This window comes from Streptomyces sp. NPDC093094 (assembly GCF_044754345.1).
Classification (GTDB): Bacteria; Actinomycetota; Actinomycetes; order Streptomycetales; family Streptomycetaceae; genus Streptomyces.
This window is the reverse complement of record NZ_JBIVOX010000032.1, coordinates 1-57,671: the sequence shown is the minus strand read 5'-3', so window position 1 is coordinate 57,671 and position 57,671 is coordinate 1. Positions and strand designations below refer to the sequence as shown.

Below are 57,671 nucleotides of genomic sequence, written 5' to 3'. Positions count from 1 at the left end.
GGCGGGACCCACGACGGCGGCGGCGCGGAACATCTGCTCCGTCTGCTCCAGGGCCGCCGCGTAGGTCTTGCGGCGGGAGGCCGTTCCGGCAGCCCGGCCCGGTGGCTTCCAGCGGCTGGCCCGCAGCCGCTCCCACGCCTCATCGGCGTTCACATCGATGTACATGACCCGGGACGCTACTCGCTGTCGGGTTGACGCCGCTGGGTGAATTTCTCCTCGCGTACGCGGGCGCGCAACTATCGGCAGCCGGGAAACTCCGAGCGGGTGGCGAGGGGCACTTGGCAGAATTCGGCGTGTGGGAACAGCACAGCAGACATCCCGGCAGCACCTCATATCCCAGGTCCTGCTCAAGGAGTTCACGACGCCCGAGCCAAAGGGCAGCAGCCGACAGCTGCTCCCGTTCGACCTGCGCAACCCCGGACGCGTGCACAAGCGGATGCCCACCAGCCGATGCGGCTGGGTCGAGAACTTCGTCGCCGTCGACTCCCCATCCGTTGAAGCACTGTGGGGCGACGTGGAGAGGCGCGTGCCTGCGGCGTTCGCCGCCGTGCACGCCGGCACTCCGTTCGCCGACCCGCTTCACGTGGACGTGCTGCGCGACCTGGTCGTGCTCCACTACGTCCGGTCGCTCCACTACCGCGATGTGCACACCAACTCGGTCGAGCGGGCCCGCACGCACCTGATCGCCAAGGTAATCACCCAGTATCCGGAGCAGCTCCGCCTCGAGGCCCTGCGCGAGACGGGCCTGTATCTGTCCGGCCCGGCTGCCCTGGGCGCCTTCGCCGAACGCCTCATCGAACGGTCCACGGTCATGCGCGACCGCGAGAGCGGCAAGCTCTTCCGCACCAGCATCGAGGACACCTTCCGCAAGATGCGGGACCTGGCGTCGACGCGGCGGCTGGAGGTGATCACGCCCGAGACGGGCCAGTTCCTGATCGGCGACAACCCGGCCCTGACCCTGTCCGTGGAGGGAAGCCGCACCATCTACGGCATGGCGTTCGGCGACGCCCAGACCCTCGTACTTCCCATCGGCCCACAGCGCATGCTGTCCCTGGGCACCGAGGACGCGATGCTAACCGTCCCCCGGTCCTTCGTCGACCGCCTCAACGCCGTGCAGGTCCACGCCGCCCACCGCTACGTCTACATGCACCCCGAGAGCGGCCTGGAGCCGTTCGTGGAACGCGCCGCACAGCGACGATCAGCCGGTGACCGGACCACCTGACAGGCCATTCTCGGTTCGCCGATGACGACATGATTGTGGCGACGCAGGTCCACCATGTTCAGGAGGCCGTCCAAGTCCAGCGGGATGGCGGAACCGGCGGAGATCTCCCCGAAGTAGGTGCGGGCGAGCTTTGGGCTGATCTGGGCCATGGTCGGATGGTGACAGCAGGGTCTGACACCACCCATCGCGCATCCGCACACGCGAATGGTTCACCGTACGGCCATCCGAAGGCGTGCCCTACTCGCCCAGGTGTCTCGGGCACAGAGGTGGCACGTGCCCCGCTGCCCTCCCGCGTGCACGCGCGCGAGTCCCCCGGCACCACTGCCCGGACCACCGCCACGGGACCGCCCTGGCACCAGCCCACCCGGCAGACGCGAGTGGCGGTCCCAGGACGGCACCCAGGCAGTCGAACCACCCGGCGGAGCACGACCCGGCGGGCGCTCGCCCAGCAGCTCGGCGGACACGGTCAGCGGACGAGGCTGCGCAGCGGGACGACGGTGGCACCGGCGCTGGTGATGCCCGCGGCCACGGCCGCGGGCACCGGGGCGCCGGCGAGGGCGGCCAGGACACCCATGATGACGCCGATCACGAAAGCGATCAGCAGGACAACGGCGGTGTGAAGGGACAGGAACGGCTGCGGGTTCTGAGAGTTCGTCATGCCGTCGAATGTGCAGCGCGCAAGGCCCTGACCTGCACATACCGAACAATCTCGCCGAAGTCCGATCGCTGCGCGCCAAGCAGCGAACAGAGGGTGTGTGTCCGGCGGAACACGACAGCGCGTCCCAGGGTGTTCAGGGACGTTCCGGGAAGTTCAGCGCTGTACGCCCGAACCGGCCTAGCCTGGCCTGCCACCACACACGACGGGGAACCAGGCGTATGGCATTACCGGACACCACCGGCAGCTACGAAGAACTCCTCAACCAGCAGGCCGGACAGTTGGCGGATCTCAGGGTCCGGGCGGGCAACCCGTCCCTGCGCAACATCGAGAAACGCGCGAAGCAACTCTTCGCCGACGAAAGCGTCGCCCTCGCCCCTTCCACACAGAGCGGCCTGTTCAACGGCGGCTACGCCGGCCGGGACAAACTGCTGTGGCTCGTGCGGACCCTCATGTCCTGGGACCGCACCGGCAAGCCCTGCGCCCCGCCGGCCGAGGACGCCCCCGAACTCGACATCTGGCACGACCGCTGGGAAGCCGCCACCAAAGCACGCCCCCCGCGTCAACGCGCAAACAGCACACCACTCCCCGCGCTGCCTGCGGGCCCGGAGGACCACGAACCCCGCGCAGTTCCCCGACAGACCACGGCAGAACACGCCACCGCAGCACCAGCTGAAGCGTCAGGCCAGGACCAGGACTCCAGCCTCTCCCCCAGACCTCCTGCCCGTTCCGCCGGCAACAGCCCAGTACCGCTGCGGGCCCCGGCCACCTTCCACCCCGTCGGCCAGCCCTTGACCGGCCACGCCAGCAGCGTGACGGGGATGGCGTTCTCCCCCGATGGCAGCTTCCTCGCCACCAGCAGCCAAGGGGGCGCGGTCCGGCTGTGGGACCCGGCGACCCAGCGGCCAGTCGGCGATCCCATCACCGGGCACACAAGGACGGTGTGGGCGGTGGCGTTCTCCCCCGACGGCACCCTCCTCGCCACCAGCGGCGACAACGGCCAGATCCGGATGTGGAACCCCGCCACCCGACAGCCCCTTGGTAAACCCCTCACCGGCCACCAGGGCACGGTGTACGGGGTGACGTTCTCTTCCGATGGCACTCTCCTCGCCACCGGCGGCGAGGACGGCACGGTCCGCCTCTGGAACCCCGCCACCCGCCAGCCCGTCGGCGAACCCCTCACCGGCCACACCAGCTGGGTGTCCGGTGTGGCGTTCTCACCCGACGGCACCCTCCTCGCCACCAGCGACAACGACGGCCAGATCCGCCTTTGGATCCTCACCACCCGCCAGCCCATCGGCGACCCCCTCCCCGGCCGCAGGAGCGCGGTGTTCTCGGTGGCGTTCTCACCCGACGGAACCCTCCTCGCCACCAGCGGCGAATTCGCCAGGATCCCGCTGTGGAGCCCCACCACGCGCCAGTTGGTCGGCGAACCCCTCGGCGGCCACACAGGCTGGGTGTTCCGGGTGGCGTTCTCACCCGACGGCACCATTCTCGCCACGAGCGACAACGACGGCCAGGTCCGCCTCTGGGACCTGGCCACCCGCCAGCCCCTCGGCGAACCCCTCACCAACCACCAGGGCTCAGTGTCCGGGGTGGCGTTCTCCCCTGTCGGCTCCCTCCTCGCCACCAGTTACCGCGAGGGCATTGTGCGGCTCTGGAACGCCAACACTCGCCAGCCCGTCGGCGAAATCCTCACCGCCCAAACCGGCGGCGCGTTCGCGGTGGCCTTCTCACCCGACGGCACCCTCCTCTCCACTGGAGACGGCAACGGCCAGGTCCGGCTGTGGGCGAATCCCACAGACGGCCGGCGGCCGGGATGACAGGGGCAACGCATCGGCATCAGAGAATGATCAGCGCAGGCGAACGATGCGACGCAGGTCCTCCGGGCGCATGGCGGGGCCTTGCCGCCCCACTCGCGGCGTTCACGCAAAGCATCGGCGCGCCTGGCCGTGGACGGAACCGGGCGCGCCGATGGTCATGTGCCTGCGCGGGTGGGACGTGTCACCGTCACCGGCGCGGGATCGCAGAGATCAGTGGCGGTCGCCGTGGTGGTGGTTGCCGCCGCCGTGGTGGCCGTGGCGGTCGTTGCCCCAGGACTCGTCGTCGATGAAACGGTCGCGGTCGTTGCGCAGGGTGGCGGTGTCGGAGCGGTTGTCCCACACGTAGTTGCGGCGGTCCTGGTAGAGGTCGGTGCGGGTGTCGCGGCCCACGCCGGTGTGGATGCGGACCGTGGCGCGTCCGGGCAGGCGGTAGCCCTCGAAGGTGTAGGTGTGACCGTCCTCGTCCTCCAGCGTCCAGCCGTCGAGGTCGACGCTGCGGCGGGTGGTGTTGGTCAGCTCCACCCACTCCCGGTTCAGCGACCGGTTCGAACGGTCGTCCCGACCGGGCGAGTCGTACTGCACGGCCGAGATCTCCACCCTCGGAGCACGAGCATTGCGGTCGCCGTCGGCGGCCGACGCCGGCAGCGCCGCCGCCCCGATCACGGCGCCGGCCGCGAGGACAGCGGCCAGCAGACGGCGGGAGGTGCGGGAAGAGGTAGCGGACATGTGTCCCCCAGCAGGTGCGGGCACCTTCCCGCCGGTGACAGCCCCTTGCGGGGCCACCGGTGGGGTGGGTGCGGTGTGCGGGCGGCGACCGGCCGGCCGCGCACCCACACTTTGTCCACCATGTGCGGGAGTTGAGGACGGAACACGGAGTGTGTTACCTGTTGCCCATATTTCCGTGACTGTCGACTGCAACAGTCACATATGCCGCTTACTGGCACGGTTGACGCTGCCAAGGGCAGACCGCCCTTGCAGGGACAGGGCCACGCACTGAAACCACCACGGCACGCCACCCCACCACCGCCGGGCCCTTCACCCGGAAGTGCGTAACAGCCGGACCCTCCCATGACACGCGGCTATGGCGAACCGCCCGGCCTGCGGTGCGAAACCTCGGTCCGGGAGCGCCGGTCACAGGACGTAGGGCCGCAGCGGGTCGTTGGAGCTGCACTCCAGTCACTCAGCACGTCCTGGTCCGCTTCCAGCGTCACGGCTCCGGGCACGCGGCCCGGCCCATCGCTGACGTGTGCCGGGTGCCGGGGCCGGTGCACACCACGGGTGGGGAACCGTCGCCCATGTCCCACGCCGTGCGCGTAACCTCGGCGGTGACGGACACCGTCACGGCGCCCGCGGTCGCCGTAGCCGTGATCGGCCCGTGCGTCGCCAGTGTGGGCTCCAACCTCATCCACATCGGCATCCCCACCACGTACCGCCCCGCCGCGCGTGTTGCGGAACGGACCAGTCGGGTCCGTGCCTATAAGCGGCGTCTTGGCTTGGTGCCCTTCTCCCTTCAGAAGCCGATGCGCGCCCAGCGAGTAGCGCCCTCGTGGTGGGTAAACGTGCCGTGGCTGGCACAGAGGGCGGAGACGATGCTCAGGCCGCGTCCGTGTTCCTCCTCCGACTCCGGTGCTTGAGGCGTGTGCTTGGGCCCTCCATCGGAGACTTCGATGTGGACAGCGACTTGATTGTCGCAGCGTATGTGCAGCGCTGCCGGAGGGAGTGCGTGGAGGACTGCGTTGGTGAGCAGTTCGGAGGTGACAAGCAGTACGTCGTCGAGGACGTTGTCAGGCACGCGTCGGTCGCCTAGAAAGGCGCGCACTCGGCGTCGGATGTGAGGCATGTCAGTCGCCTCGGGTGCCTGGAGCGTGACAGCAAATGACGAAGCTTCGCGGTTTGCGCGGGAGCGAACGCAGAGCGGGGGGCGGGGCGCTGTCGTGGCCCCTGATCCGGTCTGCGGGGGAGCTTGAGGTGCCATGACGTGCCTCGGCTTCGGTTTCGGCATATCCAGAACTGGTAATAACCAGATATGACCAGTGTGGATATGCCGGGCCCGTCTGTCAACGGATCGAGACGCCCAGATTGCCCTTTTTGCTGGAAGGCTTAGGCGGGGCTGTCAGCGGCTTGGAACTGCGGTGTTCGCGGGTGCCTCGCGTCACTGCCGAGCGACACGCTGAGCTCGATGCGACCAGTGACGGAAGGTCTCCACTGGCGGACCGTCCTCTCGCCAGGGCCACGACGTGACCACCGGTCCGATCGCATGGAACACTGTCGCCGCTTCCCGGACGCGACCCGCCTTGACCAGCACGTAGGCAAGAATGTTGAGGTCGGCGAGCGCCGCAGCATGCGTCAGGTAACCCGGTCGCGGCCAGGTGGACAGGGCATCGTCGACGAGAGCGCGTTCCGGGGGCTGACTCCAGTGACGGTGCGCAGTCAGCTCTGTCAGTCCACCGGCTTCCTGCAGGCTGAGGTACTGGGTGAGGCTGGTGACAAGAGCCACCGCCCCCACCGGAGACCGCGGGGGCGCCTGGCTTCTGACCGCGTCGGTGAATTGCAGCATCATCGCGTGAGAACCGCGCTCGCGGGGAGACAGGTAGCGCAGCAGCTGCAGATGCGCTTCACGGTTCCATCGGTCCCTCTGGCTGACGCCCCCCCACACCCAGCGCACATCTGCGGTACTGGCCCGGATCAAGCGGTAGCAGGTGAGCAGGGCGATCCAGGGGGCCGGGTCCGCCGGTAGCAGCTTCGCTGCTTGCCGGCACAGGGTGATCACCGGTCCTATGTCGTGGGCAGCGCCCTCAGAGCTGCGGTGGGCGAGCCCTGCGTAGGCATCGAACAGTACGGCGTCGGGGCACTCTGGGCTCCTGGCACGCCACTGGCGCGCCAGGACGGGCGCTTCCTTGAGGGAAGCGAGAACGAGGAGGCGATGCACGCGCCGGTCCCAGTCTGTTCCGGGGTCCCGCAGTACCTGTTCGACGGGATAGGTCAGGGCGCCGCGGTCGTTGGCTTCGGCGAGGTTGTCGCCCTGTGCGGCGATCTGGGCGTCCAGATGGGACAGGACGCGGCTCAGTTCGCTGTCGTCCAGCTCGGGCACAAGGCGACGTGGCAGGTGACGACTGCGTTTGGTGTACCACATGAGGTGGGTCTTTCCTCTATTGCGGACAGTTGCGGCTGCCGCCACGGGGTCAATCAGCGGAGCGCGGAAAGGACCGAGGCGGGGTCGGTGAGAGCGAAGGCGCCCGTTGTCTCGGCGGCGTGCAGGGCTGCTCCCAGCAGGCCTGCGCCTGCGCCCAGGGGCGAAACCTCAATCGGGGGTGCACTGCGCCAGGCAAGGTTCTCGGCGAGGGCCTTGCGGACAGGCTGGAGAACGAGATGGCCTGCGGCAGCCATGCCCCCTGCCAGGACGATCATCTGCGGATCGAGCAGCACCGTGGTGCCGGCGAGTGCCCGGCCCAAGGCGTCGGTTGCCTCGTCCCATATGCGCGCCGCGGCGTGGTCAGTCTCCAGGCGGGCAGTGACGTCGGCTGCCGTTTGAGCCTGCCGGCCTGTGCGGTTGTAGCGGCGCACGACAGCCCGGGCGCCGGTGTATGCCTCGACGCAGCCGCGTTGTCCGCAATCGCAGAGTTCGCCGCCCTGGCGAACGGTCATGTGGCCGAACTCGCCGGCCATGCTCTGCGCGCCCCGGATGAGCTGGCCGCCGCTGATGATTCCGGCGGCCACTCCGGTTCCGAGGACAACAACGAAGAGATCCCTGAGTTCTTTGCCGCGGCCAAGGCGGTGTTCGGCCAGGGCTGCAGCTCGGACATCGTGTTCAAGAGTGACGGGAAGACCTGTCCGTTCGGTCACGAGGCGCACCAGGGGGGCATCGCGCAGTTGAAGATTGGCTGCGAAGCGGACCGTTCCTGATGCCGAGTCGACGAGTCCGGGAGCGCAGAGGCCGATGGCTGCGGTGTGAGGCCGAACGAGGGCGGCAGCCGTTTCGGCGACCGCGTCGAGGACCACTCCTGGCCCTTCCTTGACGGGGGTGGGAAGGCGCAGTGTCTCCTCTGCAGTGCCCTGGGAGGTCAGCCGTGCCGCTTTGATGGTGGTGCCGCCCACATCGATGGCCACGATGCTGGATGAGTTGCTCATCAGTACCCCTGGCTGGCTGGTTTGTGGCGAGCCACGTGCCGGTAGTAGGGGAGGTCTTGCAGTTTGGCTGCTGCCGATTCGTCCAGCACGACGGTGGCGTGTGGATGCAGTTGCAGGACGGAGGCGGGGCAGCGGGCACTGACCGGTCCCTCCACGGCGGCGGCAACAGCATCGGCTTTGCCGGGGCCGGTAGCGATCAGTACCAGGTGGCTGGCCTCGGAGATCGTGGCCAGCCCTTGTGTGATCACGTGCCGTGGCACGTCCTGCAGGCTTGTGAAGAAGCGTGCGTTGTCGCGACGGGTGGCTTCCGTGAGCGTCTTGGGCCGGGTGCGCGAGGCCAGGGAAGAACCGGGCTCGTTGAAGCCGATGTGCCCGTTCCTGCCGATACCGAGGATCTGCACGCCGATGGGACCGGAGGCAGCCAGTGCCTCCTCGTAACGACGGGCTTCGGCGACCGGGTCGGTTGCCGTGGAGGACGGCGCCCGTACCTTTGAGGGATCGAGGTCGACGTGCTGTGTGAATTCGCGGCGGATGACTTGCGCGTATGCCTGGGGGTGGAAGGCGGGCAGAGCGACGTACTCGTCGAGGAGGAAGACCTCGACACTGGCGAAACTCAGTTCCTCGTCTGTGTGCCGGCGAACCAGCTCGCGGTAGGTGAGGAGCGGTGAGGAGCCGGTGGCCAGACCGAGCGTGCGTACGCCGCGTCTTAGCGCGTGCTGCACGATGTCGGCCGCGGTGCGTCCGGCTTCACCGGCATCGGAGCGGACTACGACCTCCATACCGGTGCTCCCGTCTGGGCGGCACGTGGCTGGCAATCGGGTCGGGAGCAGGGAGGTGACGGGCGGGTCATGGGTGCCGGGTTATCGCTTTCTGTACGGCGGAGCGCGCCTGGTCCGGGCCGGCGGCGCTGATGGCCGCGGACGCCAGGTCCTGGCATTGATGCAGGGTGAGGCGGGCGAGCTGGTCACGGACTGCGGCGACCGCTGGGGCGGCCATGGACAGGCTGGTGATCTTCAGCCCGGCCAGCACCGCTGCCAGGGCCGGGTCGCCCGCTGCTTCCCCGCATACACCCACGGGCTTCCAGTGGTCGGCAGCGGCGCTGCCGACCAGGGCGACCAGGGAGAGCACGGCCGGCTGCCACAGGTCGAGCAGGTCGGCTACGGCGTGATTGGTGCGGTCGGCGGCCATGACGTACTGGGCGAGGTCGTTGGTGCCGATGCTGACGAAGTCGACGCACTTGATGATGTCACTGGCGCGGAGCGCGGCAGCGGGGATTTCGATCATGACGCCGACGGTGTCCAGGCCGTGGCTGCGGGCCAGGTCGGCGAAGTGTGCGGCCTCGCTGGGGGTGGACACCATCGGTGCCATGACTTTGAGCTGGGCGCCGGTGCGGCGCTGGGCTGCGGCGAGTGCGGTGAGCTGGGTGGCGAGCGCATCGGGCTGCAGTCGGGCCGTCCGCAGGCCCCGGATGCCCAGGGCGGGGTTTTCCTCGTCCGGCAGCTTCAGGAAGGGCAGGGGCTTGTCGGATCCGGCGTCGAGGGTGCGTACGGTGATCGGACGCCCGGCGAAGTGCCGGAATGCGGTGGTGTAGACCTCGATCTGCTCCTCCACCGTGGGTGCTGTGCGGCGGTCGAGGAAGAGGAACTCGGTCCGGAACAGCCCGGCTCCTTCGGCGTCGGCGGTTGCCGCTTTGGCGGCGTCGGCCGCGGTGCCGATGTTGGTGAGCAGCGCGACGCTGTGGCCGTCCGCGGTGCGTCCGGGACCACGGGTCTGATAGTGCGCACCGGCCTCGGCCTGGTGGAGGGCCTGGCGCAGGCGCTCGGGCGGAGGGTGCGCTTCCACCGTGCCGGATTGGCCGTCGAGGATGACGGGGGTGCCGTCGGTGAGGGCTGCGGCTTCGCCGCAGCCGACAACTGCGGGCAGTCCCAGGATGCGGGCAAGGATGGCGGTATGGCCGGTGGGACCGCCGGCCTCGGTGAGCAGGGCGACGGCGTCGCTGTCAGCCAGGCCCGCGGTGTCGGCAGGTGACAGGTCGTGGGCGACCAGGACGAAGGGGCGGCCGGGCCGGGGAATGCCGGGCAGGGGCACGCCGAGCAGGAGCGCGACGGTGCGGTTGCGGATGTCCTGCAGGTCGGTGACGCGGTCTGCCATGTACCCGCCCAGCTCCCGCAGTTGGCGGCAGTACGCGTCGACGGCGAGGGTGACGCTGTGCGCGGTGGGTCTGCCCTGGCCGATGTAACCGGCCGCAGCCTGGAGGAGCGCGGGGTCCTGAGCCATTGCAGCCCCGGCCTCCAGGATCACACCGGCGACGCCGCCGGCGGCCGCTGCGGACGTCAGCTGCTGCGCGACCTGGGTCAGGGCGTCTCGCACCCGCTGCACTTCCCGAGCCGGATTGCCGCCGGGGGCTTCGTCGGGGTCAGTGGTCACCGGGAGTGCGAGGCGGGCTACGGGGGCGCAGGCCAGGCCCGGGCTGACCCCGTAGCCGCTCATGGTGTGGGTGGCTGCCGTCGTTGTCACGCGTCGAGCTCCCGTTCCAGCAGCTGGGCGAGTTCGTCCAGGACAGCCTCGGCCTGGTCGCCGTCGGCGGTGAGCGTGACGTGGTCTCCATGCCGGGCGCCGAGCGTCATGATGCCCAGCAGGCTGCCGGCGGCGACGGGTTCCTTGCCCTCGACGGCAAGGGTGACGGGGAGGGGGGCCCGGCTGGCGGCCTGTGCGAACGCGGCGGCGGGGCGGGCATGAAGGCCGCTGTGCGAGCCGATGACGGCGACGCGCTGCGCCATGGAAGGGTCCTTTCGTAGGTGGGAGACGGGTCAGGAGGAGGCGGTTTCGAGCTGGCTCTGCTCGGTGGTGTCCTCTTCCCGGCCGGGGGTGCGCAGGTTCCAGCGCCGGATGACGAAGCGGAACAGCACGTAGTAGAGGACGGCGTAGGCCAGGCCGATGGGCAGGAGCAGCAGGGGGTGTGTGGCCTTGCCCCAGTTGAGGACGTAGTCGATGAGGCCGGCGGAGAAGGTGAATCCGTCGTGGATGCCGAGGCCGTTGACCAGGGCGAGAGAGGTGCCGGTCAGGAAGGCGTGGACGAGGTACAGGGGCCAGGCGACGAAGAGGAAGGAGAACTCGATCGGTTCGGTGATGCCGGTGAGCAGGCTGGTCAGGGCGGCGGAGAACATGATGCCTCCGACGGTCTTGCGCTGCTCGGGCCGTGCCTCGCGCCAGATGGCGAGGGCGGCGGCGGGCAGGGCGAACATCATGATCGGGTAGAAGCCGGTCATGAAGAGGCCGGCATCGGGGTCACCGGCGAAGAAGCGGTTGAGGTCGCCGTGGACGCCGTTGTAGTCGCCCAGTACGAACCAGACCACGGAGTTCAGGATGTGGTGCAGGCCGAGGGGGATCAGCAGCTTGTTGGCCGTTCCGTAGATGCCGCCGCCGATGATGCTGTTCTGGTCGACAGCCTTTCCGATGGCGGTGAGGCCGTCGTTGAACAGCGGGTAGGCCAGGCTCATCAGGACACCGACGACCAGGGCCGTGACGGACATGACGATGGGGACGAGCCTGCGGCCGCTGAAGAATCCCAGATACGGCGGGAGGACGGTGCGGTAGAGACGCTGCCACAGGACGGCGGCGAGCAGGCCGATGACGATGCCTCCGAGTACGCCGAAGTTGATGACCGCCTGGGCGCCTGAGGGATCCTTCTCGCCGTCGAGGACGATGGGGGACATGGCGGTGAAGACGCCGTCCAGGACGAGGTAGCCCACGACCGCTGCCAGAGCTGTGGAGCCGTCTGCCTTCTTCGCGAAGCCGATGGCGATACCGACGGCGAAGATCAGCGGCAGGTGGGTGAAGAGTGCGCCTCCGGCGGCGGAGATCACGGACGCCGCGTCCTTCAGAGGGGCGAAGCGGCCCAGCAGGTCGTCCTGCCCGAGCCGCAGCAGGAGTCCGGCGGCGGGAAGTGTGGCGATCGGCAGCATCAGGCTGCGGCCGAGTTTCTGCAGGCCGCCCAGGCCGGAACGGCGGGACGGGCCAGCGGACGGGGACGTGGTTGCGCTCATGGCTACCTCGGGTGGATGGGTGCTGGAGGAGACGGACCCTGGATGCGCGGGGCGTGCGTGTCCGGCGGCGGGGACGCCGGGCCAAGCACGGACCGTACAGGTCATGTCTGGTAATAACCAGTGTGGCGGTCAGAATGACCCCGCTGCCGCCGCGCTGTCAACGCCCCCGTCGCCGGTACATCTCACGCGGGGCGGACCCGCGCGCACGGATTCCGAGGTGCATACTGGTTATGACCAGTTAAACCGCGCTCCGGCGCCCTCACGCAAGGGGGAATCCCATGGCCAGGCAGCAGATCGACGCGGGCGGCATGGTGCCCAAACACGCCCAGCTGCGCGCGATCCTCGTCGACATGTGCACGAACGAGCTCGCTCCCGGGGATGCCCTGCCCAGCGAGCGGCAGCTGTGCACCGATCACGGCGTCAGCCGTGTGACCGTCCGCGAGGCCATCGGGCAGCTTGTCGCCGAAGGGCTCGCGGTCCGGGTGCACGGCCGCGGCACGTTCGTCGCGGAGCGCGCCTACCGCTCCGAACTGCGCCTCGCCTCCTTCCACGAGGACATGCGCCGCCTGGGACTGGAGCCGGGCACCGTCGTGCTGTCCGTCGGGCGCGACACCCCCGCCGCCGCCACCGCCGCAGCACTGCGGCTGCCCGACGGACGGCAGACCTGGCACGTGCGCCGCCTCCGCCTCGCCGACGGAACGCCGATCGCCGTCGACGACGCCTGGTACGACGCCGAACTGCTTCCCGATCTGGACGAGGTCGACTTCACCGCCTCCGTCTACGAGACACTGGCCACCCGGTACAGCCGCCCGGTCGACCGCGCCGAGCAGACGGTCGGCGCCGGCTCGGCCTCCTCGGAGATCGCCACCGTGCTGGGCATCACCAAGGGCTCACCGGTGATGGCCTTCGACCGCATCGCCTACAGCGGCGACCTCCCGGTCGAGCACGCGTACACCTGGTTCAGGGCAGACCGCTACACAGTGCACATGACCCTCGCCACCTGACACGGGCCGACTCCGCATGCCGCGGAGGACGCTACCGGCTTGTCATGGGCATGATCTACCACTCTTGCGTCCGCCTCACTCCTGGTCTACGGTCTGGTCATTACTGGTTATGACCACTTGGACCGCTCGTGGCGGCCCTGACAGTCCGGTCCCCCGAAGGAGCAGCAGATGGCAGCAAAGGCGCAGAGCATCATCGACGGACTCGGCGGTGCCGGGAACATCACCGAACTGGAAGCCTGTATCACCAGGCTGCGTACCGAGGTCCGCGACCCCGCAGCCGTGAACATCCAGGCCCTGAAGCAGGCCGGTGCGCACGGCGTGCTGGCGTCCGGGACGGTGGTCCAGGTGGTCGTCGGTCCCGAGGCGGAAACGCTGGCCGAGGACATCAAGGACCTGCTGTGAGCCTTGCCGTCTATGCGCCGCTCGCCGGCCGAGTCATGGCCCTGGGCAAGGTGCCCGACCCCGTCTTCGCCGCCCAGCTGGTGGGTTCCGGCCTGGCCATCGATCCCACTCCCGCAACGGCGCGTGCCCAGGCCCTCGCACCCGTCAGCGGGACCGTCGTGAAGCTGCACCCGCACGCCTTCGTCATCAAGGCCCCTTGCGGTACCGGTGTCCTGGTGCATCTGGGCATCGACACCGTCCGGCTGGGCGGCGACGGCTTCACCTCGCATGTCTTTGAGGGTGATCAGGTCCAGGTCGGGCAGAAGGTGATCACTTTCGACCCGTCCGCCGTGCAGGCCCACGGCCTGTCCGCCGTATGCCCCATCGTCGTCCTGGACTCGGCTCCGGGATCAGCACAGGCACCCGCAATCACCGGGGACGTGCCCGCTGGGGCCCTGCTATTCAGCTGGGCCGCCTCATGACCCGCGCTCAGCACAGCAAATGCAGCGCCGGTCTGGCCCTGGACCGGGCCGAGGCCGTGCTGCTGGACATGGACGGAACTCTGGTACTCAGCGAAGACGTCCACCGCAGGAGCTGGCTGGCCCTCTTCGACGCCTGGGGCCTGTCGGTCACCGTGGACGAGTACGAACAGCGCTACATGGGCCGGCGCCCGGCAGACGTGCTGTCGGACCTGTCCGTGGTGTCGAAGGACCACGGCATCGAGCAGGCCGTGGCCACCATGACCGACTTCATCCTCGGCGAAGCCCATACCGTCCCTGCCGTTCCCGGCGCCGCCGACCTCATCAAACGGGTTCACGCCCAAGGCGTGCCGCTGGCGGTGGTCACCAGCGCCGGAGCCGTCTGGGCCGAGCGGATCCTCGACGGTGCGCTGGACGTGCGCCCGCTCATCGACGTCGTCGTGACAGCCGAGCACGTCAGATACGGAAAGCCGTCACCGGAGGGCTACCTCGCAGCATGCCGCGCCCTCGGTGCCGCCCCCGACCGGTGCATGGCCTTCGAGGACTCGCCCTCGGGCGTGCGTGCGCTCGTCACAGCAGGCGTCGCCGACATCGTCGGGGTGACCACCACGACGACCGCTGACGACCTCTTGCGCGCCGGTGCCCGCTGGACGGTGCCCGCCCTCACCTGGGAAACCGTCAGCAAGGCCACCCCAGCGCCAGAGCAGCTCCTCATCCCCCACGGCAGAAACCAAGAGAGCACCCGGCCATGACCACACTCAACGTCGCACTCATCGGTGCCGGCTTCATCGCCCGCACGCATCTTCCCGCCTGGACCGCGCTGGGCGCGCGGGTGCGTATCCACTCCACCGACGGGAAGGCAGCGAGCCTGGCCGCAGAGTTCGGAGCCCTCGTAGCTCCCTCGCTCAGGCAGGCCCTCCAGGGCGCTGACATCGCCGACATCTGCACCCCCACCCCCACGCACCGTCAGCTCGCGCTGGAGGCCTTCCGTGCCGGGGCACACGTCGTGTGCGAGAAGCCGCTCGCCCTGACCGCCGAAGACGCCTGCGCCATAGCCCTCGCGGCCAGGCAGTCCGGCCGGCGCCTCCTTCCCGCGCACGTCGTGCGGTACTTTCCCGCCTACGCACGCGCCCGCCAGACAATCCGTGAGGGCAGCCTCGGCCGTATCGCCGTGGCCCGCTTCACCCGCAGCGGCCGGTACCCCACCTGGAGCCCCTGGTTCGCCGATGCCGCCCAGTCAGGCGGCATTCTCACCGACCAGATGCTGCACGACATCGACATCGCCCGCTGGCTCTTCGGTGACGTGGTGCGCATCCATGCCACCCAGGGCGGCCACCACGCAGCCCTGGCACACAGGTCACCCGTGGCAGCCGGCTCCGCCACTCTCACTCACGCCAGCGGAGTCATCAGCCAGGTCCAAGGGCTCTGGGGACCGCCCTCGACGCAGTTCCGCTACACATTCCACATCGCCGGCTCCAACGGCACCCTCACCCACGACTCCCTCGCCCACCCGGCCCTGCGCATCGACACAAGCACCCCGGGCGAAACGGAAGGCGTGCCCACCGGCGACTGGGGAGAAGATCCCTTCCTCGCCCAGCTCAGGGACTTCGCAGCTGCCTGCACCGGCGGACCGGCCCCCCGGGTCAGCACCGAAGACGGAGTGGCCGCCGTGCGCCTGGCCGAGGCAGCCCGCGCATCGGCCGCCACCGGACGGGCCATCGAGCTGGCCATGCCTCCGGCCCCCCTCGCAGAGGAAATCGCCCCATGAAGATCGCCGTACTGTCTTTCGCACACGTCCATGCCGCCACCTACCTGCAGCTGCTGCGCGACCGCTCCGACATCGAACTGATCACCGCAGACCCCGACGGCGCCCCGGACGATCCCTCCCGCGGCAAGAACCTGGCCGACGCCCTCGGCGTGCCCTACGTCGACACCTACGAAGACGCCCTTGCCCGCGCCCCCCAGGCCGTGATCGTCACCAGCGAGAACAGCAGACACCGGACCCTGGTGGAACAAGCGGCCGCAGCCGGCGCCCACATCCTGTGCGAGAAGCCACTCGCCACCACAGCAGCAGACGCACAAGCCATGATCGCAGCCTGCGAAGCCGCAGGCGTGACCCTCATGACCGCCTACCCGGTCCGCTTCCACCCCGCCTTCGCCGCACTGCGGCACGCCGTGGCCAACGGCTCCATCGGCAAACTGCTCAGCGTTCACGGCACCAACAACTCCTCCAACCCCGCCCTCCAGCACCCCTGGTTCGCCGACCCCGCGCTGTCCGGAGGCGGCGCGGTCATGGACCACACCGTGCACATCGCCGACCTGATGGACGTCCTCCTGGGCGGAGAACAACCCACACAGGTCTACGCCCAGGCCAACCGGCTCCTCGCCACCGAAACAGAATCTGCAGACGTCGAAACCAGCGGACTGATCACCCTCACCTACCCCAGCGGTGTGATCACCACCATCGACTGCAGCTGGAGCCATCCCCCCACCCACCCCACCTGGGGCGGCCTCACCATGACCTGCATCGGCCACACAGGCACCGCCCACTTCAACGCCTTCCCGCCCATGCTGCGCGGCTACGAGACCAACAAGGCCAACATCCGCTGGGAGACCGGCACAACCGACCTCGACGCCGCCATGCTCGAAGCATTCCTCACCGCCGCCCGCACAGGCCAGCGCGCCCACCCCGACGGGCCCAGCGGGCTGCGCACACTCAAAATCGTCCTCGCCGCCTACGAATCCCTACGAACCAACCAGCCAGCCGCCCCACAATGACCGAGCCAGCACCCGGCCGCGATGCCGAGGCGCACGGCCCATACACCTCAGCATCGCGATCCAAGACGGTCTCCCGCCCAAAGAGCACGCTGCCCCCATCGTGTTCGACTCCGGCCGTGGCTGACGACTCGAGTCCAGCCGGCCATGTGCAAGCAGTCTGGACACGGCGCGACACAGCAGTGCCCAGACTGCACGACCAGGCCGAGCCGCGCAGCCGAGGCCTGGACCAGGGGACGGAATCAGGCTGAGGGGCCTTGGCCCAAGGCTGGAAAGTGAGCGTTCTCGCAGGGCCTGCAAGCATGTTGAGGGTTCAAGGCGAACGTGCAACGGAGCTCGTCGGTACAGGCAGTCGGCCAGGACAGCTTGTACGTGAGGAGCTCCGTTGCAGGTTCATCCTCCTGCCGTCCGCGGTGACGGCCATCACCCGTACATGACCGTGGCCGCAGGCTGGTTCACGTCGGGCCACCTGGGAGAGCAGACCACCGTGGTGCCGTTCCAGGTGACCTCGGCGCGGGCGGAGACGCGGACGGGTACAGCGGCGGCTGCGTCATCTGCCGTCCCCGGTCAGAATGTGCACTTCCTCCTCACAATGTGCCTGTTCCCCGGGGTCCGCTACCGGCCGGTCCGGGCCGAGTCCACCGGCGGCCCGGGCGGGATGCCGGCGGCCTCACAAGTTCGAAGAACCTGCGGGACCTGCGCCGGAAGCTGGAGCCGCGCCGGTGCGGTCGCTGTTCGAGGTACTTGCCGGGCCGCTGGCCAACCGACCACGCCGAGGGTGCGCTTCGGCGCCTACCTGACCGGTCCTTCGGCAACTACAGCTTGCTACGGGTAGCCCATTCGCACCGCAACCGGGCCAGGCTCGGGCGGACGGCCCACCACGGCTGTCCCACACTGAGCCGATGACGTCGGCAGCGGCACCCCTGCCTTCGCTGGCCGCGGACATGGAAGCCGTGACCGCGTGCAGGAGCAGCTGTCCTGCGGAGTGACGTGGCCGCCCTGACGTGTCCGCAGATCGCAGCCGCTGGCACTCGTAGGCCGTGTGCCGTGATCGAACCCTACGGCAGGTTGAGCCGTTCCAGCCCAGTGCGAACCCTGGTCGATCACCCCCAAGTGACCGTGCCACACGGTCGCACCAAATTGCTGGCCAGCGGCAGGTGCGACCGCATCTGCTCCCCCGCCGGCATCCGACAGGTCACCGCTGTGTCCCTGCCCGTGCCCAGAGACAGTGAGCGGATCAGACAGCGCATCCTGGTCTGGCTCGCAGCTCCTGATGCCTCGAGGGTGTCCTCTGCTGCGTCAGATCGCGGAGGAGGACGCCGCGGTGCGGGGCTGGATCATCAGTCCGGTGCGGGGCTACCCCGCGGACTCGGCGTGAACGATCTTTAGAAAGTTCTCTCCGACCCGGGTGAGGCGCTCTTTGTTCCAGACGACGCCCATCTTCCAGGTTGCGCTCTCGACCTCGATGGGCTGGATTCTGATCAAAGGGGGGGAGATACGCAGTGCGCTGGCGGGGACCAGGGCAACCCCGATCCTTGCCGCTACCAGGGCGAGCACTGTCTGCACATCGTGCGCCTCTTCGATGATGTCCGGCCGGACGTCGAACGCCCCGTAGAACCGCTCGATCTGGCGGACCAGGCCAGGCCCCTTCTCGAAGGCCAGCTGGACAACTGGTCGTCCCGTGAGCCACCCAGCCACCTGCTCGGCGTCGCTGGGCGCTCGTACCTCGTTGGCTACCGCGAGCGCGAGTGTCTCGGTCCGTAACGTCATCTGGCCCAGGTTGGACGGGGCCGGCAGCCGGACGAAGCCGACATCCAGATCACCTGCCGTCACCGATTCGATCTGAATCGAGGACGGCAGATCCTCCAGGGAGACAGTCACGTCAGGATACTGCTGGCGAAAGATCGCGACACTTCGCGGAGCAAGATCGATACTGGACAGCCCGAAGCCGATGGACAGTCGGCCCGACTCGCCCCGCTTCACCCGCCCTGCGTAGTGGGTCAGCGCGTCCATGCGGCGTACCACGTCACGCGCCATGGGCAACAACGCCTCTCCCGGGGGCGTCGCTTCGGCTCCATGGCGTCCACGCCGAAACAAGGGCATGCCCAGCTCGGCCTCCAGCGCCTGGATCTGCTTCGTCAGCGCCGGCTGCGTGATCAGGATGCGCTGCGCGGCGGCTCTGAAACTCCCACAGTCTGCAACCGCGATAAATGCTCTGAGGAGACGGGCGTCCATGTCCTGGTCCTATCGCCTGCTGGTACGGGACGGCGCGCCGCCTGGAGCCCCGCCTCCCCAGGAGGAAAGCACAAGGTGCACAGCCGGCCGCGAAGGGAAGAACTATTCCGATTCGGAATCAACCGAGCCGAAAGATTCATTGGAGGAATCATATTCGCGAGTGCTTTGCTTTCCAAGCTCCGGGCTCGGCAAATGACGGGTCCGTAGGGAACATCGCTCTCACGCCTGGAGACCTCATGACCCCACCCCTCTCGCCCTCCCCCGGCGGACGCCCTGAATCTCTGCGGGTGACCTCGGTCCAGTTCGAGCCGCGTCCCTCCGACACGGTTTACAACCTCGGCCGCGTACGCACCTTCGCCCGCGCTGCGGCCGCGGCAGGAAGCAGCCTGGTCGTCTTTCCTGAAATGTGCCTGCTGGGCTACTGGCATCTCACGAAGCTGCCGACCGCGCGTCTGCACGAACTCGCCCAGACCGCGAGCGGACAGCTGGTTCAAGAGGTCACCATGCTGGCGCAGCAGATCGGAATCGGTGTCGGCGCTGGCTTCCTGGAAACGGACACCGAAGGAGGGCTGTTCAACTCCTACGCCGTCTGCCTGCCGGACGGGACGGTCCACGTGCACCGCAAACTGCACGCTTTCGAGCACGAAGCCATCAGCAGCGGCGACCGATACACGGTATTCGACACGCCTTGGGGCGTACGGATGGCTGTTCTGATCTGCTGGGACAACAACCTCGTGGAGAACGTGCGCGCCACCGCCCTGCTGGGCGCCGACATTCTCATCGCTCCGCACCAGACTGGCGGCACCAACTCCGTCAGTCCCCACGGAATGAAGCCCATTCCCTTGCCGCTGTGGGAAAGCCGCCACAAGAACCGCGAGACCATCGAGGAAGCGTTCAGGGGACGCCACGGCCGGGGCTGGCTCATGCGCTGGCTTCCCGCCCGCGCTCACGACAACGGCCTGTTCTTGATCTTCAGCAACGGCGTCGGCCGAGACGACGATGAAGTGCGCACCGGCAACGCCATGATCATCGATCCCTACGGGCAGATCCTCACCGAGACCTGGGCAGCAGAAGACACAGCCGTCACGGCGGACCTCGACCTGAGCCTACTGACAATGGCAACAGGACGGCGCTGGATCACGGGCCGCCGCCCCGAGCTCTACGGCATCCTCACCCGGCGCTTCGGCGACGAGCGCAACCCTCGAGACGTCCGCTTCTCCACCACCACTCCAACACCGCCCGCCCGCACACCCGACGTCGAAAGCTAGTGTGATGCGCCAGAAATCTCGGGCTTAAGTCTGTAGCCTGTTTTCATGTCTCGGGGTCCTCGTGCCGTCGAAGTGGTGCTGTCCGATGAGGAGCGCGCCGAGTTGTTGCGCTGGGCGGGCGGGGCGGTGGTGTCCCGTCTTGCCGAGCGGGCACGCATCGTCTTGGCGTGCGCGGACGGGAAGCCGACTACGCGGGTGGCGGCGGAGTTCGAGGTGACCGCGGACACGGTGAGGAAGTGGCGCTCCCGGTTTGCTGCCCGGCGGATGGCCGGGCTTGCGGATGAGCCACGGCCGGGCCGGCGCAAGCTGGAGCTGGTGCTCAGCGATGACGAACGGGCTCAGCTGACGCGCCTGGCGAGGCGTGCGAAGACCGCGCAGTTCCTGGCTCTGCGGGCGAGGATCGTGCTGCAGTGCGCGGAGGGCGGGACGAACAAGCAGGTGGCGGCTGAACTCGGGGTGCGCGAGCAGTCGGTGAGCCGCTGGCGGGCCCGGTTCGTCAGGATGCGGCTGGAGGGTCTGGTCGACGAGCCGCGGCCCGGCCGGCCGCCGTCTATCCTGCTCGACCAGGTCGAGGACGTCATCGCCGCGACGCTGGAATCGGCTCCGGGCCAGGACACGCACTGGTCGCGGGCCTCGATGGCCCAGCGCACCGGCCTGTCGAAGTCCACCATCGGCCGGATCTGGAAGCGGTTCGACCTCAAGCCGCACCTGCAGGCCGCCTTCAGGCTCTCCACCGACCCGCAGTTCGTCGCGAAGGTCGTCAACGTCGTCGGCCTGTACCACAACCCGCCCGAGAAGGCAGTGGTGCTCTGCGTGGACGAGAAGTCACAGATCCAGGCCCTGGACCGGTCCCAGCCGGTGCTGCCGATGATGCCCGGCATGCCCGAGCGGCGTACCCATGACTATCTGCGGCACGGCATCACCAGCCTGTTCGCCGCCTTCAACATCGCCGACGGCACTGTCATATCGGCACTGCACCGCCGCCACCGGGCGATCGAGTTCAAGAAGTTCCTGGTCACGATAGACAAGGCGGTCCCGAGCGGGCTCGATGTGCACCTGGTGTGTGACAACTACGCCACCCACAACACCCCCGAGATCAAGACCTGGCTCGGCAAGCATCCCCGCTTCCACGTGCACTTCACTCCGACCGGCTCGTCCTGGATCAACCAGGTCGAGCGGTGGTTCGGCCTGCTGACCGACAAGCTCATCCGCCGCGGCGTCCACACCTCCGTGAAGGCACTGGAGAACGACATCAGTGCCTGGATCAACTCGTGGAACGAGAACCCCAGGCCCTTCACCTGGACCAAGACAGCCGACGAGATCCTCAAATCCCTCGCCGACTACCTCACCAAGGTCACTCCGCCAGCCACCGAGAATCAGCGAGAGACTTAAGCCCGCGATTTCTGGCGCAGCACACTAGCTGTGAGAAGCCACGACTCACCCCGCCGCCTGCTCGGATTCGATAGGTTCACGGCGTGGCGTCCTCCTCGGTGGGCGCCCGTCAGTTGCTATTGGGACTATGAGGATCACCTCTCTCCGCAGGCGGAACCTCCGTCCCGCGCATCGTTATGAGGCACTCCGGCGACGCGCAAGGCGGAGGTCAGGTGGGGCCTGCAGCAGCAATCACGGGCAACGAACTGCCATAATGGTGGCTGCCCTGCCTGGTCTGACAGCCCTCGTAGCCTTGTTGTTCACCTGGATGTCGGTGGGACAAACCAGGACAGAGCTGCGAATCGCCGAGCAAGGCCAAATCACCAACCGCTTCAATACCGCGATCGGCAATATCGGATCAAAGTCCGTGGACACGCGCCTCGGCGGCATCTATGCCCTCCAGCGGATCATGCAGGACTCCGCTCGAGACCAGCCTGCCATCGTTTCGGTGCTGTGCGCGTATCTGCGACAGAACGCACACATTCCGGCAAGTGGTTTCGACAAGCTCAGCCTGGACGACCTCTTTTACAGCCGGAAGGCCCATGCATCCAGCGATGTACAGGCTGCACTGACGGTGCTATCCGAACGGTCACCCCGGCACGACGGCGCCTCTTACCTTGACCTGTCCGGAACCGAACTCCGCCATGCGCAGGTGCCAGAAGCACCCTTTCGGTTTGCGCTCCTGGCTGATGCCGACCTCCGAGGAGCGTTTTTTCACGAGAGCGATCTACGCGACGCCGACTTCAGTAGATCCAACCTGACCATGGCCTGGCTCCCCGGCGCCACATTGACACGAGCACTGTTTCAGGACGCAAACCTAGAGCTAGTCAAGCTTTTCGGGGCGAAGCTGTCGAGCGCAAACTTCTCGAACGCAAATTTACGGCAAGCCGAGCTGGGCTTGCCGGGCGAACCGGCGACCGATCTGACGAAGGCGAGCTTCTTCGGTGCCGATCTGCGAGAGGCATCACTTGAGGGAGCCAAGCTGGTCGACGCCATCCTGGTAGACGCTGACATGAGCGGGGCGGTGCTTATCCAAGCGAACCTACAGGGAGCCCGGCTCAGCGCTGCCGACGAGCGCTTGACGTACGAACTCGGTACCGATGACGTGGGCACGCACGCGTCTCTGAGGAAGGCTGATCTGACCGAAGCCGACCTGAGAGGTGCAGATCTGCGGGGAGTTGATCTCAGCGGAGCTGACCTGACCAGGGCTGACCTCCGAGGAGCAAAACTCAGCGGTGCGAAGTTGACTGGAGCAACACTCACCGACACACGTGGTTGCCGTGATAACTGCGCCTATACGTCTTAGACGTCATCCGCTTTCCGATCGGCGGGTTTGCAGGTCGAACGAGAGTCTTGTTCGGGTGATCGGAGTGCGGTCGGTGCATGAAGGCAGGGCCTCGCGGTAGCTCGGGGTTGTCGAAGCCAACGAGCACCGGGAGGCCCTGTTGCTGCAGTCTGTCGCGCTCACGCCCGCAGAGTCCAACTCGCCGTCTCTGGCGTGTGACTGCCTCGCGCACAGGTTCGGCAACGCGGCGGACGGACCGGATCGTGTGCGGTGTTACGGCTCGGACATGACCGATGCCGAGTGGCAGGCCGTCCGGCCGTTGCTGCCGGTCCCGGCATGGCGGGCCTTGACCCCGGATCTTGGACACCCGAGACACTTGGATCTTGAGTCCAGGAGAACGGATGTCCCGTGGTCATGAAGCACTATCCGCCGGAGTTCAAGGCGGACGCGGTCGCGTTGTACGAGTCGCGGCCGGGAGCGACGATCAGGTCGGTGGCCGCTGATCTGGGGGTCAACCCGGAGACGTTGCGGAACTGGGTCCGGGCGGCTGGCGCGAGCCGGCCCCGCGGACGCCGGGCTGAGGTGGCGAGCGAGCCGCCTACGCCGCCGGAGGTGGAGAACGCTGCTCTGCGCCAGAAGGTCCGCGAACTGGAGGAGGAACGCGAGATCCTGCGGAAGGCGGCGAAGTATTTCGCCGGGGAGACGCGCTGGTGAACCGCTTCCAGTTCGTCGCCGACCACCAGCGCCGCTACGGCGTGAAGCGGCTGTGCACCATCCTTGGCATCGCCCGTTCGAGCTTCTACTACTGGCGCCGGACAGCCGCGGACCGGGCCGCCCGGCAAGCGGCCGACGCCCGGCTCGCCGCCCGGATTCGCGCCGTGCACCTCGAATCGGACGGCACCTACGGCGTCCCCAGGATCACCGCCGAGCTCCGCGATGAGGGTGAGCGCGTCAACCACAAGCGAATCGCGCGTGTCATGCGGAAGATCAATCTGGCGGGGGTGCGGCTGCGTCGCAGGCACCGCACCACGGTCGCGGACCGGGCCGCGGCGAACGCCCCGGACCTGATCGGCCGGGACTTCACCGCGACCGAACCGAACACGAAGTACGTCGGAGATATCACCTACCTGCCGTTGGACGGCGGGAAGTTCCTCTACCTGGCCACCGTGATCGACCTCGCCTCGCGTCGGCTGGCCGGATGGGCGATCGCAGATCACATGCGGACCGAGCTCGTCATCGATGCCCTGGCCGCCGCCGAGCGGACTCGCGGAAGCCTTGACGGAGCGATCATGCACGCTGACCACGGGGCCCAGTACACCAGCCGGGCCTTCGGCGACGCCTGCCGCAGAGCCGGCGTCCGCCGGTCCATGAGCGCGATCGGCTCCAGCGCGGACAACGCGCTCGCCGAGTCCTTCAACGCGACGTTCAAGCGGGAGACGCTCCAGGGCCGACGGAGCTGGTCCACCGAACGCGAGGCCCGCCTCGACGCGTTCCGCTGGCTGCACCGCTACAACAACCCGACGCCGTCACTCCCGGCTCGGGCAGCGCAGCCCGATCGCCTACGAGACGGCCCTCGAAGCAACGTCGACTACCCTGCCATCAGCCGCATAACCCGTGTCCAGGATTCGGGGTCAAGCCCCAAGGCCGGGAAGTTAGCCTTTTTGTGCTGGTGGCAAGGGGGTTGAGGTCCAGGCTGTGGCTGCGTAGAGGCCCGGTCCGAGCTTGTGGATGAGCCCGGTGTTGGCCCATCGGGACAGCTGTCGATACATGGTGTGCAGGGTGATGTCGCCGAAATGGGCGGCGATCTCCGCGGGTCTCCACAGTCGAGTCGGGTCGCCCTGCAGCAGGGCGAGGACGCGATGACGTCGGCGCTGGGCCGGGACGATGTAGCGGTCATCTCGGGAGGCCGTGGGCAAAGACGGCTGTTCGGGGCCGGGTGTGAGGACGGTGACGGCGAGGCCGGTGATGGTGCGGCTGCGATCTGGGCGGCCGTCGTCGCGTCGCTCGCTGTAGCGGGACATCGGCGACTTGACCTTGCGGGTGCTGGTCCGGTGGCGGCGGGGCGCAAGGAGGCGGGCCAGCACCCGGCGGCCGATCAGTCCGAGGCATCCGTGCTCATCGGGAACGATCCCGGCGGCCTGGACGACCTGGTCGCGGGCGGTCTGGAGTGCCACGGTGAAACAGCAGCGATCGGGGTCGGTGCCGGGGACGGACTCGGCGGCCTCGACCATCACGGCCCGTAGGGCCTGGTAGAGCGTGAGCAGGGCCCACATCTCCTGCTCGAGGCCAGCGGGGTCGCCCGAGCGGAGGTTCCGGCCGGCCATGATCGTGTGGCGGAGCGCGTAGTACGCGCTCTCGTGTTCCCAGCGCTCGTGGTAGAGGTTGATCAGCACTGTCGCGGGGTGTCGGCGGGCGTTGGTCAAGGTGGTGACCAGCCGGTAGGAGCCAGCGAAGACGGTGCCGTCAGCGCAGGTCACCGTGACCTCGGCATCAATGACCCGGACGTTGACGGTGCCGATCACCGACAGATAGGAGCCGTCGTCGAGACGGGCCAGGACCGGGGTGCGCCGGTTGCTGCGGAGTCGGCCCAAGACCTTCGCGCCGGTCGCGGTCGCCTGGGCGAGGAAGGCGTTGGCGTCGAAGCCCTTGTCCCACAGCACCAGCATGTCAGGCCGCAGCAGGTGCAGCAGTCTGCAGGCGTAGGCGGTCTCGCCCTCGTCGGTGGGACCGAACACCGCCCCGATCAGGGACCTCGTCCCGGTCTCGACCAGCGTCATCAGCTCCAGCGTGGGATAACCGTGATGGGCCGTCCGCCCCAGCCAGGCCCGATTGCGGGGCGAATCAGGCACCCGCAGCGAGCTGCAGCCGTCGAAGGACACCGTCCGGTAGACGCCGAAACGCACCCCCGGCGTGGTCGGGCGGGCCAGCGGCCCGGCAAGCACCTCGAACAGCGACCGCACCGGCGCGGCCCCCAGCCGCCGGCGAAGGTCCCGCAGGGCCTTCGAACTCGGCGAGGCCACCGGTATCCCGGCCAGGCCGCTGGTGAGCTTGTCCCAGACCAACCGGTAGCCGACCTCGGGGAACAGGCACATTGCAAGCAGGAAGTACATCCCGACCCGGGACGGCAGATCACGCAGGCGCCGCTGCACCGTCCGCGTCTCCGTCAGCACCGAGTCCACGAGCTCGAACGGCACCAAGGCGGTCAGTTCTCCCAAGTGACCCGGGGCGAACCGGCCCGCGGCCACGGTCACCGTACGAGTGATGGCCGTCACCGCGGACGGCAGGGCAGAATGAACCCGCAACGGAGCTCCTCACGTACAAGCTGTCTTGGTCGACTGCCTGTACCAACGAGCTCCGTTGTGCTTTCGCCTCGAACCCTCAACGTGCTTGCAGGACCTGCGGAAACGCTAACTACCCGGCCTTGGGTCAAGCCCCGAACAGGACTCGCCCTCACGGCGAACACCTCGCCGCGCGGCCGACCCAACGAGCTGGCTGATGCGTTCGCGCCGCCTGGTGCGCGACTACGAGACCCTGCCCGCCATGCACGAGGCCATGGTGCTGTGGTCCATGACCATGCTCATGAGCAGCCGCCTGGCCGGGCGCCGCCCTGGCGCCTTCAGCCGGCCGGCGTCCCGAGCGGGGTGAACACGCCTGGCCGCGTCTGGAGTGCCCACCCTCGTTCCACCAGGCGTTTCGCCTTCGACCGCAGCCCTTCGACCTTCGCCGGGACCGTCTGAAGGCCCAGGGCCGCGGCCAGCTGCTGGCACCGCATGCCTTCTGGGCCCGCAGCCGACTCCAGCACGGCCATGATCCGCTGGTAATCCGCAGGCAGGGCCGACGCCGTCATCCCCCCGGCCCGTCGCGGCACCACCGCCCCCGCAACCGCGCTCCCCACCGGCTCCACGACCGCACGCGGAGGCTCGGCCAGCACCTCGGCCACCGCCACACGGGCATCCGCAAGACGCTGAAGAGCCCGTTCCGCCTCGCCGAGGGCGGCCTGCACCCGCAACCGCGTGACCTCTTCCCGGACCTTCTTCTCCCGGGCCTCCAGCAGACCGAGCACCGACGGCACCAGCCACCTCCACAAGCGAGACGAACGGACGAACCACGCCCATCTCTCCCGTCGCCAGCCCGAGTTCATGCCCACCCAGGCTGAACCAAACGATCACGTTCGGAAAGCGGATGGCGTCTACGACTTCACCGGTACTCGTAACAGCCCCGAGCATGCCCGCTGATCACGCTGCCACACCGCGAGACTCCAAGATCACCGACAGAGTCAAGCTGAGGAGAGGAGTTTGCGGGCGGCTTCGTGGCGGGTGTGAACGTCGAGTTTGGCCAGTACCGCGCCTACGTGGTGTCCGGCGGTTTTGGGGGTGATGTACAGCCGGGCGCCGATATCCGCATCCGACAAGCCTTCACTCAGCAGTTTGAGTACCTCCATCTCGCGGTTTGTCAGCCCGTACGGATTGGCGCGGGTTGCCGCCCGGGGGCCGGATCGGACCGGGCGTACACCGCGGGTACGCATCACGGTGCGGGTGCGCGCTGCGGCTGGCCGGGCGCCGAGAGTTTCGAAACCGGTCAGTGCCTGGCGCAGCGCGGATGCGTCCCCGGCCAGGCGGGCCAGGGCGGTGTCGTAGGGGCAGCCGAGCTCCTCCCACCGTGCTGCGGCTCCGGCCCAGTCGCCGGTCAGCTCCCGCGCATACGGTTCGGCGGCCGGCACCTGTGGGGGTGTTCCTCCGGTGCGGCGGATCCAGCAGGCCAGGGCGCCGGACAGCCAGGGATGAGTACGGTCCGCCATGGCGGCCAGACCGTGTTGTGCCTCTGTCTTTGCCCGCTTGTCATCACCGGCCAGCCAGGCTGCCTCAACCCGGGCCTCCCACCCAAGTCCGAGCTCCAGCAGGCTGTTTTCCTCGACGAGGCTGGCCGCCTGCTCCAGCGGCGGCCAGCTCTCGGGATCGCCGCGGCGGGCCCGGACCAGGCCCAGGGCGGTCAAGGCAATGGCCCGGTCCATGGGTGGCGAGAGGGGATGGGACAAGACCTCATGCGTGGCCTCGGTGGCCTGGTCCCACGAGCCCCGGTTCAGCAGCCTCCAGCTGTTCAGGGCCTTTGTGCAGAGCTCATAGGTCAGCAGCTCGTGTTCGAGGCAGTAGGTTTCCGATCGCTGCACGGCTGCAGTTGCCCGGGCGTCGTCACGCTGCAACAGGGTGTACCAGCACATGAGCATCGCCAGGAGGCCGGCATCCAGCTGCAGTTCCTGTGTCATTGCGCTGGACACCGCTTGTTCGCACTCCTCCCAGCCGCTGTCTCCGCAGAGCATCCGTGCCGCTGCGGGGTGGAAGTGTGCCTGCAGGACGAGCCCCGCGTCGCCGGGACGTCCGCTCATGGCCATCGCCTTCTGGCCGTGGGCTGCGGCCACCGCCGCGCCCTCGTGGCGGTAGACGGCCAGCATGGACAGGTTCAGGTATGCCTCGGCCAACTCCGGACCTGGTCCCAGCTCTTCGAGTACGCGTACAGCTTCCAGGCCCGTCTGCTTGGCCTCGGTGCTGTGTCCGGCCGGCCACAGCATGTAGGACAGCCAGCGCAGGTCTTCCCCTTCGTGCTGCCGGTCGCCCAGCGCATGACGTATCTTGACCGCCCTCTGGCGAGAGGCGATTGCCTCCTCCAACTGGCGGGCCAGGAAACAGCCCAGCGCGTGGCCCTCCCACAAGGCGGCCTGCTGGTCGGGGGGCAGGCCGTCGGCGTATCGCAGGGCCCGGGCGTACTGGGCGGCTGCCTCCCTGTACGCACCCAGTGCGGCAGCGTGGGCGGCCGCTTTCGGTGCGTATTCCAGTACGGCGGTCGGGTCGTCGGCGGCCTCGGCATGATCGGCCAGTAGTGGCAGATCGTCCGCGGCGATGGGGCCGGAGCGCATGGCCGCCAGTACCTGCCGGTGTACTTGCAGGCGCTTAGGGGCTGAGACGGCTTCCAGTACCGCGAGCCGGGCCAGTTCGTGGCGGAATTCGATCGTCTGCCCGTTGGTGTGCAGGATTCCACGGGCCACGGCTTCCTCAAGGGCGCCATCCGCGTCCGGCAGGATGCTGGCCACAAGCGGCAGTGAGGCCCGGTGTCCCAGAACGGCTAGTACGTCGGTGACGCCGCGCGCCGGGTTTGAGAGGCCGACTAGACGGCCCACGACGGCCTCGCGGACCGTGGCCGGGATGGTCTCAGCGGGGGTAGCGAGGATTTCGGTGACGAGGAACGGGTTGCCGGCGGAAACACGGTAGAGCTCCCGGGCATCCATGACGTGTCCGGTGGCCAGGCAGGACACGGCCCGACGGCTCAGGGGGGCCAGGGTGTGGCGGGATATCCACCGGTAGCTGGCCAGGGTGCCCAGCAGGGCGGTCAGGGGGTGGGCCCGGCCGATTTCGTCGTCGCGGTAGGTAGCCACCACCAGCACGGGAACAGTGGGCAGGCGCCGGGCCAGGTAGCGCAGCAGATCCATAGTGGCCTCGTCCGCCCAGTGGGCGTCCTCGATGACCAGCATGCTGGGGTGCTCGTCCAAGTCGGCCAGCAGGCACTCGGAGACCTCACCGGGACGGCCTGTGCCGGCCAGCGCCTCCTTCAGTGCGGTGCGCACGGCTTGGCCGAGGCCGGGGGCCAGGTCCATCAGCGGGCCCAGAGGGCGCGGGGTGGCCAGCGGGTCACAGGCGCCGACCAGTGCCCGGATGTGAGGACCGGCCGACTGGACCAGATGCTCGACGACAGCGGTCTTGCCGATGCCGGACTCGCCGCGCACCAGGGCCATCCGTCCAGGACCGCTGGTGGCTGCCTGTAGGTGACCAGCGAGGTCCTGGAGCACATTTTCTCGCTCCAGCAGATCCATCACCATCCACCTTCCCTCCCGTGCCGGAACGGCGCAAAAGATCCAGGACGGTCAGGACAGGCCCTGCGGTCGTAGGGGACCGGCATGCGTGGGGTGTGCCCCGGGTGGGGTGTGGCGGGGTGGAACTTGGGGTGCGCACCCGATGTGCAACAGGTCGCCACTGGCGCACGCTGAACGGGTCGAAGAGTTCCAGATGCGGAGCCGCAGAGTCCCTCACGAGGCTCACCGCACCAGGGGGCCGATCATGAAGCGCAACGTTTATCGCATTCCCATGTCTCTTGTATCGGGTGCAAGTCCGTTCTCTCGTCATGCATTTTGCCGCTTTGTCGGCACCTGCAACTGGAGCGGGAAAATAAGAGCCCTGGGTCCATTCAAATCCTATTTGAAAGACGACAGCCTCGAGCGATGGATCTGCAAATCTTCGGTCCGACCCCGGTCCCTCACAGCAGTAAGAGGTTCTTCCAAGTGGAGGGGGCCCACGGAACATGTCCGACTCTCTCATTTCTTGCATTTAGCAACCATCGGCCAGGTTCGGCTCATTTCCCATCCCTGCCTGGCCTCACGCGACCTATAAGTCGACGACACCATTATCCGGTCATTCTGAGTTACAGCGAGGCGGATCATGAACATCACCATCGATGACTTCCTTCAAGGGCTCGCTGACGACGGCTACCCCTTCACCAAGGAAGCGCGCGATCCCGAGTTTTGCATTCAGCACGGCTGGCACGTCAAAGAGAATCGCTGCCCCGCCTGCCACCGGCACCTTCTCACTCAGCTTCGTAACACGAACAATTCCTTCGATCGGCGGTGATCGACCCATGAGCGTCATTCCACACGACACCCGCTCCGGCGCAGCGCCGCCAGGCCCGGCAGTCTGGCACAACGACGATCACTCAGCGATTCCCTATTCGGCTCGACAGCGAGGACCGCCGAAAGGTCCGCCACACGGAAATCTCCGTGGAAGCTATGCGACGCGTTCCCATTCGCCGAAAGATCCACGAATCTCAGGCCCTCACGACAACCGCTAACCACCCATCACTGAAGGAAATTCCCATGAACTGATCCCTTGAATAATCAAATACCCACGAATGAAAGGATGACCGCCATGTCTGAATTCAACGTAGGTGGAACGTGGACTCTCCACCAGGGCACCGGACACCAGGTGACCTTCGAAATCCAGCAGAACGGCACTTCCCTCGACGGCGAGGCCAGCACGCCCGGCATGAGGGGAAAGGGCAAGGGTAGCGTTGCGGGCGACCGGTTCGTTTACACGGTCGACTGGGACCCGACCGGAAAGGGAAATGGACCTCTCGGCGAGTATTCAGGGCTCTTCAACATTGAGGGGCGAATCACAGGTCTCACCGTTGACCTCAACCAGCCGGGCTCGCAGGCGTTCTGGGCCAGCGATCGAACGTTTGCAAGGGCCTAGCCAGCCAGCAAACATGGAAGCAGCCGACAGGCAGGGCACGTGCGTTCTCACACGGCGAGATGAGTAACTCGTGCGTGGACGTGCTCTGATGATCTGAGGGGCCAGCACACTGTGCTGGCCCCTCAGCCAGGGCTTCGGCGTAGTCGCGTGACGTCCGGTTCATGGTCATCCGAGGCCGAGGAGTGCGAGGGGTCGGTGAGAGTTGCGGGCGTTGCGGCGGAGGCCGGCCGCGATGTTCTTCACTCCGGCCGTGCGGAGGGCTCCGCTGGCGAGGTTGCGCCAGGTGGCCATCGCGCGGGGTGCGTTGCCGGTCCGCAGTTGGGAGGCGTCCTCGGCGAAGGTGGTGTCGCGGACGTGGTGCAGGGCCTCGATCTTCCAGTGGTCACGGACGAGTCGGGCGAGCTGGGCTGCGGTGGCCTGCTCGGCGGTGAGGCTGGTGACGGCGTAGACGGTCTTCACGGTGGTCCTGCCGGTCTTGCGGTCGGTGCGACGGGGGCGCTGAGCAATTGTCAATTCCTGTGGATCACCGTGGGGAGCCTCAAGTGGCCCGCAGCCATTGATCGAGGACTGCGAAGTCTTCGTTGGTGAGGCCGCGGGACGACGCGATGCGGTGGAGGAGAGCCGGAGCGGGGTGGTTGGTGGACGCCCAGTCCCGATCGGCGTCGGTGATCTCGTCATCGACCCAGACGAACGGGCGTCCGCCCGCCCATGCCGCCAGGGTTCGGGTCTTCCAGTGGAGCCCGAACCACTGGTCCTCGCGTTCATGCGCGTCGGAGGGTTCCGGCCAGTGCACGACCGGCAGGGGCGGCAGGCCGAGCCGCGGTGCCATGTCGGTGTTCGCCGTCTCCTCCCAGGTAGTGGCCCAGACCAGCTCGCACGGCAGTGCCGCGAGGCGAGGCCCGACGCGCGGGTCGAGCCGCGTCAGGTGCGAATCTGTCGCGGTGTCTGACGGCTCGCGCTGCGGGCCGTCGCCGAACGGCAGGAGAGGTCCGTCGACGTCCAGGAACAGCAGCGGGCGTTCCGTGCGCTCACTCATGCCGCAGCCTTCTGCTCACGCTCGACCAGGACGCCGCGTTCGAAGCGGGCGCCGTTGCGGACGAGGGCGACGAGGTGGGGTGCGGTGATCGCGCGCCAGCGGGCCTGGGCGGACTCGGCGAGCTTGAACACCATTGCCAGGGCCGCGGCCGGGCTGCCGGCGCCGCGGGTGACCCTGGTCCGCAGCTTCACCGTGCTGAAGGTCGACTCGATCGGATTTGTCGTGCGCAGGTGGACCCAGTGCTCGGCCGGGAAGTCGTAGAACGCCAGGAGTTCGTCGACATCGTCGGTGATCTTCTTGACGGCCTTGGGCCACTTGGCGCCGTAGGCGCGTTCGAAGTCCTTCACCGCCTTCTCGGCGTGATCGCGGTCCTCGGCGTTGTAGATCTCCTGCAGCGCCTTCTTCGCGCCGGGCTGGGCCGATCTCGGCAGGGCGTTGACCACGTTCCGGGTTTTGTGAACCCAGCACCTTTGATGTCTGGCCTGCGGAAACACCTCGGCCAGGGCCCGCCACAGACCCATGGCTCCGTCGCCGACGACGAGCTCGGGATCGCGCATGCCGCGCCGGCGGCAGTCCCGCAGGAGGTCGGCCCAGGAGTCGGTCGACTCGCGCAGGCCCTCGGCGAGCGCAATCAGCTCCTTACTGCCGTCGGTGCGCACGCCCATGAGGACCAGGACGCAGGAGCGGGCCTGGCCGAGGCGGACCTTGGGGTGGACGCCGTCGGCCCACACGTACACGTAGTCGGAACCGGACAGGTCCCGGTCCTGGAAGGCGGCGTGGTCGTCGCTCCACTGCTTGGTCAGCCGGGTCACCGTGGCCGGCGAGAGCCCAGCGGCCGAGCCGAGGAACTGCTCCATCGCGGGCACGAAGTCGCCGGAGGACAGACCGTGCAGGTAGAGCAGGGGCAGGACCTCGCTGATCTTCGGGGACTTCCGGCACCAGGGGGCGAGGATCTTCGACGAGAACCGCTTGCGCTCACCCGTCTCGCCATCGACCCGCTTGTCGTTCACCCGCGGCGCCTTCACCGCAATCGGCCCGGCGGCGGTGGTCACCGTCCGCTCGCTGTGGTGGCCGTTACGCACCACCAGACGGCGACCGGCCTCGTCCCGCTCGCCCGCCAACTCGGCTATGTACTGGTTTACTTCGGCTTCCAGGGCCGCGGCGAGCATCCGACGGGCGCCCTCACGGACGATGTCGTCCATCAGGGAGCCGCTCTGGGTAGTGCCGTCCTCGTTGACTACGCTCAGCACGGGCGTGCCTTCCCGACCCGCGCTGCAACGCGGGCCTACTCGATGACCAGAAGTCGATCACTCGGGAAGGTACGCCCTCCGCGTTCCGCGAGGCACCCCTCCCGAATCCGATCCACAGGTCTTGAGCATTGCTCCACCCAGCGCGACCACGCCGACTACCTGCTCGGCCGCGACGCCCACTACATCGTGATCGTCAAGGGCAACCAGAAGAAGCTCCGCAAGCAGATGAAGTCCCTTCCCTGGAAACGCATCCCGCTCCAGGGGCGCACTCGCAACGTCGGTCACGGCCGCTGCGAGATCCGTCGGATCAAGGTGGCCACCGTGAACAACCTGCTCTTTCCCGGCGCCCGTCAGGCCATCCAGATCAAGCGCCGTCGCACCGACCGCAAGGCCGGCAAGACCACCGTGAAGACCATCTACGCCGTCACCAGCCTCACCGCCGAGCAGGCCACCGCAGCCCAGCTCGCCCGACTCGTCCGCAACCACTGGAAGATCGAGGCCCTGCACCACGTCCGCGACACCACCTTCGCCGAGGACGCCTCCCAACTGCGGACCGGCAACGCACCCCGCGCGATGGCCACCTGGCGCAACCTCGCCATCGGAGCCCTCCGGATGGCCGGAGTGAAGAACATCGCGGCCGGCCTCCGACGCAATGCCCGCGACCCTCGCCGCCCCCTCGCACTACTCGGCCTCGAATGATCACGAACCGGACGTCATGCGACTACGCCGAAGCCCTGGTCTCCGAGGGCGTCAACCGCGTCCGCGAGACCGGCGAGGTCGGCACCCTGCTGATCACGCACTACACGCGCATCCTGCGCTACATCAAGCCCGACCACGTCCACGTGTTCGCCGGCGGCATCTACGCCTCCCAGGCCACCCCGGACATGCAGGTGTTCGCGCTCCACGATATCTGCTCGCACGCGAACGTCTCGCTGTCCGAGGGCGAGGTGGAGGACTGCCAGATCGAGTGCTGGCTGCACGGCTCCAGCTTCGACCTCCGCACCGGCAAGCCGTCCGGCCTTCCCGCGACGCGACGCGGAAAAGACGAGGAGGCCACCACCGAACAGAGCCTCGCCAGACCACAAGAGCCATCCACACCGCGCGCCCGAAACCCCCAGGGAGAGACCATGTCCGTCCTCGCCGTACTCGTCCTGCTCGTCGCGCTGCTCCTGGCCCTCGCCGGCCTCGCCCTCGCCACAGGCCTCGGCTACCTCGCCCACCGCCGCCCCACCCTCGCCCAACCCATCGGCATCACCCTCACCGCACTCGGCGTCTTCACCGCCATCGTCATCGGCATCCTCCAGGCCCTGACCCCATGACCCCATGCCCCCCGGACAGCCCACAGAGCGACCAGCACCGGCGCCAGCGCACACCTCACACTTCACACCTCACACCAGCAGACCGCACTTACGGGCACCCGCGCCACGCACGGCACACAGCGGAACCGCCCACGGAAACTCCCTCGCGGTCAGCCGCACCACCGCCACGAAGGCCCTCACCTACGACGAGCAGGACATCGAGGTGATCGCCTGCACCGTCTTCCCCATCATGGTGATCACCAGCAACAGCGAGCGCGACTTCCCTTCCGCCTTCCACCAGCAATGCCTCGCTGCATCTGCACCGCCCGCTGCCCGTCACCAGCAACACCGGCACCGACAAGTCCGCCCTCGCCTGCGCCGTCACGCACGAACTCGGCCGCGTGCTGGGCTGGCCCATCGTCGGCCGTACCACCCTCCAGGACTACCTCTACCGCTACGACACCATCGGCCGCCTCCAGGACGGTGCACGACAGCATGTGGCAATCGACCCGATATAGGCGGGTGGGCATACAGAAACGGGCGGCCCAAATTCAATGCCCGGCAGCCAGCGTTTCCGCAGCTCAGAACTATTGAATGCGGGCTCCGGACTGAGGAGTGTCGAGGATGCCTCAACGCCGCGCCGCTCCGTACCGCCTGACCGAGCACACATCCGAGGCAAATGAGCTAGTTGAAGACGAGTTGACGGGCTAACAGCCGCCTCCCTCACTCTTCCCGCTCCTCCATCGTCCTGTGGGGCCCCTGCCCGGGCCTGAAGGCAAGGGGCGCCTGTTCTGCCACCGACCACGCGGCTCCGCTGCCGCATGCCAACTCCCAAAAGGGCTGACCGTGTCCGCCATCGCTGTACTCGCGCTGACCGTCGCGCTGCTCCTGGCCGTCGTCGGCATCCTTCTGGCTGTCGGCCTCGGCTACATCGCCCACCGGCACCCCGCGCTGCGTGGGCCGCTCGGCCTCGCCGTGGCCGCTCTCGGCGTCTTCGCCACGATCGCCGGGGTCGCCGTCGTCCAGGTCGTCACATCGTGACCCGGCCGGCTTGCCCGTCAGCTTGCCTCCAGCCCCGACTTACACGATCTTTCAGACACGCTCTTTCCCCACCGCTGGCTCGCCCCAAGATAACTCTCGGCGGGCCAGGACCAGGGGTCAGTGGGGTCAGCGCTCGTTTTCCAAAGCAGCAGTCAATCCGTAGGCACCTGCTTGCGAGAGCCTGTCGATGACGTTCAGGCAACGGATCCGTTCCGCCTGCCGGCTTTGCCGATAGAGGCGGAGAATTGCCGAGACCAGGTGGTGGCCGTCCGCCGCTCGATGGGTTCTGAGGTCGCCGAGCTCCCTGCCCGCGTGCTGAACGATGCGTTCACAGGCATCAATAGCGACAGTGGGAAGGGGGCCAGCGTGGTCGTAGAGAGCGTAGGCGAGATGTTCGAGGTGGTCGGGGAAGGCCTTGCCGTCGAGGAACGCTCTGACGAGTTCGTCGGCTTGTGCAGGAAACAGGTCGAACACCTGCCGCATGCCCTGAGAGGCGTTCTTTCGCACGTCGGCGTCATCGTCGTTGAACAGCGGGAGAAGGTGCGGGTAGTGGTCGATGTTGTCGGCGAAGACCGATGCAGCCCCACGGCGGGCGAGGGCGTTGAGTTCATCCGTGCTGTTCGGAAGGTCAGGGGTGAGACATCCCTGGATGGTGGCAACAGCCCAGGACTGGCCGGCGAGTTCGGCCGTATCGCCCGGCCCTTGGAGGGCTCGAGCGAGGTGGGCAGCAAAACGTGACGGTTCACGGACCAGGGTGTTGATGAGCAGCCGTTGAGTGGTGGGGGCGTTGTAGACGTTGGTGTCCTGGTGGTTCAGGAGTTGTTCAGCGGTGTCTAGCGCAATCTGAGGGTCATGCTTCATCAAGGCCAACACGGCCTGGGCTGCGCAGACTCGGACAGCGAGCACTGGGTCGTTGGCAAGGCGGGTGACCAGGGGCGTCAAGGCGTGCAGGTGCTCACTGCCGTGGAAGATCAGGGCGGCAACGGTGAACGCTGCCTGGCCGCGGGTGGCATTCATGCCAGCGGTCAGCAGATCCGTTCGAGTTCCGTGGGTGTCGGCGTCGCGGACGTCCCCCTCGGGGTGGGGGTCTGTGGTGTAGCTGTCGAGGGCCGGGAGCAGAGCAGGAGTGAAGTTCTGCGGGGCCGACTGCAGGGCGCGGCAGATCGTGGGCGCTGCCTCGGAGCCGAGCGTCTGGTTGGTGTGGAGGGCCAATCGTTCCCAGCGGTCGGCATCCAGATGGGGCGTGACCGCCTCCACGATCGTGCAGAGGTAGGCAGCTGGTGAGCCCGGGCCGAGAGTGAAGGCGAAGTCGGTGAAGCGGTCGGGTTGCTGTTGCGCGCGGCTGCCCAGTGTCCGGGCGAGCTCGTGGACACCTCCTCGGCGATGCCAGAACCGTTCGGGTTGGGGCTGGGCGTACTTGTCCAGGGCACGGTGCCACTGGTCGTCGGTCATGTGCCGGGCCGCATGGTCACTGATCGGCGAGCCGACGACTCCAGTTTGAATTGGTGTCGGTGGCGACGGGACGTGGCCGGGGAACTTGCGGTCCCATTCGGCGAGCCGACGGCGTACCGCTTCACTACGGCGCGAGGGGCAGATCGCCGACAGCAGCTCGTACTGGCTCCGGCCCCAGGCGCTGCGCTGCCCCTTCTGCCGTCGGCGCTCCCACGCCGGGTAGTAGCCAAGCAGCACCGCGGTCAAGCAATCCAGCATCTCGTCCATGCAGTGGGGGGTCGTGGTCTCGATGAGTTCGCGCGAGGCCCAGCGTGCGCTGTCCACCCATCCCAGGCGCAGGTGGCGCTCATCGGTCAGGAGCCATGCGATCGCCTCATCGGGCCGTGCCAGGGCAGTGTGCAGGCGGCAGGCGAGGAAGCGTAGTTCCTGAACTGGTGAGGTGGTCAGTTGCCGCAGGGCATCGGCAGCGGCAGCCGGGGCTTGGCTGGCCAGGGAGCGCAGTGCCGTGTCGAGAGCGGCCAGCAAGGCGGTGTCGACACTGCGGCCGCCCATGAGGCGGTAGGCCCAGCGGCCACCGAGGTCGTGGGAGCCGGTGCGGCCCGCGCTGCTAGCGGTGGCCACGTCGATGACGAAGGGCAGAACCTGGGCGACGTAGGTTTCCGGCTCGGCATGCGCGATGCGGGAGAGGACCGTGTCGGCCACCTGTGAGTTCGTGGACAAGTACTCGGACGCGAAGGGGTCGCCGGATCCCTCGGCGCGCGCACGGGTGAGGTGACGGCGCAGATAGGCGCCGACAAGGCGGGCAGCAGGATCGGGGTGAGTTTCGGACAGGCCGTAGAGGAGTGACCAGAAGTCGCTGTTGACCGCGATCGGCCCCCTGGCCTCATCCGCATACCCTCGGTCGATCAGATCGACGGCAAGGTCCACGAGGTCAGGTGTGAGCGCCCACTCGATCAGCCCCACCAGTCGGCGCCGCCACTGCGGCGTGGTGCCCACGTACGGCCGCACCAGCTCTGTCACACGTTCGGGCCGGTGCCGCGCGACGGCCAGCAGTTCAGGGAACGCCGCATCGGCGGTCTGCGGCGTGCTCAGCCAGCGTTCCCACCTCTGATCGTGGTCGGCGGCATCGAACCACCGCGGCAGGGCGAGCAGACCGCGTACTTTGCCCGCCACAGGAACCTGACCCCAGGCGAGCGGTTCGATGGCCTTCCAGTCAGGCAGAGCGGCGTCGAGCTGTCCGAGGACAGCGATGATCACATCATGCAGGTGCGGGCGGATCCGGTCGGAGCCCAGGAGCCTGGCCACAGCGGAGCGGAAACGCCCGGGGTCCGTGCCGACGAGGTGCTCGAGGATCTGCCGGGTCTGGGCGCGACGGAACAAGTACTGACCTGAGTTGGCCAGGAAATCGTGGATGTCCTCTCCAGTGGAGATGAAAGACCGGGCGAAGAGGAAATCGAAGTAAGTCTCGTGGAAGAACCCGATCTGTTCCCCGTCGCGCACCAGCACACCGTGCGATTCGAGCACCTTGATGTGCTGGCGGGCGAAACCATCGAGGAGAGCCATAGGCGCCTGGAGGGTTTCGCGTTCACTCATGGAGGCGCACAGCGTGCCCGTGATGCCCCGCCAGTCCAGCGCGGCAACCTGTCGCTCGATCTCCTCGCGCCGTTCATCGGTGTAACGCGCGTACAGTTCCTGCAAGGTCCGGTAGGAAGCGGCCCGTGCGGAGGACGACAGACGGCTGAAGACCGACAGGTGCAACGGAGTCCGCAACAGCTCCAGCGTCACCGACCCCAAGCCGTCGGGATCCGTCCCGCTGGCGGACAGCACAGCCCGCACCTGTTCCACATCCAGGACGCTGAGGGGGAACCGGACTGTCCGGGCGCGGTCGGCGACCAGGTCGGACAGCCTCCGGTCATTGTCGATGTCGATGGTGCGGGCCACCAGGAGCACCTTGACGTTCGGGGCGACGACCAGCTGTGCGAGTACGTCTTCCACGGCCTCATAGGCATCCGACATCCTGCCGTTGTAGGTGCTGACCGCATCCAGCTGGTCAATCACCAACAGCGCCGGCGCTTCGTCCGCGACCCCAGCCAACAGCACCGCCGGCGAGTCCGGCAGGGTCATCTTGGTACCAAGGTCCTTGGCCGTCTGCACACTCGCGTCGGCGCCGTCCATCCGGACCGCGGCCGCCAGCCATCCCTGCTCGGTCAGCCGGACCAGGACGTCGGTGACGACCGCTGACTTGCCCAAGCCAGCGCTGCCCTCGCAGACCACCACCTGCTGGCCGTCCTCAGCCACCAGGCGCTCGTAGAGCTGCTCCGCATGCGGACGAGCGGCCATCCCGAACTCGGGCTTGTCCCGTCGCACGCGCCGCACAAAGCGATCGACCGTCCCGGCCAGGGCCGTGAGTGTCCCGGTGTCACCCGCCAGCAGACGTGGGCGCACCCCCGGCACGGTTAGAAGATGGCTGCGGATCTGGGAGCCGGTGAGGCGCTGGTGCAGGTGCTCGTCGAGATAGCCACTCAGCTGCCTGACGATCACTTCCGGGTCCCCGACGAACAGCAGCTCATACTCGGAGACCACCAGGCGGCGCAGTGCCTCTGGTGGGATGTGCTCCACGTGCACGGCCTGCAGATACCGCCAGCCGACCTCCCGGTCGACCGGCATCCCGTTGTCGGACCAGTTCTCGAGTACCTGTACGAACTGGGGAATCTGGGCCTTGGTGATCATGCCGTCGAACTCGGCGAGTGTATCGGCGCCCCGGGCCCGCTTAGAAAGATCATGCAGTTCAGGGGCCCCCATGGACAGCACAAGGCGCACCTTCTTGCCCCCCGCAAGATGCCCCGTGACCGCCTCGAGGATCTTGCCCGCAGCGTTCAGAGTCCACGGCCCCTTCGAGGGGACGTCCTTCACCTGCTCGCACCAGGTGCCGTCGTCCGCCTCGAGCTCGAACTCGATCCCGGCGCCGGCTGGCCCCGGGGGTTCCAGACGAATCCGCGTCGCCCGCCCCCGCAGCAACTCCGCCACCCTCAGCGCGGTCCACCAGTCCTCGTACCGGTTACCCGCCTTGTCCGCAGCCCCACCCGCCAGCCCCACCCAGCCTCACTCCCCCCAGGACATCCCATCGGTTCTCACCCTTTCGGGAACCACGCCACGCGACCCTACTCCCACCAACCGATAACCACGCAGACCGTCACAAAATGACCAAACCATAATCGTCTACGACCGCAGGCTCCACCACACCAAACGTGCCTACTGGACAGCCCTCCCTGAGATAAAGGGCCTGCGCAGTCCTGATGAACGACTCGTCGAGCAACTCGCCTCCCGCGCCCTCACCAGCGGCAAGCGCAAGGTCCACCTCCAGCGCGATGAGGACGGGCGAATCGTCGGGGCTGGCGGCGAGGGCGACGGCGAGGACCAGGAGCAGGACGACACCGACGCCGCTGCCGAGTCCGCCCTGCTCCACTTCTCCTCTCCCCGCGATGCGGGGACGATCGCCGCGTTCCTGCGCACCCGGGTCTACCGGCCGGAGTCGCTGGTGTGGCTGGATAGCTACCAGGCCCTGATCCGCTGGCGCGCGGAGAACGAGATCACCGGCGTCTCCGCCGTGCCCTATGACGTTGAGGTCGAGGTCGGCGTCACCAAGGGCTTCCCCCTCGGGCGGTGGGTGCACCAGCAGCGCAAGGCCCTGCGGGCGGGTGAGCTGGAGGAGCGGCGCAAGACGCTCCTGGACGCGCCGGAGGCCGGGATGGTCTGGGAGCCGGGTGAGGAGGCGTGGGAGGCCAAGCTGGCCGCGCTCCGGTCCTACCGGCGGACCACGGGGCACCTCGCGCCGCGTCAGGACGCGGTGTGGGGCGAGGGCGAGGCGATGGTGCCCGTCGGGCAGCACATGGCCAATCTCCGGCGGAAGGGAGCGAAGAACGACCTGGGCAAGGACCCGGAGCGGGCCGCCGTGCGCGCGGCGCAGCTGACGGAGATCGACCCGGCCTGGGACTGCCCGTGGCCGCTGGACTGGCAGCGCCACTACCGCGTCCTGGCGGACCTGGTCGACGCCGACGGCCAGCTGCCCGACATCGCACCCGGCGTGTTGATGGACGGCGACGACATCGGCAAGTGGCTCCAGCAGCAGAAGCAGCCGGCCATCTGGGCGCGGCTCCTGCCCAAGCAGCAGGAGCGGCTGTCCCAGCTGGGCGTCACGCCCGTGGAGGCGCCGTCTCCCGCCCCGGCCGCCAAGGGTGCGACGAAGGGGCAGGGCAAGGCGCAGCAGGCGTTCCAGCGGGGCCTGGCGGCCCTCGCGCAGTGGGTAGAGCGGGAAGGCGGCCGCCCTGTGCCCCGGAAGGCGGTGGAGACCTTGCCCGACGGGACCGAAACCAAGCTCGGCATCTGGTACAGCAACACCAAGGCCAGGCGGGACAAGCTCACCGAAGAACAGCTGGTCGCGCTCCGAAAGTTGGGTGTCGAATGGGCGTAAGACAGGACAGGAGGAAGCCGGTCGTGAAGCGCCAGGCGGCCTGCCCCTCCTTGTCCAGATGTGGCCGTCAGCCCTCGGGTTCGCCGATGTAGGTGTTCGGCATAATGATCTGTTCGATGCCAGGGGAGAGACGTGGTACTGGTACGGCCTGCGTGGAAATCACCTGTGCGCCGGTGGCTTGGGCGGCATCGGCAATGTCACGGAGAACTTCGTGAACGACGTCGCTTGCGATTCCCTGCTGGAAGGGGTTGTCGAGCATGAGGAATCCCGGGTAAGGGCAGTCGTCCCCCAGGTCCCTGGCCAGGAACAGTAGGGCCCTGCTGTAGGCGAGGAAGAACAGCACTCGCGCTTCGGCTCCGAGAACTTGGCTCCAGGGGCGGGTCCCGACGTAGAAGGTCAGGTCGTCCGCGCTGATCGCCACATTCCCTGCCACCCAGACATCGTCACGGTGGCGGTTGAGGAATTCGTTCATCCGATCAGCGAACAGGGCGCAGCGGTCGATGGGCGTTCTCCCTGTGGTGGGGGTTTCATCGAGTTGCTGCTTCAGTCGGTTCAGTCTGTCTTCGGCCGCCTGGCTCGTCTGCGTGGCGGCAGTCTTGCGGGTGAGCATCTGCTCGATGGCGGGCAGCGCCATGAGTTTTTGTTCCAGGGCGGCGGCCTGGGCGGCCATCTCTTCGAGTCTGGCCATGAACGGTGCGAGGCGGGCGGCCCGGTCGACGTTCAGCTGCCTGGCGATGTCTTGATGGGTGCTCTGGGCGTGCCGGTGGTCGGTTTTTGCTTGGTCGAGGTCGTGGCTGGTTCGGGCGATGACTTCCTGGAGGTCGTCGGCCTCTGCGGCCAGGGACCGCTTCTCTAGTTCTCCGCGTCGTCTGCGCTGGTCCTCGGTCACTGGCTGGGTGCAGACGTAGCAAGTGCCCTCTGGGTGATCGCGATGGATGTCGATCTTCTGCTCGCAGGCAGGACACAGGCGCACCGGCAGGCTGTCGAAGATGTCGACGGAGGCGAGAAGGCGTTCCATGCGGGCGATCTCTGCCCGGACCGTGTTGTGAGACTGCATGTGGGCAGCCAGGACCTGCTCGAGGCCGGCGACGGTCTCGGCGGTGCTCGTGAGGTTCTGGGTCGCCTGCTCGTACTGCTGCGACAAGGTGGCGTCGTAGCCATGGCTCACTGCCCCGGCGTCGCCTTCTTGGCGTCGTCCGGCAACAAGCTGCTCCACTTCGCTGGTCAGCTGGGAACGTTGCCTGACAACCGCGTCGAGCTCGGCCCGCAAGTCGGTTCTGATGGAGTTGACCTGCTGCTCGCTCCTGGGGGTCGGCAGATGCAGGTTCTCGCAGACGGCTGCGACGGCTCGGTCTGTGCTGTCATGCACCTCTCGTTCGGCCGCCTGCGCCTGTGCGAGTCGGCGTTGTGCTGCCGCAAGCTCGAAGTCGTGGTTGCTGTACCTGGTGGGGGCGAAACCCAAGAGGTAGCTGATGACGGCTCGCCTCAGAAACTCTTGTTCCTTGTCAGCGAACTGAGTCCACGAGTCCTCGTTGCGGTAGATGTGCCGCAGCACGCTGCGGAACGTCAGAGGTGTGAGCTCGGTGGCGGTGGTGGCCTGGATGCCTTTGGGAATACTAAGGATCGGCCAGCCAAGCTTGTGCAGGATGCGGTCGGAGAACTCGCCGACAGGGAATTCGTCGCCGTCCAGTACGACCTTGTTCTGGCGTCCGTACTGGAGGCTGCGCCGGATTTCTGTTGGAGTGCCGTCCAGGGTCAGTTCGATGCTGACCTCTACGTACTCGTCGGCGACGGCCGCCTTCAGGGCCTCGGTCGGGCTGTCCCGGTTGCCGAGACAGTAGTCGATGGCCTTGAGCGTGGTGGTCTTCGAGCTGTTCCTGACGCCAGACAGAATGCTGAGGCCAGCGGTGTTGAATGCGTACGTATCCATCTCGCCCGACGTGTGCACCAGCGTGACCGACTCGACTCGTAGCCCTTTGCGGGAGGATGTCGGGGGCGTCGTCATGGCCTGATCTCCTGGTTGTAGGCGAGGTCCGCCACTTCCTCGGGGAAGAGTTGGTAGACGAGGTTCTTGAGATCGGTCCCGGACCACTGCGCCAGGTTGTCCCTCATGGCGCGGCATCGAGTGACGATGGGGTGGAACTCGTCCATGTCCGCCAGCGCTGCGGCCGCTCGCTTTCCGGCCGAGGTCAATCGGACGCGCTCTGGTCTATGGCTGGTGGTGATCGTGATGAGACCGCGGGCCATGAGGAAGGCCAGGAACTGGCGGTAGCGGGGATCCCAGGGACCGAACCGGTACCGGATCATCGGGGCCTCTACCTCCTCGGGCATCGATGCGCGGAAGGCAGCCTGTCCGCTCAAGGTGTCGGCGAGTTCCGTGTGTGCGCGCTCGAGGAAAGCCGGGTAGCGCAGGAAGAAGTCGAGCTTCGCGAGCTTGGTGCGGCCGGCGATATGAGGACCGGGGTCGCTGCCGCACTCGGCAACCAGGAGCAGTAGCCGGGAGGCGTGGAAGTCTGGCGAGTCGTCGGGGTCCCATGGCCGGTGGGGTGGCGGGATGGCGCTCGCGCCGATGCTATGAAGCATCGGCGTACCGGTTCTGGCAGCGAGCGGTGATGTCCGCAAGTACGGCGTGAGCTCGAGCGAGGGACACGGTGCCGCTACTCACCGCGGGGAGGCCTTCTACGCGGGTCAGGGTCTCGATGTATGCCTCTGAGCCAGCGGGGATGCGTCCGGCGCGTCGCTCAGCCATGACGCGTGAGCAGATGGCGTGGACTTCGTCGGCGAAGGCGTCCATCGCCTCGCGGGCTGGGCCGAGGCTGGCACGCCAGGCACGACGGTACTTCAGCGCGTTGTCCAGATGCCCTGACGCCTCTTCTGCCGGGATCCCGGCGACCGCGAGCTTCTCAGTGAGTTTCGTGAGAGGCGCAGTGCTTCCGTCCGGCCTTCGCCCGGTGGCCCGTGTTATCGCTTCATGGAGCATGTCTTGGAAGTCACTGGTGCCCACTTTGCGTGGTATTGGAGCAAGCGCGTCGCGTGCGATGCGAACTCCGAGCCAGACCAGGACGTCTTCGATGTCAGTAGTCAAGGGCGGCTGCCCCAAGATCTTCGTCACGATCGGTCCGAGCCGACGTAGAGCCCTGTCCTCAACCTGCTCGATCGTGCGGCCCTCAACAAGGACCTCTAGACGGTCGACGCACCAGCCGATGTCGCGGCCTTCGGGAAGGTCCACGCCTTTGAGCCGAACAATGATGTCATCACGAATCTGCGACGGGACAGGACCACGCTGCTGTCCGCGATCGACGACGAACGCATGGAAGTCGGCCTGCGGACTCTCGTTGACGATGAAGGTGAACCGGGTCTCGGCTGGGAGAGGTTTCCCGAGGAACAGCTTTCCCAGGTAGCTCGTCTCCGGCTTCTTCGGAATGTCCGGTGCGCACACGTTGGCGACACTGTGCCGCTTGCCGGCTTCTTCGATGGTCTTCACCTGACGGTATGCGGGCGCGTCACCATTCCTGCAGACGATGTCTTCCAGGTCCTCCCATGAGACCTGAGTCCACATGCCCTCATGCATGTCCAGGCAGTCCAGAAGCGTCACCGCGTCTTGGTAGGCGAAGCCGCGCCGACTTCGGCGTCCGCCGTCAGCCGGCGCTGCAGACATCGGCGCCCCGATGAGTCAGGTGCCCGTAAGGAGACACAGAACTGGCTGACGACCCTGTGGCTCGCACCCACACCCCCCTAGATCATCCAAGGCGGCCCAGTACACCACCGAGTAACAGAGTGTGGCAATACGCTTGACGCTCAGCGACAAAGTTACCCACCCCACTGCTCTTGATGGGGCTCGGTGGCCGGGAGAACCTCACCAAGGCGCCGGCGACTTCCGTCCCGGCCTCTGCCGCCGGGCTGACGGCGGCGAGGCGCGGCGGCCCCGGCCGACGCGCAACCGGCTGAGCGCGCCCCGATCCCCGGCCGCGCCACCCGTCCCTTACTCCTTCACACCAGCCAAGGGACATGGGCAGAGCGGCAGCAACGGGGATGTCAGCGGGCGGACCACGGCAGAACCGCGTGGTGACCTGCACGGACAAGGGAACGGTCCTGCGGACCGCGCAACACCTAGCGCAACCCTTGGCGAACCATCCAGCGCAACAGATAGGCGCAACCCTTGGCGCAACCTCGTGCTCCTGGGCGACTGGGGCCACCGGTCACGCGGCCCGGACGGCTCCGTGGACGCGGGCGAGGTGGCGCAGCTCGGAGCGTGCCGCCAGCACCGCGGGGACGGTTTCCCAGTAGGGGTGCCACCGCAGCCGTACGGACAGGAGCAGCAGGCGGCGGCGCAGGGCGGTGGTGTCGCGGGGACGGGGTGCGGCGAGCTCTTGGTAGGTGGCGTTCCAGGCGGCTTGCGTCTGCACCAGGTCGTCGGGGAAGTCGGTCACGTCCATATCGGCGTTAGATCGCTTGTTCGAATTATGTGTCACTTCGAACACGTCCCGTCCGTCGCCGTGGGCGGGGGTCGCGACCGGCGTGGTCGGCCTCATGGTCGGGCCTGTGGTCGGCTCCCATCGCGGCGGTCCGGCCCGGTCTGGAGCGGCACCCGGGCGGGTGATTTTCCTTCGCGTACGCGGGCGCAGTCCTAGCTGTGCGCGTCCAACTTGCCTATTTCCAGGGGGCATTGACAGCTTTTCATGCCTTCTGTCATGTTCTGTCCGCCGCTTCCGGCGAACGAGCGAGAGGTGATCTCATGCGACGAACCGAGTACGACGCGAGCCAGGCCGCCAAGCGCCTGAAGGTGCCCGCAGCGGCCTTCCGGTGGGCCCGGCACACCGGCCTCATCCCCGACCCGGACGCGTCGTCCTACCAGTGGTCCCGGGCCGCTGTGGAGGCGCTGGACGCCGACGCCATCCGGGCCGCGATGCCGTCCGCGCCGATCGGCGGCGGCGCAGCGGCGGACCGGATCGCCGACGCGCTCGGCACCCCGAACGTGATCGGCGAGAAGGCGAACGTCACGGCCTTCGTGGTGCGGCGGTTCGTCGACCGCGGCCTGCTGGTCGACCTGAGCGCGAACCCGGACGGGACGCTGCACCACCCTGGCCAGGTCGCGGAGGTCTGCCGCCGCGAGGACCTGGCGGACCTGGTCGCCGCCGACACCCCACTGGGGCCCGAGCAAGGCGCCGCCCGGCTCGGGGTGCGCCGTGCCGACTTCGACCACATGGTCAGGCTCGGCTGGGTCCGCTCACCGCAGTCGATCGAGGTCCGCTTCGGCACGAGCCGGGCCGGGGCCGTCGACGTCGCGCTTTACACCACGGCGTCCGTCGACGCGGTCGTCCCCGCCCACCCCGAGGTCGACTGGGAGCAGCTGCGTTAGGACAAGGGATTCTGCTTGTCTCAGGGTTCCTCCGAAGCCGGTACGGCCGGACAGACCAGCTGTTAGGTTCCCCCACCTCTCGTTGTCTCAGGAGGAGTTGGGGTGCACCACTTCTTTGCGTCACCCAGCAAGGTGCGTCGCTACTACGAGGCGCCAGCTGGGGTCGATCTCGATGCCGAGGCGTACGTACAGAGGCCTGGGGCGGTGAAGGAGGGCACGCCGTTCTTCCTCGGCTCCGACATGCGTCCGGCGGAGCCGCTGTGCTCGTTCTTCCTTGAGCTGTCGAAGTCGCTGAAGCCCAAGTCCCTGGAGGACTACGCGTACGACGCGCTGGACCTGGTCGACTTCCTGGACCAGCTCCCAGTGCCGACGGACCTGTTGTCGGCCACGGAGGACGATCTGGTGGCCTACCGGGAGGACTGCACCGCGCACCGTGAAGCGCCGGACAAGCCGGCTACGTGGCGAAGGCGCCGGGCGACGATCAACAACTTCTACGACTGGGCCGTACAGGAGAGGCTGCTCGAGCGGCGTCCGTACTTCCGGCGCCGAGGCGGCCGGGACGTGCTCGCCTGGGGCGCGACGACCGAGCTGAATGTGCGGCACCTGACCTGGCGGCAGTGGCGGTTCCTCAAGCAGGTGGGGTTGCGCGGCTACCTGCCCGACGGCCCGATCGACCCGGCCTTTAGGGTGCGCTCTCCGCTGCGCAACAGCGCGGCCGCTGAGTTGGCGGTCACGACGGGGATGCGGCTGCGGGAGTTCAGTTGCCTGCTGGACATCGAGGTCGGCCCGCCGCGCCGGGACGCTTCCCCGGCCGAGGTGTTGTTGCAGGCGATCGCCAAGTTCGGGCTGCCACGGATGGTGGCCGTCCAGCACGCGACGCTGCAGGAGCTTGATCTGTATCGCCGGACCGAGCGGGCCGCGATGGTGAGGGCTTCGGCGAAGGCACTTGGCCGGCGCCGCCATGAGCTGTTCGTCGTCGACGACATCGACCTTCGGCAAATGAAGCTCCGCGGCATCCTCAACGGGCGGCGGCGGAACTTCCGCGTCGAGGCGATGCCCGCCGAGCTCCGCCGGCTAGCCGTCATCGAGGGCGATCACGGCCTGGAGCCGATGGCCTTGTTCGTCGGCCGCGGCGGGCGGATGCCGTCGAAGCAGCGCTGGGAGCAGATCTTTGACGAGGCTCATCTGCGGAGCCTGCGGATCAGTGACGAGCACGCGTGCGACCTGGTGATGCCGTCCCGGCTACGGATCCACGACACGCGCCACACGTTCGCGATCTACATGCTGCAGATGCTGACGCAGCTGATCTTGAGGGAGGAGTCAGAGCGGCTGGCTGGCGGCGGGCACGCGGCCTACCTTACCGATCACCTCTCCCGGAATCCGCTGCTCATCCTGCAGCGGTTGCTGGGCCACCGTCGCCCGAGTTCCACACTTCGGTATCTCACCTACATCCGCACCACGAACCTGCTGGTCAGCCAGGCGATCGCGGAGTGGCACGATCAGGACAAGACCTACGCCGACTACGCGGCCGCGCTGGTCGGGGCGGGGGCCGCGTGATGGCCCGCCGGGGAGAACGCAAGGTTCGCGTCCGCGCCGACGTTCCGCCGCCGAGGCCCGCTCTGGATCACGCTGGCAACCGGGTTCTCACCTCCGAACGCCGGGGCAGGGTGAGGCAGCACAGCATCAACCCCGCCGACTACCGGTGCTCGGTTCTGGCGGCCCAGCTCGCCGACGAATGGGTGAAGATCACTCGCGCCCTGGGGATCGGCGATGGCGGCGCCAACTACGGCAGCGCCGTGAGGAAGTTCGCCACCTTCACTGACGAGTACACACCGACGCTCGGCCTGGATCCGGTCGGCGCCCGGCTCGATGGTGATGAAATCGACCTCGTCGAGGTGATCTACGCCTGGGAGGAGGCCCTGCGCCGGGAGTTTCCGCAGTCTAAGCACCCTTACACGCTGGTCAAGGCCCTGCTGGCCCTGATCGAGCAACGCGCCTCGGCGGGAGGGCGGGTCGGCGAGAAGCTGAAGGCCCGCGCCCAGGCCCCCACCGCCTTTCGCGCTCCGCGCGGCAAGCCGCTGGATGAGTTCCCCAACGCCGAGCGGATCGCCCTGCGGGATGCGGCCCGGAACCAAGTACGGGCGACGGAGACCCGGCTCGCCCACGGGAAGGGGCTGCTGGCCACCGGGGTGGACCCCCGCGACGGCGGCTGGCGGAGCGTGCCCAACCTGCTCTGGGCCGCCCGCGCCGGAATGATCACCTCGAAGGTCCTGAAGCGGGAACTGCCGTCCGAGCCCAAGTGGTGGCCGCTGGAGATCCGCGACCTGCTGCCCGCCTGGACGGACGACGGCAGGAGTCGGCGTCCCGGTGTCCGGGCCCTGGTCCGCGCTCTGGGGCGCATGCTGTGCGCCGCCGAAATGGACCTGCACGCTTTCCGGGTCCTGCTCCTGCTGGGCATGTCCGACACCACACCGGAGGAACTGCACGATCTCAAGGCCGGCGACATCGAATTCACCGACGGCGGGGTGCGGCTGGTCCAGCAGAAGCTGCGGGCCGGCCGCATCCGGGCCGACCTGCACCCTGAACAGCCCGCCCCGCCGGTCGAGGCGGGGGCGTACTTCGCCGGGGCGGGCGCCTGGGACGTGCCTGGGCTGCTCCGGCGTCTGCTGGCCGTCACGAACCTGGCCCGGGAGGCGTTCGCCTGCGAACCGTGGCTGTTCCTGGCGGTGGACTACCGCAAGGAAACCGGCGGACTCGGCACTTTATGCGCCGAATTCACCCACGACAAACGGCGGTTCACCCATTGGATCACCTCCCAGCGCGACAGCAGCGGGAGCCCGCTGGCCATCTCCGAGCCGCACGATGTCCGGCGCCTGCGCAAGACGGCCAAGGTGGTCCGCGCGGTGGCCCTGGGCGGGTCGCTAACCGACCTGGCCGGCGACGACCACCACATCGAGATCTACCGCGGCCACTACGCCCCCGGCACGACCTCACACGTCCTGGCGGGCCGGGCCATCAACCGGTCCCAGCAGTGGGTCTTTGAGCGCGTCACCGACAAGCCGGTGCTCATCGACGCCGCCGCCGTACCCCGGCTGGAGGAGCCGGAGGTCGCCCAGTCGCTGGGCCTGAGTTCGGCCCAGGCGAAGGCGATCGGCACCGGCGATCTGGACATGGGGCTCACACACTGCCGTGACCCCTACGACTCGCCGCATCGCAGCGACGGCAAGGTATGCCATGTCGCGCCGGCGATGTGCATGCTCTGCCGCAACGCGGTGATCTTCACCTCGCAGCTGCCGCGGCTGCTGATGCTGTCCGACCACATCGAGCGGATGCGGGCCGCTCTTCCTCCGCCGCAGTGGCAGGCCGTCTGGGGCCGGCAGGCGGCCGCGCTGAACGAGGTCTTCGCGGAGTGCGCCGACCTGCTGCCCGCCGCACGTCAGCAGGTCACCGATCTCGGCCTGCGTCTTGACCTGCCGCTGGGACAGCGAACGGAGTTCGGCCGATGACCCCTCAGCCTGCCCTCCAGCCGGCCGCGTCGGCTCACTTCCCCGACGACGAGCCGGTCTTCGGCCCGGGTTACCAGCTCGTCGCGGGCATCAGCGTCCCGCGCTTCGGCGACAGCGTCTTCTGGTCCGGTGACTGCGTCGGCCGCCCGTCCAACCTGCCCCCGACCCGCTACCGGATCCACTTCGCTCCGGAAGACGAGCTGATCACCCTGCAACTTCGGGAGGTGGCGTTCGCCCAGTTCAACCCCACCCACCGAGTGCTGCGGCAGGCAGCTATCTACCGTTCGGCCGAGCCAGTGGCCTTTCCCACGGTCAAGATGTGCTGCCAGAAGCTCCGCGTGATCTTGAGGTGGGGCCGGAAGCGGGGTCTTGGGACGGGCCCAGGCCACTGGCCCGCGGCCACCTGGCAGTTGTTCCTAGACGAGCTGGCCGCGACGGTCGGCGAGGCGACGGTGGCCAACCACGTGGGCGCCGTCCGCACCCTGCGGGATCTCGCTGCCGTCGTCACCGGCGTCACACCGTTCGACGACCCCTGGGACGGCCGCTCCGCCGCCGAGATCGGACGGCAAGCGGTGCTCAACGCCGCCCTGGGCGAGGCTGCGCTGGCAACTCCGACGATCCCGCCGCAGACCTGGTGGCCCCTGATCCGCGCCGCCTGGACCTACGTGCACACCTTCGCCCCCGATATTCTGCGCTGGAAGGAGCAGTTCGAGCGCCGGGCCGTGGACCTCGGCCAGGGGGCGCTACCCCGTCGGCACGTCGCCAGGACCGCTGACGCCACCGACTCCCAGATCGCGGCCTGGCTGGCCGACCCGGACAACCGCGTCCCGGTGCACGCCGTCAACCGGCCGGGCAGCAAGTCCGGCGAACCCGTCTGGACCGTGCTCAGCGAGCTGATCACGACCGGGCAGCAGCAGAGCATCTTCGACACCCACAGCGGCTCGCCGCGCGCACGCGCCCTGGCCCGCCGGGCGGCCGTCCTCGCCGTGGTAGACCAGGGCCGCACTCTGGCCGTCCGAGGAAAGGTCGCCAGAGCCATGGTGAATGCTCCCCGCCATGTTCCCACCGCCGCCCGCCCGTCCGCCGCCGTGATCGACGAAGAGCTCCGGCAATGGCTGGCCCAGGCCGACAACCGCGTTCCCGTCCGGTCGGCCGACGACGGCGTCGGCCGGGCCGGAACGGTCATCTGGAGCACTCTTGCCCGTCTCATCTGGGGCATTCCGACCGGCGACCGCTTCACCTCGCACGCGGCCTCGGGACGGGCCCGGCGCCGGCTCGTCGAGGGGGCGGTCGCGTCAGGGCGAACAACGGTGATGGCCGCCAACCGCTACTGGTCACTTCCGACGCCCTGCCCCGACGCCGCCCTCACCTTGCGGAAGGACGGCACCACCCGGCCCTGGCGCACACACATCACCCAGTCCGAGCTGACCGTCGAACTGCGCATGCTCCGGGCCGCCTGCTACGTCTTCGTCACCGCGATGAGCCTGATGCGCGATTCGGAAGTACAGGAGATCCAGCGCGGCGCCCTGACCACCTACTACGGCTCCCCGGCCATCAAATCCACCAAGGTCAAGCACGACCCGGAACGGCCCGAGTCGTTCTGGTGGATCATCGAGCCGGTCGCCGAGGCCATCGCCGTCGCCCAGCAGCTGTCCTGGCACCCAACCCACCTGTTCGCAAGCCTGAAGCCGCCCCGCGGCAAGAAGAACCGCGGCAGCAGGGGCATCATCGCCGCGGACGACATCGACTACTTCATTGAGCGCGTCAACGCCAACGCCGACGCCTACGGTCTGCACCTCATCCCCACCGCGCACGTCCGCTCGCACATGTTCCGCCGCACCATGTCGGTGATCACCGGCCGTGAACCGGACTCCGAGATCGCCCTCGGCCTCCAGCTCAAGCACGCCGCCAGCCGGGCCCTGGCCAACTGCACCACCCAGGGATACGCCCAGATGGACACCGCGTGGGCCAAAGAGTTCGACCAGCAACTCGAACACGCCGCCGCGCTGCGGCTTGTCGACCTGCTCAAAGCCCGCCGCGCAGGCGAGAAGGTCGCGGTCGGCCCCGGGGCCGACCGGCTGCACGCCGGCCTGGACCAGGTCATCACGGCCATGGACCACGACCCCGTGCTGAGGGCGCAGATCGCCGATGAACGGGCCGAAGCCGCCCTGCTCGCTAAGCAGTTCCCCCACCTGCACCTGGGCACCATCAACCACTGCATGTTCGACGCCCCGCAGGCTGAGTGCCAGACGCAGCTGCCCGCCGATCAGCGCGGCACGGCCCCGCTGATCGGCGCCTGCCAGCCCGACCGCTGCCGCAACTCCGCGATCACACGCCGACATGCACCCATCTGGATCGCCGAGGAAGACGACCTCACGACCAGGGCGAAGGACCCTTCTCTGTCAACACCGGGCCGCGAGGCCGTCCTTGTCCGTCTCGCCGACGTCCAGCGCATCACCCGCGCACTTCAGCACGAAGGAGTCACCCCCTAATGCCGGTCTCCGCCACGAGTTCCGCCAGACTCCGCGAGGCCATGGACCGGCTGCTTGCCGGCCAGCCTCTGCACACCGACGGCGCCCTGACCAAGGAGAACCTCGCCCGCGAGGCCCAGCTCAGCCACGCGACAGTCCACCGCGCCGAGGACATCCTCGCCGAGTGGGACGCCAAGGTCGCCCGGCCCATCCTGCGCACGCCCGGCGAAGTCGCCCGCGACGAGACGATCGCCGAGCTCCGCAGGCAACTACGCGCGGCCAAGGCCGAGATCACCGAACTCAACGGCAAGCTCGACGCTCTGGCGACGGTGACCGCGAACCTCTACCACGAGAACCAGGCCCTGAAGAAGCGCGACACCGACCGCAGACTCGCGCCTTTGCCCTCCGCCGACTGAGCACGCACAGAAACCCTCGCCCGCGACGGCACCAGTGGACCGAAGCACCCGCGGCAGTCTCAAGCGCCAGGAGGAAGGAGACCACCAACGATCTCAGCAGCCAAGCCTCCGAGAGTCTCACCCAATGAAAAGTAGGTGATCTCCTTCTCTATCCGCACAGTAACGTCACCATTTGCAGAAACGTCAATCTGCACGGTATGTTTCTCAGATTTTCGACCTTTGGACTGCACGAGTTGAAGGATGCCTAGCCCTATCAAGCCGATGACAGCGATCTCAATAAGGAACGCCTTCTGCCCAGTTTGAGATATCGCTTCTTCTACCTCGTCCCGAGATTTATAGGCAGCGTAAGCAATGAGCACCACTCGCGCGAGAGAAGCAGACTCACCCGGATCTGCATGATCCAAATGCTCCTGCAGACTCCTGGGATCAGTTTGAACCCGTTGGGCGACAGTTGAACGAATATCTTCTTCCGGGGTAGCGCCTAGCGCGAGACCACCCAGCAGGTTCACAGCCTCAAGCGCTTGTTCATCGGTAAGGGCGGCGATCCTTTTTACAAGCTCGATCATCGTTACTCCCGAAGTCCTATTCTACAGTTCCAGTCACCCGTCAGCACGAAGGCCTGCCAAGATGCGGGGGCCATATTTCCTGACACCTCCAGTATTACCTGATGCCAGGCAGATGCCCAATCAGACTCTCCAGTCAAGTGTTTCTCAAGCAACCCGACCATAAGCGTCTGAGCATCCCGAATATCGACGTCCCAGAGAGGACCTGCAAAGAAGCGAGTTCCGGAAGCTATGAAGCTACGGTCAAGCGATACCCGCTCCCCCCCAATACCAAATGACGCACTACCCGAAGAACAAGCCGCACTAAGCACTACGTCAGGAACAGGGGGTACTATTTCATCCCAGGACCATAGAAAATCAAAACCCGGGCTGCCAGGGGTTGTATCGCCCAAAAGGGGTGGGAGCTGTCCGTCGTGAGCTATGAGTAGTCCGTGTTTACCTACGCCCGGCTGCCCTTGTCCGTGGCAACTCAGCAGCGCAATATTCGACCACTCAAACACCTCTTCTATTCTATGCAATGCGGCTTGGCCTTCACATGCTTCTTCAACCGGAATCTTCAGCCGTTCGAAGGCTCCGATAAATCGCGATCTACCATATTGAAGAGCATCTATCGCATACGGGGTGTCATGGGACCGCGGCACGGAGACAAGACCTGGCTTTATCGATTCGACGATCGGCGCCTTACCAGAAATTCCAAGGAGCTGAATCAAATTTGCGGAATAGGCAAATGGAGCCTTTCGACACAACGGCTCTTCGCCGATGGTGATCGTATGCAAGGGCAGGCCGGATAGCGGTGGCCCCGGAAGGAAAACAACCATGTTCAGGCCTGCGAGCATTGGCTCAATCAGTTCACCAAGTCTCCGCGAAAATTCCGTCCAGGCGGCACTGAGAGGCAACGGATCCCCTCCAGGAACGCCGCGCTTTGTAATTGCAACCACTTCCGCCTTGCACCTCTTGACGGTAAGCGGATCCCAATCACCGACATGCATCCACTCGCGCGAGTCGTAGGCGAATATATGAATCGCCCACGCCGACTGCACTCCGAGCAACGTAAGGCAATTTGCTGGCAACGATTCAACTATTCGGATTGGCTGAGCAATCAGATCGACAACTTTCCTCCTTTCATTCGCCGGCCAAGCCAGCATCCCGCCCGCTATTCCGGAAGACAATTCAAAGGCTCGCAGAAGCTGCGGTCCGGTTGACTTATCTACCAGAAAAGATGCTGACGCCAGGGTTGCCTCAGCTTCCTGAAGATGACGCATTCCGCGCAACAAATTGACATCGCTCGCGCCTAGGTCGTCACCGGCAAGCCACTCAAGCACATCATCCCAAGCCCCGGTAATCACTCGGCGAGCCTTCTCGACTTCTCCATCCAGTAGCAAGGCATGTGCTGCAGCTACTGCAATCTGCCAATCCTGCGTTGAGTCCGCAATTTGAAGTAGTCGAGCAGAATCACCTTGATAGTAGTACAAATCGGCTTTTGCGCTTTCGAGTTGTTGCATAATCCAGGGCGTATTATTATGAACCTCTTCTGCCGCTCTGATGCGAGACTCGGCGTCTTCTACAGCCTCACTCGCGTTGGGCTCGCCAAGGCTCAGTACCGCTGTTGCGTAATTTGATGCAGCGATGGCGGCAACAAAGAAATCGCCAAGCTGCTGCGCCAGATCGATAGCTTGAGTTGCCCAATGCTTCGCCCTCTCCTTATCCCCCAGCAGCGATGCTGTCTGGCAAGAGTTAACGAGAAGATTGAGCCTCACGTCAGGATATATCTCTGCCCTTGGGGCGATTTCTGTGAGCCCCTCATCGAAAGCTTGCTCTGCACTCTCTATTTCCCCCAGCAAGAGAAAGCATGTACCCAAAGTGGCCAAAGTTTTTGCCCGCTCTTGTGGTTCCATTTCCTGAGTAAAAAGTTCAAGCAGAGCATTCCTGCATTGGATGACTCCGCCCGTCTCCCTCATTACGACGGCCATGTTTCTAAAGAGGACAGGCGCCAGTCGCTTCCGAGACTCATCGTCCAACTCTGACAGTCTGCCAAGTGTGCTGGAGTAGAGAGTCCCGGCCAATTCGTACTCTCTCAGTATTCGGGCAGCGTTACCCAACTCATTGAGTAGCATCACCGCCTCTTCGCCCTGCAACCAGTCGAGGTCAGAACCGGAATCATGGAGGTATTTTGATCCAATAACGAAGGCATCATGCGGCCTGCCGTGAATGATGAGCTCCTCCAGCAGTTCCTTTGTAGCGAGATTTCCCGCTGATGAGCCGAGAAATTCCCTCCGGCGCATCTCATAAACTCGAATGGCGTCGGCGATTAGACCGCGTTTCCCAAGGGTTTCAAGTGCCGTTCCGAGAACTTCGACATCAACTTCTTCAGCCAATGAGATCGCATCAGATTCTCCGAGCGGGAGGGAATCAAGCAGGGCGGCAGAGTCTATTACTCCTATTTCAAGCAACTTCTTCCCGGCTCTCTGCAAATCGTGAACCGTGCGCAACGATCGCAGAACTTCCAGGGCATGCACCGTCTCCAGTGTTTCTTGAAGCGTGTGGTCATCGATTCTTAGCCTTGGTTGTCCTGGATCTGATATGAGAGCAGGTATGGCCTGTTTGGCCCACGCCAATGCTTCGTCAGGTGTCATCGGTTCGCCCGTACAAGCGGCACGCCAAGCAAGAACTGATCCAGCTGCAAGGCGACTCAGCGGATGTACGTCAGTTGCCTCAAGTATGTGAAGCAGTGAACTGCGGATGTCTGTGCCAATAAGGTCAGCTCGCGCTGTCTGATTCAATATATCCAGCACGTTGTCGTCATCCTTGATTGCCCGCTCTGCACTACTCAGCAGTCGTGTAACTGCAAAGAGCGTTACTCTTGCATGCAGCAGTTGACTGGCGGCAGGCCAATCAGTTTCACTGGCGAGAGGGGTTGCGTGCGAATCCGCAAGGAACACGGCAGACATTTCCTGCCGAGAAGATTGAGATTCCTCGCTCTCCGCCCATTCATCTAGGTGGCCACGGAGGAGTGCAACCTGGAATGGGGATAGAGCCTTGTTGGCGAGATCGCCTATGTACCCCTTTACGACTCGACAATAGGATTCAAGGCAACTATGGAAAACACTTTCGATTGGTTCGCTACAATGCAGTCTTATCCCCTCTGCGATCGCTTCTGCCATCTCCTCGGGTGCGTTACTGATATGGACAGCTGACCACTTTCCGACAGGGTCAAAGAAGGCTATCCCAGAGTAGGTTACGTGTGGATAGCCGCAATTCTCACAGGCTGCCTCTAGGGGCCTGCCGCTCAGTATCTTGGCGGTCCCCGTTAGATCTTCATCGAAACTTACGAAGGCCACGGAACCGGCGTACGGAGGGTGCCAATGGCATCTAGGGCAGGAGAACTCTCGGGAATCGGCCATTACTTCCCTCCCGCAGGAGGCCAACTCACACTCACATCCACCATGCGACGCACCGGCCTCCTGTACAACTTGGCCGTCGTGTCGGGGCGCGACCTGGATGCATCTGTCGGCGGTGCCGCTCGATCATGGTGGCAGCTGTGGCCGCTGGCTCTGGTGAACTCCCACGCAGAGCCCGGTGAATTCAAAGATCTCCCGGTGTCGGTGTGCCGAGGGCGCTGGTCGGGCTCCCAAGCCTGACTGCTTCAGTCGGTTGGTCAGACTGATGGCAAGAGATGGCAAAGTCTGTGAGTGAACCGTTCCGGGTTCGGTAGAGATCTCAGATGTTGGTTGTGACCTGGGGTTTCGTGGTTGCGAGGTAGTGGTTGTTCTCGTATTCGATGGGCG

At 66.9% G+C, this 57,671-nt stretch carries 45 protein-coding genes and 4 pseudogenes (1 of these 49 running past the window's edge); 25 read left to right on the top strand and 24 right to left on the bottom strand.

What is annotated here, in order from left to right:
• Positions 1-165: the 5' end (the start) of a YaaC family protein gene (locus ACIQGV_RS37800; RefSeq protein WP_402503551.1), read on the bottom strand. 423 nt of this gene lie to the left of the window's left edge; only the first 165 of its 588 coding nucleotides appear in the window; the start codon lies at positions 163-165; its stop codon lies off the left edge, out of view.
• A 130-nt stretch (positions 166-295) separates the two neighbouring features.
• Between ACIQGV_RS37800 and ACIQGV_RS37795 the strand changes: the two genes are divergently transcribed.
• On the top strand, positions 296-1,222 hold the full coding sequence (locus ACIQGV_RS37795; protein ID WP_402503549.1) for a DUF4238 domain-containing protein: 927 nt from the start codon (positions 296-298) through the stop codon (positions 1,220-1,222).
• Positions 1,223-1,688: 466 nt separating this feature from the next.
• Here the strand turns inward: ACIQGV_RS37795 and ACIQGV_RS37790 are convergent, their stop codons facing one another.
• Complete coding sequence (locus tag ACIQGV_RS37790) at positions 1,689-1,880, bottom strand: hypothetical protein (RefSeq protein ID WP_402503547.1); 192 nt, start codon at positions 1,878-1,880, stop codon at positions 1,689-1,691.
• A 218-nt stretch (positions 1,881-2,098) separates the two neighbouring features.
• Between ACIQGV_RS37790 and ACIQGV_RS37785 the strand changes: the two genes are divergently transcribed.
• Positions 2,099-3,700 carry a WD40 repeat domain-containing protein gene (locus ACIQGV_RS37785; RefSeq protein WP_402503545.1) on the top strand — a complete coding sequence of 534 codons (1,602 nt, stop codon included), beginning with the start codon at positions 2,099-2,101 and terminating at the stop codon, positions 3,698-3,700.
• Positions 3,701-3,910: 210 nt separating this feature from the next.
• On the opposite strand, the gene ACIQGV_RS37780 is transcribed toward ACIQGV_RS37785, so the two are convergent.
• The 8 genes from ACIQGV_RS37780 to ACIQGV_RS37745 form a co-directional block, all read right to left on the bottom strand.
• On the bottom strand, positions 3,911-4,426 hold the full coding sequence (locus ACIQGV_RS37780; protein WP_402503543.1) for a lamin tail domain-containing protein: 516 nt from the start codon (positions 4,424-4,426) through the stop codon (positions 3,911-3,913).
• A gap of 784 nt (positions 4,427-5,210) precedes the next feature.
• On the bottom strand, positions 5,211-5,540 hold the full coding sequence (locus tag ACIQGV_RS37775) for an ATP-binding protein (protein ID WP_402503541.1): 330 nt from the start codon (positions 5,538-5,540) through the stop codon (positions 5,211-5,213).
• A gap of 312 nt (positions 5,541-5,852) precedes the next feature.
• Positions 5,853-6,791, bottom strand: a complete 939-nt coding sequence (locus tag ACIQGV_RS37770; protein ID WP_402503539.1) for a hypothetical protein — start codon at positions 6,789-6,791, stop codon at positions 5,853-5,855.
• 95 nt (positions 6,792-6,886) lie between these two features.
• The gene (locus ACIQGV_RS37765) at positions 6,887-7,828 is read right to left on the bottom strand and encodes an ROK family protein (RefSeq protein ID WP_402503537.1); all 942 of its coding nucleotides are present in this window, start codon (positions 7,826-7,828) and stop codon (positions 6,887-6,889) included.
• Complete coding sequence (gene nagB / locus ACIQGV_RS37760) at positions 7,828-8,607, bottom strand: glucosamine-6-phosphate deaminase (RefSeq protein WP_402503535.1); 780 nt, start codon at positions 8,605-8,607, stop codon at positions 7,828-7,830. Before nagB ends, ACIQGV_RS37765 begins: the two co-directional genes overlap by 1 nt.
• A gap of 67 nt (positions 8,608-8,674) precedes the next feature.
• Positions 8,675-10,318 (bottom strand): phosphoenolpyruvate--protein phosphotransferase, encoded by a 1,644-nt coding sequence (gene ptsP / locus ACIQGV_RS37755; protein ID WP_402503563.1) that lies wholly within the window; start codon positions 10,316-10,318, stop codon positions 8,675-8,677.
• A 23-nt stretch (positions 10,319-10,341) separates the two neighbouring features.
• Positions 10,342-10,608 carry an HPr family phosphocarrier protein gene (locus ACIQGV_RS37750; RefSeq protein ID WP_402503533.1) on the bottom strand — a complete coding sequence of 89 codons (267 nt, stop codon included), beginning with the start codon at positions 10,606-10,608 and terminating at the stop codon, positions 10,342-10,344.
• Between the two features lie 30 nt (positions 10,609-10,638).
• A complete protein-coding gene (locus tag ACIQGV_RS37745; protein WP_402503531.1) occupies positions 10,639-11,874 on the bottom strand; it encodes a PTS transporter subunit EIIC in 1,236 nt (411 codons plus the stop codon).
• 278 nt (positions 11,875-12,152) lie between these two features.
• On the opposite strand from ACIQGV_RS37745, the gene ACIQGV_RS37740 reads away from it, so the two are divergent.
• From ACIQGV_RS37740 to ACIQGV_RS37715, 6 genes are all read left to right on the top strand, one after another.
• Entirely contained in the window at positions 12,153-12,878 is a 726-nt protein-coding gene (locus ACIQGV_RS37740; protein WP_402503529.1) for a GntR family transcriptional regulator, read from the top strand.
• A gap of 168 nt (positions 12,879-13,046) precedes the next feature.
• Positions 13,047-13,280 carry a glucose PTS transporter subunit EIIB gene (locus tag ACIQGV_RS37735; protein WP_402503526.1) on the top strand — a complete coding sequence of 78 codons (234 nt, stop codon included), beginning with the start codon at positions 13,047-13,049 and terminating at the stop codon, positions 13,278-13,280.
• Positions 13,277-13,741, top strand: coding sequence for a PTS glucose transporter subunit IIA (locus tag ACIQGV_RS37730; RefSeq protein ID WP_402503524.1), 465 nt, complete (start codon positions 13,277-13,279; stop codon positions 13,739-13,741). The genes ACIQGV_RS37735 and ACIQGV_RS37730 overlap by 4 nt, the downstream gene beginning before the upstream one ends.
• Entirely contained in the window at positions 13,738-14,490 is a 753-nt protein-coding gene (locus tag ACIQGV_RS37725; protein WP_402503521.1) for an HAD family hydrolase, read from the top strand. Before ACIQGV_RS37730 ends, ACIQGV_RS37725 begins: the two co-directional genes overlap by 4 nt.
• Entirely contained in the window at positions 14,487-15,506 is a 1,020-nt protein-coding gene (locus ACIQGV_RS37720) for a Gfo/Idh/MocA family protein (protein WP_402503519.1), read from the top strand. Before ACIQGV_RS37725 ends, ACIQGV_RS37720 begins: the two co-directional genes overlap by 4 nt.
• Complete coding sequence (locus ACIQGV_RS37715; RefSeq protein ID WP_402503517.1) at positions 15,503-16,516, top strand: Gfo/Idh/MocA family protein; 1,014 nt, start codon at positions 15,503-15,505, stop codon at positions 16,514-16,516. The genes ACIQGV_RS37720 and ACIQGV_RS37715 overlap by 4 nt, the downstream gene beginning before the upstream one ends.
• Positions 16,517-17,869: 1,353 nt before the next feature.
• Here the strand turns inward: ACIQGV_RS37715 and ACIQGV_RS37710 are convergent.
• Positions 17,870-18,748, bottom strand: a complete 879-nt coding sequence (locus ACIQGV_RS37710) for a LysR family transcriptional regulator (protein ID WP_402503514.1) — start codon at positions 18,746-18,748, stop codon at positions 17,870-17,872.
• 287 nt (positions 18,749-19,035) lie between these two features.
• Here ACIQGV_RS37710 and ACIQGV_RS37705 point away from each other — a divergent pair, with 287 nt between their 5' ends.
• From ACIQGV_RS37705 to ACIQGV_RS37690, 4 genes and pseudogenes are all read left to right on the top strand, one after another.
• Complete coding sequence (locus tag ACIQGV_RS37705; RefSeq protein WP_402503511.1) at positions 19,036-20,016, top strand: nitrilase family protein; 981 nt, start codon at positions 19,036-19,038, stop codon at positions 20,014-20,016.
• A gap of 45 nt (positions 20,017-20,061) precedes the next feature.
• A complete protein-coding gene (locus tag ACIQGV_RS37700; protein ID WP_402503509.1) occupies positions 20,062-21,408 on the top strand; it encodes an IS630 family transposase in 1,347 nt (448 codons plus the stop codon).
• A gap of 253 nt (positions 21,409-21,661) precedes the next feature.
• The gene (locus ACIQGV_RS37695) at positions 21,662-22,753 is read left to right on the top strand and encodes a pentapeptide repeat-containing protein (RefSeq protein ID WP_402503506.1); all 1,092 of its coding nucleotides are present in this window, start codon (positions 21,662-21,664) and stop codon (positions 22,751-22,753) included.
• Positions 22,754-23,140: 387 nt separating this feature from the next.
• A pseudogene (locus tag ACIQGV_RS37690) lies at positions 23,141-24,343 on the top strand (IS3 family transposase).
• A 41-nt stretch (positions 24,344-24,384) separates the two neighbouring features.
• On the opposite strand, the gene ACIQGV_RS37685 reads toward ACIQGV_RS37690, so the two are convergent.
• On the bottom strand, positions 24,385-26,034 hold the full coding sequence (locus ACIQGV_RS37685; protein ID WP_402503504.1) for an IS4 family transposase: 1,650 nt from the start codon (positions 26,032-26,034) through the stop codon (positions 24,385-24,387).
• A 193-nt stretch (positions 26,035-26,227) separates the two neighbouring features.
• Between ACIQGV_RS37685 and ACIQGV_RS37680 the strand changes: the two genes are divergently transcribed.
• The gene (locus ACIQGV_RS37680; protein WP_402503502.1) at positions 26,228-26,377 is read left to right on the top strand and encodes a hypothetical protein; all 150 of its coding nucleotides are present in this window, start codon (positions 26,228-26,230) and stop codon (positions 26,375-26,377) included.
• On the opposite strand, the gene ACIQGV_RS37675 is transcribed toward ACIQGV_RS37680, so the two are convergent.
• Both ACIQGV_RS37675 and ACIQGV_RS37670 read right to left on the bottom strand, forming a co-directional pair.
• A complete protein-coding gene (locus ACIQGV_RS37675) occupies positions 26,349-26,804 on the bottom strand; it encodes a hypothetical protein (RefSeq protein WP_402503500.1) in 456 nt (151 codons plus the stop codon). The genes ACIQGV_RS37680 and ACIQGV_RS37675 overlap by 29 nt on opposite strands.
• Before the next feature lie 204 nt (positions 26,805-27,008).
• Positions 27,009-29,594 (bottom strand): ATP-binding protein, encoded by a 2,586-nt coding sequence (locus tag ACIQGV_RS37670; protein ID WP_402503498.1) that lies wholly within the window; start codon positions 29,592-29,594, stop codon positions 27,009-27,011.
• Positions 29,595-30,216: 622 nt separating this feature from the next.
• On the opposite strand from ACIQGV_RS37670, the gene ACIQGV_RS37665 reads away from it, so the two are divergent.
• On the top strand, positions 30,217-30,405 hold the full coding sequence (locus ACIQGV_RS37665) for a hypothetical protein (protein ID WP_402503496.1): 189 nt from the start codon (positions 30,217-30,219) through the stop codon (positions 30,403-30,405).
• 294 nt (positions 30,406-30,699) lie between these two features.
• The gene (locus ACIQGV_RS37660) at positions 30,700-31,023 is read left to right on the top strand and encodes a hypothetical protein (protein WP_402503494.1); all 324 of its coding nucleotides are present in this window, start codon (positions 30,700-30,702) and stop codon (positions 31,021-31,023) included.
• 165 nt (positions 31,024-31,188) lie between these two features.
• Here the strand turns inward: ACIQGV_RS37660 and ACIQGV_RS37655 are convergent, their stop codons facing one another.
• The 3 genes from ACIQGV_RS37655 to ACIQGV_RS37645 are packed head-to-tail and all read right to left on the bottom strand — an operon-like array spanning position 31,189 to position 33,309.
• Positions 31,189-31,536 (bottom strand): transposase, encoded by a 348-nt coding sequence (locus ACIQGV_RS37655; protein WP_402503492.1) that lies wholly within the window; start codon positions 31,534-31,536, stop codon positions 31,189-31,191.
• A 25-nt stretch (positions 31,537-31,561) separates the two neighbouring features.
• Entirely contained in the window at positions 31,562-32,059 is a 498-nt protein-coding gene (locus ACIQGV_RS37650) for an HAD domain-containing protein (RefSeq protein ID WP_402503490.1), read from the bottom strand.
• Positions 32,056-33,309 carry an IS256 family transposase gene (locus ACIQGV_RS37645; RefSeq protein WP_402503488.1) on the bottom strand — a complete coding sequence of 418 codons (1,254 nt, stop codon included), beginning with the start codon at positions 33,307-33,309 and terminating at the stop codon, positions 32,056-32,058. The genes ACIQGV_RS37650 and ACIQGV_RS37645 overlap by 4 nt, the downstream gene beginning before the upstream one ends.
• 42 nt (positions 33,310-33,351) lie before the next feature.
• Between ACIQGV_RS37645 and ACIQGV_RS37640 the strand changes: the two genes are divergently transcribed.
• The 4 genes and pseudogenes from ACIQGV_RS37640 to ACIQGV_RS37625 all read left to right on the top strand — a co-directional run bounded on the left by ACIQGV_RS37640 (position 33,352) and on the right by ACIQGV_RS37625 (position 35,648).
• Positions 33,352-34,008 (top strand): ISAs1 family transposase, encoded by a 657-nt coding sequence (locus tag ACIQGV_RS37640; protein ID WP_402503486.1) that lies wholly within the window; start codon positions 33,352-33,354, stop codon positions 34,006-34,008.
• Between the two features lie 35 nt (positions 34,009-34,043).
• Positions 34,044-34,196, top strand: a pseudogene (gene sufC / locus ACIQGV_RS37635) (Fe-S cluster assembly ATPase SufC); the annotation flags it as partial.
• Positions 34,197-34,343, top strand: a pseudogene (locus ACIQGV_RS37630) (Rieske 2Fe-2S domain-containing protein); the annotation flags it as partial.
• 1,110 nt (positions 34,344-35,453) lie between these two features.
• Positions 35,454-35,648 (top strand): hypothetical protein, encoded by a 195-nt coding sequence (locus ACIQGV_RS37625; protein WP_402503484.1) that lies wholly within the window; start codon positions 35,454-35,456, stop codon positions 35,646-35,648.
• A 126-nt stretch (positions 35,649-35,774) separates the two neighbouring features.
• Here ACIQGV_RS37625 and ACIQGV_RS37620 read toward each other — a convergent pair whose 3' ends face one another.
• The gene (locus tag ACIQGV_RS37620; protein ID WP_402503481.1) at positions 35,775-40,196 is read right to left on the bottom strand and encodes a hypothetical protein; all 4,422 of its coding nucleotides are present in this window, start codon (positions 40,194-40,196) and stop codon (positions 35,775-35,777) included.
• A gap of 178 nt (positions 40,197-40,374) precedes the next feature.
• On the opposite strand from ACIQGV_RS37620, the pseudogene ACIQGV_RS37615 reads away from it, so the two are divergent.
• Positions 40,375-41,571: pseudogene (locus ACIQGV_RS37615) on the top strand (helicase associated domain-containing protein); the annotation flags it as partial.
• A 67-nt stretch (positions 41,572-41,638) separates the two neighbouring features.
• On the opposite strand, the gene ACIQGV_RS37610 reads toward ACIQGV_RS37615, so the two are convergent.
• The 4 genes from ACIQGV_RS37610 to ACIQGV_RS37595 form a co-directional block, all read right to left on the bottom strand.
• On the bottom strand, positions 41,639-43,576 hold the full coding sequence (locus ACIQGV_RS37610) for a hypothetical protein (protein WP_402503479.1): 1,938 nt from the start codon (positions 43,574-43,576) through the stop codon (positions 41,639-41,641).
• Positions 43,573-44,154 (bottom strand): hypothetical protein, encoded by a 582-nt coding sequence (locus tag ACIQGV_RS37605; RefSeq protein ID WP_353609202.1) that lies wholly within the window; start codon positions 44,152-44,154, stop codon positions 43,573-43,575. The genes ACIQGV_RS37610 and ACIQGV_RS37605 overlap by 4 nt, the downstream gene beginning before the upstream one ends.
• A complete protein-coding gene (locus ACIQGV_RS37600; protein WP_402503476.1) occupies positions 44,144-45,229 on the bottom strand; it encodes a dsDNA nuclease domain-containing protein in 1,086 nt (361 codons plus the stop codon). Before ACIQGV_RS37600 ends, ACIQGV_RS37605 begins: the two co-directional genes overlap by 11 nt.
• Before the next feature lie 541 nt (positions 45,230-45,770).
• Positions 45,771-46,007: a hypothetical protein gene (locus tag ACIQGV_RS37595; protein ID WP_402503561.1), complete on the bottom strand. Its 237-nt coding sequence runs from the start codon at positions 46,005-46,007 to the stop codon at positions 45,771-45,773.
• Positions 46,008-46,306: 299 nt separating this feature from the next.
• Between ACIQGV_RS37595 and ACIQGV_RS37590 the strand changes: the two genes are divergently transcribed.
• The 5 genes from ACIQGV_RS37590 to ACIQGV_RS37570 all read left to right on the top strand — a co-directional run bounded on the left by ACIQGV_RS37590 (position 46,307) and on the right by ACIQGV_RS37570 (position 53,323).
• Positions 46,307-46,930, top strand: coding sequence for a hypothetical protein (locus ACIQGV_RS37590; protein ID WP_402503474.1), 624 nt, complete (start codon positions 46,307-46,309; stop codon positions 46,928-46,930).
• Between the two features lie 102 nt (positions 46,931-47,032).
• The gene (locus tag ACIQGV_RS37585) at positions 47,033-48,487 is read left to right on the top strand and encodes a site-specific integrase (RefSeq protein ID WP_402503472.1); all 1,455 of its coding nucleotides are present in this window, start codon (positions 47,033-47,035) and stop codon (positions 48,485-48,487) included.
• A 110-nt stretch (positions 48,488-48,597) separates the two neighbouring features.
• Entirely contained in the window at positions 48,598-50,436 is a 1,839-nt protein-coding gene (locus tag ACIQGV_RS37580) for a hypothetical protein (RefSeq protein ID WP_402503469.1), read from the top strand.
• On the top strand, positions 50,433-52,928 hold the full coding sequence (locus ACIQGV_RS37575; protein WP_402503467.1) for a hypothetical protein: 2,496 nt from the start codon (positions 50,433-50,435) through the stop codon (positions 52,926-52,928). The genes ACIQGV_RS37580 and ACIQGV_RS37575 overlap by 4 nt, the downstream gene beginning before the upstream one ends.
• On the top strand, positions 52,928-53,323 hold the full coding sequence (locus tag ACIQGV_RS37570; protein ID WP_402503465.1) for a hypothetical protein: 396 nt from the start codon (positions 52,928-52,930) through the stop codon (positions 53,321-53,323). Before ACIQGV_RS37575 ends, ACIQGV_RS37570 begins: the two co-directional genes overlap by 1 nt.
• Before the next feature lie 59 nt (positions 53,324-53,382).
• Here ACIQGV_RS37570 and ACIQGV_RS37565 read toward each other — a convergent pair whose 3' ends face one another.
• The gene (locus ACIQGV_RS37565; RefSeq protein WP_402503463.1) at positions 53,383-53,889 is read right to left on the bottom strand and encodes a hypothetical protein; all 507 of its coding nucleotides are present in this window, start codon (positions 53,887-53,889) and stop codon (positions 53,383-53,385) included.
• A gap of 2 nt (positions 53,890-53,891) precedes the next feature.
• On the bottom strand, positions 53,892-57,047 hold the full coding sequence (locus ACIQGV_RS37560; protein ID WP_402503461.1) for a CHAT domain-containing protein: 3,156 nt from the start codon (positions 57,045-57,047) through the stop codon (positions 53,892-53,894).
• Positions 57,048-57,671: the final 624 nt, after the last annotated feature.

What these genes read in the sequence shown, in the direction of transcription:
- ptsP (WP_402503563.1), bottom strand. Translation starts at nt 10,318, where the DNA reads ATGAGCGGCTACGGGGTCAGCCCGGGCCTGGCCTGCGCCCCCGTAGCC.
- ACIQGV_RS37765 (WP_402503537.1), bottom strand. Translation starts at nt 7,828, where the DNA reads ATGAGCAACTCATCCAGCATCGTGGCCATCGATGTGGGCGGCACCACC.
- ACIQGV_RS37570 (WP_402503465.1), top strand. Translation starts at nt 52,928, where the DNA reads ATGCCGGTCTCCGCCACGAGTTCCGCCAGACTCCGCGAGGCCATGGAC.
- ACIQGV_RS37780 (WP_402503543.1), bottom strand. Translation starts at nt 4,426, where the DNA reads ATGTCCGCTACCTCTTCCCGCACCTCCCGCCGTCTGCTGGCCGCTGTC.
- ACIQGV_RS37695 (WP_402503506.1), top strand. Translation starts at nt 21,662, where the DNA reads ATGGTGGCTGCCCTGCCTGGTCTGACAGCCCTCGTAGCCTTGTTGTTC.
- ACIQGV_RS37565 (WP_402503463.1), bottom strand. Translation starts at nt 53,889, where the DNA reads ATGATCGAGCTTGTAAAAAGGATCGCCGCCCTTACCGATGAACAAGCG.
- ACIQGV_RS37575 (WP_402503467.1), top strand. Translation starts at nt 50,433, where the DNA reads ATGACCCCTCAGCCTGCCCTCCAGCCGGCCGCGTCGGCTCACTTCCCC.
- ACIQGV_RS37700 (WP_402503509.1), top strand. Translation starts at nt 20,062, where the DNA reads ATGTCTCGGGGTCCTCGTGCCGTCGAAGTGGTGCTGTCCGATGAGGAG.
- ACIQGV_RS37595 (WP_402503561.1), bottom strand. Translation starts at nt 46,007, where the DNA reads ATGGACGTGACCGACTTCCCCGACGACCTGGTGCAGACGCAAGCCGCC.
- ACIQGV_RS37750 (WP_402503533.1), bottom strand. Translation starts at nt 10,608, where the DNA reads ATGGCGCAGCGCGTCGCCGTCATCGGCTCGCACAGCGGCCTTCATGCC.
- ACIQGV_RS37735 (WP_402503526.1), top strand. Translation starts at nt 13,047, where the DNA reads ATGGCAGCAAAGGCGCAGAGCATCATCGACGGACTCGGCGGTGCCGGG.
- ACIQGV_RS37740 (WP_402503529.1), top strand. Translation starts at nt 12,153, where the DNA reads ATGGCCAGGCAGCAGATCGACGCGGGCGGCATGGTGCCCAAACACGCC.
- ACIQGV_RS37605 (WP_353609202.1), bottom strand. Translation starts at nt 44,154, where the DNA reads ATGCTTCATAGCATCGGCGCGAGCGCCATCCCGCCACCCCACCGGCCA.
- ACIQGV_RS37710 (WP_402503514.1), bottom strand. Translation starts at nt 18,748, where the DNA reads ATGGACGCCCGTCTCCTCAGAGCATTTATCGCGGTTGCAGACTGTGGG.
- ACIQGV_RS37640 (WP_402503486.1), top strand. Translation starts at nt 33,352, where the DNA reads ATGACCAGAAGTCGATCACTCGGGAAGGTACGCCCTCCGCGTTCCGCG.
- ACIQGV_RS37715 (WP_402503517.1), top strand. Translation starts at nt 15,503, where the DNA reads ATGAAGATCGCCGTACTGTCTTTCGCACACGTCCATGCCGCCACCTAC.
- ACIQGV_RS37680 (WP_402503502.1), top strand. Translation starts at nt 26,228, where the DNA reads ATGCGTTCGCGCCGCCTGGTGCGCGACTACGAGACCCTGCCCGCCATG.
- ACIQGV_RS37590 (WP_402503474.1), top strand. Translation starts at nt 46,307, where the DNA reads ATGCGACGAACCGAGTACGACGCGAGCCAGGCCGCCAAGCGCCTGAAG.
- ACIQGV_RS37790 (WP_402503547.1), bottom strand. Translation starts at nt 1,880, where the DNA reads ATGACGAACTCTCAGAACCCGCAGCCGTTCCTGTCCCTTCACACCGCC.
- ACIQGV_RS37725 (WP_402503521.1), top strand. Translation starts at nt 13,738, where the DNA reads ATGACCCGCGCTCAGCACAGCAAATGCAGCGCCGGTCTGGCCCTGGAC.
- ACIQGV_RS37560 (WP_402503461.1), bottom strand. Translation starts at nt 57,047, where the DNA reads ATGGCAGAAGCGATCGCAGAGGGGATAAGACTGCATTGTAGCGAACCA.
- nagB (WP_402503535.1), bottom strand. Translation starts at nt 8,607, where the DNA reads ATGGAGGTCGTAGTCCGCTCCGATGCCGGTGAAGCCGGACGCACCGCG.
- ACIQGV_RS37600 (WP_402503476.1), bottom strand. Translation starts at nt 45,229, where the DNA reads ATGTCTGCAGCGCCGGCTGACGGCGGACGCCGAAGTCGGCGCGGCTTC.
- ACIQGV_RS37775 (WP_402503541.1), bottom strand. Translation starts at nt 5,540, where the DNA reads ATGCCTCACATCCGACGCCGAGTGCGCGCCTTTCTAGGCGACCGACGC.
- ACIQGV_RS37660 (WP_402503494.1), top strand. Translation starts at nt 30,700, where the DNA reads ATGTCTGAATTCAACGTAGGTGGAACGTGGACTCTCCACCAGGGCACC.
- ACIQGV_RS37745 (WP_402503531.1), bottom strand. Translation starts at nt 11,874, where the DNA reads ATGAGCGCAACCACGTCCCCGTCCGCTGGCCCGTCCCGCCGTTCCGGC.
- ACIQGV_RS37785 (WP_402503545.1), top strand. Translation starts at nt 2,099, where the DNA reads ATGGCATTACCGGACACCACCGGCAGCTACGAAGAACTCCTCAACCAG.
- ACIQGV_RS37720 (WP_402503519.1), top strand. Translation starts at nt 14,487, where the DNA reads ATGACCACACTCAACGTCGCACTCATCGGTGCCGGCTTCATCGCCCGC.
- ACIQGV_RS37665 (WP_402503496.1), top strand. Translation starts at nt 30,217, where the DNA reads ATGAACATCACCATCGATGACTTCCTTCAAGGGCTCGCTGACGACGGC.
- ACIQGV_RS37670 (WP_402503498.1), bottom strand. Translation starts at nt 29,594, where the DNA reads ATGGATCTGCTGGAGCGAGAAAATGTGCTCCAGGACCTCGCTGGTCAC.
- ACIQGV_RS37610 (WP_402503479.1), bottom strand. Translation starts at nt 43,576, where the DNA reads ATGACGACGCCCCCGACATCCTCCCGCAAAGGGCTACGAGTCGAGTCG.
- ACIQGV_RS37650 (WP_402503490.1), bottom strand. Translation starts at nt 32,059, where the DNA reads ATGAGTGAGCGCACGGAACGCCCGCTGCTGTTCCTGGACGTCGACGGA.